Annotated in this window: 53 protein-coding genes and 2 tRNA genes; 25 read left to right on the top strand and 30 right to left on the bottom strand. The window is 70.5% G+C overall.

What is annotated here, in order from left to right:
* Positions 1 to 31 precede the first annotated feature (31 nt).
* A tRNA-Ala gene (locus AB0H37_RS25630) sits at positions 32 to 107 on the bottom strand.
* A 240-nt stretch (positions 108 to 347) separates the two neighbouring features.
* Between AB0H37_RS25630 and AB0H37_RS25625 the strand changes: the two genes are divergently transcribed.
* Positions 348 to 1283 (top strand): LLM class flavin-dependent oxidoreductase, encoded by a 936-nt coding sequence (locus tag AB0H37_RS25625; RefSeq protein WP_360615709.1) that lies wholly within the window; start codon positions 348 to 350, stop codon positions 1281 to 1283.
* 112 nt (positions 1284 to 1395) lie between these two features.
* Here the strand turns inward: AB0H37_RS25625 and AB0H37_RS25620 are convergent, their stop codons facing one another.
* Both AB0H37_RS25620 and AB0H37_RS25615 read right to left on the bottom strand, forming a co-directional pair.
* On the bottom strand, positions 1396 to 2091 hold the full coding sequence (locus tag AB0H37_RS25620) for an HAD-IA family hydrolase (protein ID WP_360615707.1): 696 nt from the start codon (positions 2089 to 2091) through the stop codon (positions 1396 to 1398).
* 22 nt (positions 2092 to 2113) lie between these two features.
* Positions 2114 to 2233, bottom strand: coding sequence for a DLW-39 family protein (locus AB0H37_RS25615; RefSeq protein ID WP_021592723.1), 120 nt, complete (start codon positions 2231 to 2233; stop codon positions 2114 to 2116).
* A 220-nt stretch (positions 2234 to 2453) separates the two neighbouring features.
* On the opposite strand from AB0H37_RS25615, the gene AB0H37_RS25610 reads away from it, so the two are divergent.
* The 3 genes from AB0H37_RS25610 (at position 2454) to AB0H37_RS25600 (ending at position 5385) form a co-directional block, all read left to right on the top strand.
* On the top strand, positions 2454 to 2663 hold the full coding sequence (locus AB0H37_RS25610) for a hypothetical protein (RefSeq protein ID WP_329097280.1): 210 nt from the start codon (positions 2454 to 2456) through the stop codon (positions 2661 to 2663).
* 17 nt (positions 2664 to 2680) lie between these two features.
* Positions 2681 to 3472, top strand: coding sequence for an SDR family NAD(P)-dependent oxidoreductase (locus AB0H37_RS25605; protein WP_179831460.1), 792 nt, complete (start codon positions 2681 to 2683; stop codon positions 3470 to 3472).
* A 119-nt stretch (positions 3473 to 3591) separates the two neighbouring features.
* Positions 3592 to 5385 (top strand): M64 family metallopeptidase, encoded by a 1794-nt coding sequence (locus AB0H37_RS25600; protein WP_360615705.1) that lies wholly within the window; start codon positions 3592 to 3594, stop codon positions 5383 to 5385.
* A gap of 91 nt (positions 5386 to 5476) precedes the next feature.
* Here the strand turns inward: AB0H37_RS25600 and AB0H37_RS25595 are convergent, their stop codons facing one another.
* The 3 genes from AB0H37_RS25595 to AB0H37_RS25585 form a co-directional block, all read right to left on the bottom strand.
* Complete coding sequence (locus AB0H37_RS25595) at positions 5477 to 6427, bottom strand: DMT family transporter (protein ID WP_360615704.1); 951 nt, start codon at positions 6425 to 6427, stop codon at positions 5477 to 5479.
* A 112-nt stretch (positions 6428 to 6539) separates the two neighbouring features.
* Complete coding sequence (locus AB0H37_RS25590; protein ID WP_360615703.1) at positions 6540 to 7373, bottom strand: AraC family transcriptional regulator; 834 nt, start codon at positions 7371 to 7373, stop codon at positions 6540 to 6542.
* Complete coding sequence (locus tag AB0H37_RS25585; protein WP_360615701.1) at positions 7337 to 7672, bottom strand: hypothetical protein; 336 nt, start codon at positions 7670 to 7672, stop codon at positions 7337 to 7339. Before AB0H37_RS25585 ends, AB0H37_RS25590 begins: the two co-directional genes overlap by 37 nt.
* 557 nt (positions 7673 to 8229) lie before the next feature.
* On the opposite strand from AB0H37_RS25585, the gene AB0H37_RS25580 reads away from it, so the two are divergent.
* Positions 8230 to 8736, top strand: coding sequence for a DUF3307 domain-containing protein (locus AB0H37_RS25580; protein ID WP_179831456.1), 507 nt, complete (start codon positions 8230 to 8232; stop codon positions 8734 to 8736).
* A gap of 758 nt (positions 8737 to 9494) precedes the next feature.
* Here AB0H37_RS25580 and AB0H37_RS25575 read toward each other — a convergent pair.
* Complete coding sequence (locus AB0H37_RS25575; protein ID WP_329097296.1) at positions 9495 to 10232, bottom strand: VOC family protein; 738 nt, start codon at positions 10230 to 10232, stop codon at positions 9495 to 9497.
* A gap of 300 nt (positions 10233 to 10532) precedes the next feature.
* Here AB0H37_RS25575 and AB0H37_RS25570 point away from each other — a divergent pair, with 300 nt between their 5' ends.
* From AB0H37_RS25570 to AB0H37_RS25535, 8 genes are all read left to right on the top strand, one after another.
* Positions 10533 to 11393, top strand: coding sequence for a dioxygenase (locus AB0H37_RS25570; RefSeq protein ID WP_360615698.1), 861 nt, complete (start codon positions 10533 to 10535; stop codon positions 11391 to 11393).
* A gap of 552 nt (positions 11394 to 11945) precedes the next feature.
* On the top strand, positions 11946 to 12449 hold the full coding sequence (locus tag AB0H37_RS25565; RefSeq protein ID WP_329097298.1) for a DUF1269 domain-containing protein: 504 nt from the start codon (positions 11946 to 11948) through the stop codon (positions 12447 to 12449).
* 231 nt (positions 12450 to 12680) lie between these two features.
* Complete coding sequence (locus AB0H37_RS25560) at positions 12681 to 12908, top strand: hypothetical protein (protein ID WP_360615696.1); 228 nt, start codon at positions 12681 to 12683, stop codon at positions 12906 to 12908.
* A complete protein-coding gene (locus tag AB0H37_RS25555; protein ID WP_360615695.1) occupies positions 12881 to 13273 on the top strand; it encodes a hypothetical protein in 393 nt (130 codons plus the stop codon). Before AB0H37_RS25560 ends, AB0H37_RS25555 begins: the two co-directional genes overlap by 28 nt.
* Positions 13274 to 13415: 142 nt before the next feature.
* The gene (locus AB0H37_RS25550; RefSeq protein ID WP_329098455.1) at positions 13416 to 13823 is read left to right on the top strand and encodes a YciI family protein; all 408 of its coding nucleotides are present in this window, start codon (positions 13416 to 13418) and stop codon (positions 13821 to 13823) included.
* Positions 13820 to 14965, top strand: coding sequence for a DUF6596 domain-containing protein (locus tag AB0H37_RS25545; RefSeq protein WP_360615693.1), 1146 nt, complete (start codon positions 13820 to 13822; stop codon positions 14963 to 14965). The genes AB0H37_RS25550 and AB0H37_RS25545 overlap by 4 nt, the downstream gene beginning before the upstream one ends.
* Positions 14966 to 15121: 156 nt before the next feature.
* Complete coding sequence (locus AB0H37_RS25540) at positions 15122 to 15472, top strand: hypothetical protein (RefSeq protein WP_360615691.1); 351 nt, start codon at positions 15122 to 15124, stop codon at positions 15470 to 15472.
* A 91-nt stretch (positions 15473 to 15563) separates the two neighbouring features.
* Positions 15564 to 15887, top strand: a complete 324-nt coding sequence (locus AB0H37_RS25535; RefSeq protein WP_360615689.1) for a VOC family protein — start codon at positions 15564 to 15566, stop codon at positions 15885 to 15887.
* 184 nt (positions 15888 to 16071) lie between these two features.
* On the opposite strand, the gene AB0H37_RS25530 is transcribed toward AB0H37_RS25535, so the two are convergent.
* From AB0H37_RS25530 to dnaA, 9 genes are all read right to left on the bottom strand, one after another.
* Positions 16072 to 16148, bottom strand: a tRNA-Ile gene (locus AB0H37_RS25530).
* An 89-nt stretch (positions 16149 to 16237) separates the two neighbouring features.
* Positions 16238 to 17233 carry a DUF3566 domain-containing protein gene (locus AB0H37_RS25525; RefSeq protein ID WP_360615687.1) on the bottom strand — a complete coding sequence of 332 codons (996 nt, stop codon included), beginning with the start codon at positions 17231 to 17233 and terminating at the stop codon, positions 16238 to 16240.
* A 42-nt stretch (positions 17234 to 17275) separates the two neighbouring features.
* Entirely contained in the window at positions 17276 to 19780 is a 2505-nt protein-coding gene (gene gyrA, locus AB0H37_RS25520; protein WP_329097311.1) for a DNA gyrase subunit A, read from the bottom strand.
* A gap of 82 nt (positions 19781 to 19862) precedes the next feature.
* The gene (gene gyrB, locus AB0H37_RS25515; RefSeq protein ID WP_329097313.1) at positions 19863 to 21800 is read right to left on the bottom strand and encodes a DNA topoisomerase (ATP-hydrolyzing) subunit B; all 1938 of its coding nucleotides are present in this window, start codon (positions 21798 to 21800) and stop codon (positions 19863 to 19865) included.
* 358 nt (positions 21801 to 22158) lie between these two features.
* Positions 22159 to 22677, bottom strand: a complete 519-nt coding sequence (locus AB0H37_RS25510; protein ID WP_329097315.1) for a DciA family protein — start codon at positions 22675 to 22677, stop codon at positions 22159 to 22161.
* On the bottom strand, positions 22674 to 23816 hold the full coding sequence (gene recF / locus AB0H37_RS25505) for a DNA replication/repair protein RecF (protein WP_329097316.1): 1143 nt from the start codon (positions 23814 to 23816) through the stop codon (positions 22674 to 22676). Before recF ends, AB0H37_RS25510 begins: the two co-directional genes overlap by 4 nt.
* A 161-nt stretch (positions 23817 to 23977) precedes the next feature.
* Positions 23978 to 24898 (bottom strand): phosphogluconate dehydrogenase (NAD(+)-dependent, decarboxylating), encoded by a 921-nt coding sequence (gene gnd / locus AB0H37_RS25500; protein WP_329097318.1) that lies wholly within the window; start codon positions 24896 to 24898, stop codon positions 23978 to 23980.
* A 112-nt stretch (positions 24899 to 25010) separates the two neighbouring features.
* Positions 25011 to 26153, bottom strand: a complete 1143-nt coding sequence (gene dnaN, locus AB0H37_RS25495; protein ID WP_179831442.1) for a DNA polymerase III subunit beta — start codon at positions 26151 to 26153, stop codon at positions 25011 to 25013.
* A 653-nt stretch (positions 26154 to 26806) separates the two neighbouring features.
* Positions 26807 to 28864, bottom strand: coding sequence for a chromosomal replication initiator protein DnaA (dnaA, locus tag AB0H37_RS25490; protein WP_360615683.1), 2058 nt, complete (start codon positions 28862 to 28864; stop codon positions 26807 to 26809).
* Between the two features lie 600 nt (positions 28865 to 29464).
* On the opposite strand from dnaA, the gene rpmH reads away from it, so the two are divergent.
* From rpmH to AB0H37_RS25465, 5 genes are read left to right on the top strand one after another with little or no spacing between them, the layout of a single operon-like run.
* On the top strand, positions 29465 to 29602 hold the full coding sequence (gene rpmH / locus AB0H37_RS25485) for a 50S ribosomal protein L34 (RefSeq protein ID WP_151542862.1): 138 nt from the start codon (positions 29465 to 29467) through the stop codon (positions 29600 to 29602).
* 13 nt (positions 29603 to 29615) lie between these two features.
* Positions 29616 to 29984, top strand: coding sequence for a ribonuclease P protein component (gene rnpA, locus AB0H37_RS25480; protein WP_329097324.1), 369 nt, complete (start codon positions 29616 to 29618; stop codon positions 29982 to 29984).
* Complete coding sequence (yidD, locus tag AB0H37_RS25475) at positions 29981 to 30349, top strand: membrane protein insertion efficiency factor YidD (RefSeq protein WP_179831439.1); 369 nt, start codon at positions 29981 to 29983, stop codon at positions 30347 to 30349. The genes rnpA and yidD overlap by 4 nt, the downstream gene beginning before the upstream one ends.
* Positions 30342 to 31352, top strand: coding sequence for a membrane protein insertase YidC (gene yidC, locus AB0H37_RS25470; RefSeq protein WP_329097326.1), 1011 nt, complete (start codon positions 30342 to 30344; stop codon positions 31350 to 31352). Before yidD ends, yidC begins: the two co-directional genes overlap by 8 nt.
* Positions 31353 to 31390: 38 nt before the next feature.
* Positions 31391 to 31876, top strand: a complete 486-nt coding sequence (locus AB0H37_RS25465; protein WP_179831437.1) for a R3H domain-containing nucleic acid-binding protein — start codon at positions 31391 to 31393, stop codon at positions 31874 to 31876.
* A 171-nt stretch (positions 31877 to 32047) separates the two neighbouring features.
* Here AB0H37_RS25465 and AB0H37_RS25460 read toward each other — a convergent pair whose 3' ends face one another.
* Positions 32048 to 32500 (bottom strand): DUF6458 family protein, encoded by a 453-nt coding sequence (locus AB0H37_RS25460; RefSeq protein ID WP_179831436.1) that lies wholly within the window; start codon positions 32498 to 32500, stop codon positions 32048 to 32050.
* Between the two features lie 186 nt (positions 32501 to 32686).
* Between AB0H37_RS25460 and rsmG the strand changes: the two genes are divergently transcribed.
* From rsmG to AB0H37_RS25445, 3 genes are all read left to right on the top strand, one after another.
* Entirely contained in the window at positions 32687 to 33364 is a 678-nt protein-coding gene (gene rsmG / locus AB0H37_RS25455) for a 16S rRNA (guanine(527)-N(7))-methyltransferase RsmG (RefSeq protein ID WP_360615679.1), read from the top strand.
* Between the two features lie 344 nt (positions 33365 to 33708).
* Positions 33709 to 34524 (top strand): ParA family protein, encoded by an 816-nt coding sequence (locus AB0H37_RS25450; protein WP_179838254.1) that lies wholly within the window; start codon positions 33709 to 33711, stop codon positions 34522 to 34524.
* Complete coding sequence (locus tag AB0H37_RS25445) at positions 34521 to 35507, top strand: ParB/RepB/Spo0J family partition protein (RefSeq protein WP_360615677.1); 987 nt, start codon at positions 34521 to 34523, stop codon at positions 35505 to 35507. Before AB0H37_RS25450 ends, AB0H37_RS25445 begins: the two co-directional genes overlap by 4 nt.
* A gap of 2264 nt (positions 35508 to 37771) precedes the next feature.
* On the opposite strand, the gene AB0H37_RS25440 is transcribed toward AB0H37_RS25445, so the two are convergent.
* The 3 genes from AB0H37_RS25440 to AB0H37_RS25430 all read right to left on the bottom strand — a co-directional run bounded on the left by AB0H37_RS25440 (position 37772) and on the right by AB0H37_RS25430 (position 41121).
* On the bottom strand, positions 37772 to 38107 hold the full coding sequence (locus AB0H37_RS25440; RefSeq protein ID WP_360615676.1) for a hypothetical protein: 336 nt from the start codon (positions 38105 to 38107) through the stop codon (positions 37772 to 37774).
* A 752-nt stretch (positions 38108 to 38859) separates the two neighbouring features.
* The gene (locus AB0H37_RS25435) at positions 38860 to 39804 is read right to left on the bottom strand and encodes a D-alanine--D-alanine ligase (RefSeq protein WP_179838253.1); all 945 of its coding nucleotides are present in this window, start codon (positions 39802 to 39804) and stop codon (positions 38860 to 38862) included.
* Positions 39805 to 39828: 24 nt separating this feature from the next.
* Entirely contained in the window at positions 39829 to 41121 is a 1293-nt protein-coding gene (locus AB0H37_RS25430) for a PLP-dependent aminotransferase family protein (RefSeq protein ID WP_360615674.1), read from the bottom strand.
* 201 nt (positions 41122 to 41322) lie between these two features.
* Between AB0H37_RS25430 and AB0H37_RS25425 the strand changes: the two genes are divergently transcribed.
* Positions 41323 to 41940 (top strand): GNAT family N-acetyltransferase, encoded by a 618-nt coding sequence (locus AB0H37_RS25425; protein WP_360615672.1) that lies wholly within the window; start codon positions 41323 to 41325, stop codon positions 41938 to 41940.
* 98 nt (positions 41941 to 42038) lie between these two features.
* On the opposite strand, the gene trxA is transcribed toward AB0H37_RS25425, so the two are convergent.
* Positions 42039 to 42353, bottom strand: coding sequence for a thioredoxin (gene trxA, locus AB0H37_RS25420; protein ID WP_179831431.1), 315 nt, complete (start codon positions 42351 to 42353; stop codon positions 42039 to 42041).
* A 113-nt stretch (positions 42354 to 42466) separates the two neighbouring features.
* On the bottom strand, positions 42467 to 43420 hold the full coding sequence (gene trxB, locus AB0H37_RS25415; RefSeq protein WP_179831430.1) for a thioredoxin-disulfide reductase: 954 nt from the start codon (positions 43418 to 43420) through the stop codon (positions 42467 to 42469).
* A 153-nt stretch (positions 43421 to 43573) separates the two neighbouring features.
* Between trxB and AB0H37_RS25410 the strand changes: the two genes are divergently transcribed.
* Positions 43574 to 44146: a dienelactone hydrolase family protein gene (locus AB0H37_RS25410; protein ID WP_179831429.1), complete on the top strand. Its 573-nt coding sequence runs from the start codon at positions 43574 to 43576 to the stop codon at positions 44144 to 44146.
* Between the two features lie 193 nt (positions 44147 to 44339).
* Here AB0H37_RS25410 and AB0H37_RS25405 read toward each other — a convergent pair whose 3' ends face one another.
* From AB0H37_RS25405 to AB0H37_RS25380, 6 genes are all read right to left on the bottom strand, one after another.
* The gene (locus tag AB0H37_RS25405) at positions 44340 to 45116 is read right to left on the bottom strand and encodes a zf-HC2 domain-containing protein (protein WP_360615669.1); all 777 of its coding nucleotides are present in this window, start codon (positions 45114 to 45116) and stop codon (positions 44340 to 44342) included.
* Positions 45113 to 45721 (bottom strand): RNA polymerase sigma factor SigM, encoded by a 609-nt coding sequence (gene sigM, locus AB0H37_RS25400; RefSeq protein WP_229810071.1) that lies wholly within the window; start codon positions 45719 to 45721, stop codon positions 45113 to 45115. The genes AB0H37_RS25405 and sigM overlap by 4 nt, the downstream gene beginning before the upstream one ends.
* Before the next feature lie 187 nt (positions 45722 to 45908).
* Positions 45909 to 47513 (bottom strand): protein kinase family protein, encoded by a 1605-nt coding sequence (locus AB0H37_RS25395; RefSeq protein ID WP_179831426.1) that lies wholly within the window; start codon positions 47511 to 47513, stop codon positions 45909 to 45911.
* A gap of 165 nt (positions 47514 to 47678) precedes the next feature.
* Positions 47679 to 49397 (bottom strand): murein biosynthesis integral membrane protein MurJ, encoded by a 1719-nt coding sequence (gene murJ, locus AB0H37_RS25390; protein ID WP_360615667.1) that lies wholly within the window; start codon positions 49395 to 49397, stop codon positions 47679 to 47681.
* Positions 49390 to 51858 carry a DUF6049 family protein gene (locus AB0H37_RS25385; protein ID WP_360615665.1) on the bottom strand — a complete coding sequence of 823 codons (2469 nt, stop codon included), beginning with the start codon at positions 51856 to 51858 and terminating at the stop codon, positions 49390 to 49392. Before AB0H37_RS25385 ends, murJ begins: the two co-directional genes overlap by 8 nt.
* Before the next feature lie 166 nt (positions 51859 to 52024).
* On the bottom strand, positions 52025 to 52564 hold the full coding sequence (locus tag AB0H37_RS25380; protein WP_179831424.1) for a YbaK/EbsC family protein: 540 nt from the start codon (positions 52562 to 52564) through the stop codon (positions 52025 to 52027).
* A gap of 381 nt (positions 52565 to 52945) precedes the next feature.
* On the opposite strand from AB0H37_RS25380, the gene AB0H37_RS25375 reads away from it, so the two are divergent.
* Both AB0H37_RS25375 and AB0H37_RS25370 read left to right on the top strand, forming a co-directional pair.
* Positions 52946 to 54421 carry a CCA tRNA nucleotidyltransferase gene (locus AB0H37_RS25375; protein ID WP_360615662.1) on the top strand — a complete coding sequence of 492 codons (1476 nt, stop codon included), beginning with the start codon at positions 52946 to 52948 and terminating at the stop codon, positions 54419 to 54421.
* Positions 54418 to 55731 (top strand): adenosylmethionine--8-amino-7-oxononanoate transaminase, encoded by a 1314-nt coding sequence (locus AB0H37_RS25370; RefSeq protein WP_360615660.1) that lies wholly within the window; start codon positions 54418 to 54420, stop codon positions 55729 to 55731. The genes AB0H37_RS25375 and AB0H37_RS25370 overlap by 4 nt, the downstream gene beginning before the upstream one ends.
* Here the strand turns inward: AB0H37_RS25370 and AB0H37_RS25365 are convergent.
* Complete coding sequence (locus AB0H37_RS25365) at positions 55728 to 57047, bottom strand: MFS transporter (protein WP_360615658.1); 1320 nt, start codon at positions 57045 to 57047, stop codon at positions 55728 to 55730. The two genes, AB0H37_RS25370 and AB0H37_RS25365, sit on opposite strands and share 4 nt — an antisense overlap.
* Positions 57048 to 57465: 418 nt before the next feature.
* Positions 57466 to 57671 (bottom strand): hypothetical protein (locus AB0H37_RS25360; protein ID WP_360615656.1); only part of this gene is annotated, 206 nt, incomplete at its 5' end.

The following is a 57671-nucleotide window of genomic DNA, read 5'->3' as shown; positions in this document are numbered from 1 at the left end:
CCCGCCCGGGTCTGGGCGGGGGCGTTTTGGCTGGTGGAGCCTAGGGGATTCGAACCCCTGACACCCGGCTTGCAAAGCCGGTGCTCTACCAACTGAGCTAAGGCCCCTGGTCCATTGCCTGACCTGTGGTGACGGCCGGTCGGCGTGACCGGTGACGATCGTACACCGTGGGTGGAGCGCAAGCTTTCCAGGCATGGCGCCCGGTGAGGCCTTGGCGGGTGTAGTGCCTGGCCGGGGGCTGGGGGCTGGGGGCTGGGGGCTGGGAGAACCTCACTCGTCCACCGTGCCGAGTGCTTCATACCTTCGAGGGAATTGTTGTCATTCCTGTTCGGGGCCACGATCCTCGCATGGACACGAGATTTGGGATCTTGCTCCCCACCAACCGGGGGCAGTGGGACGACGCCCGCCGGTTGGTCGACTTCGCCGTCCGGGCCGAGCATCTCGGCTACGACTCGGTATGGGCCAACGACACCCTGCTCGGCCCGCGGATCGAACCGCTGGCCATGCTCGCCGCCCTCTCGTCGGCGACCGAACGGGTCACGCTGGGGACGGCCGCCCTCCTGCCCGCCTTCCGCCGTCCGGTGACGGCGGCCCAGGCGCTCGCCTCCATCGACCACCTGTCGGCGGGACGCCTGATCGTCACCGTGGGTGCGGGCTTTCCCGGCAGGTCGGAGACCGAGTACGCGGTGTCCGGGGTGCCGTGGGAGCGCCGTTTCGGACGGCTGCACGACACGGTGGCCCTGTGGCGGGCGCTGTGGGCGGGCGAGCGTGCCTTCCATGGCAAGGTGCTGCGCTTCGACGAACTGCCTGAGTCCACGCCCTCCTACCGGCCCGGCGGGCCCCCGATCTGGCTGGGCGGGGCGAGCCCGTCGGCGTTGGAGCGCGCCGGGCGGCTCTACGACGGGTGGTTGCCCTACCCGCCCGACCCGGCCGACTACCGAGCGGGCCTCGCGACGGCGCGGTCGGCGGCGACGTCTGCGGGACGTCCCGAGGACGCGGTCACCCCGGCGCTGTTCGTCACGGTGTTGATCAGCGACGACGCCGAAGGCGTGGAACGGCAGCTCGACTCGTACTGCCGATCGACCTACGGCCTGCCATACGAGACGGTGCGGAGCATCCAGGCGATCGTCGCAGGCCCGGCCGAGCAAGTGGCCGCCGTGCTGGCCCGCTACACGGACGCCGGCGCGGGACACCTCGTCTGCCGCATCGCCGCGCCGTCCCTCGACGCCCAGCTGGACCAGCTGGAACTCATCGCCGAGACCGTACGCCCGGCGCTGAGCTGAATCTCTGCCTCCGAGTCGTTGAGATCACCGGCGCCTCGTGACCGGTCCGGGCATCAGTCAGCGCAGGCAGGCCGCGCTCGGCGCAGGGAACTCGTCCTCGATGAGGCCGGGTCTACGCGTTCGCGGGGGTGCGGAGGATGAGGTCGGGGAGGGCGGCGACGGTGGGGAGGACGTGGGTGGCGCCGGCGGCGAGGAGGCGGTCGTGGTCGTCGGCGCCGGTGAGGACGCCGGCGACGATGGACGCGCCGGAGCGGCGGCCGCAGAGCATGTCGCCTGCCGTGTCACCGCAGACGGCGATGTGGCGGACGTCGTCCACGCCGAGGCGCAGGGCCGCGGTCAGGACGAGGTCGGGCCACGGTCGGCCGCGCGGGACGTCCTCGGGGCAGAGGGTCAGGTCGGCGCGGTCCCACCAGCCGAGGGTGTCGAGGACGCGGGCCTGTGTGCTGCGGCCGAAACCGGTGAGCAGGCACACGCGGACACCGGCGCCGCGCAGCCGCGTGAGGGCGTCGTCGGCGCCGGGTACGGGTGTGAGGCCGCGCCGGTCGATGAGGTCGTGGTAGGACCGCTCGAACGCCAGGTGCGCGGCCTGGGCGCGAGGCTCGTCGAAGAGCGAGCGGAAGATGCCGATCTTCGATCCGCCGCGCGCGTCACGGAAGCGGGCGAGGGCACGGCCGTAGGACGCCGTGCCGGAGACGATCCCCAGAGTGGCGATCGCCTCGGCGAAGGCGGACTCGACGGTGTCGCCGTCCGCGACGGTGGTCCCGGCGAGATCGAGGCAGGCGACGGTGATCGGATCTGCTTCGTTCACGCCGGGGCCTGTCGCCGGCGTGTCAGTTGTCGGACGACGTGGCCTCGGTCCACAGGTCCAGCTCGGCGCGGTCCTGCTGGAGCTTGCGCCAGACGGCGAAGCCACCGAGTGCGACGACGGCGAGGACGAGCAGCTTCTTCACGGTGGGACCCCTTCACCTTCGACTATCAAGTCAGAACCCGGGAACGGCTCATCAGTGTCTGCTTCCCCCAGGCTCTCCGCAGCCTAGCAACCACGGCCGGGCGATCAGCACCGAAGGGCCCCTCACCGGACGACACATTCAAAGAAGCCTCGCATTTCACCCTCTCGTCGGAACACCGGAACGGTCGCATAATCCGGGTGGACGACCTTCGGGAGTGCCGATGGCAGAAGACGACTTCCGGCGCTGGGAGCGCGAGCTGGAGCCGGACGTACCGGATGAGCGTCCGTCCGGGGGCCGCGGACTGGTGCTGGTCGCGGGGCTGACCGCCACGGCGTGCGCGGCGGTGATCGCGTTGGGCGACGTGCCGCTCGGCACCGCCGGGCTGGTGCTCTCGTCGATCATCCTGCTGCTGTGGCGCATCGGAATGTGATCCGCCATCATCGCGGCATGGATCTGCGCGGAGCGAACGTCCTGCTGACCGGAGCGACCGGCGGGATCGGCCAGGCGCTGGCGAGGGCCCTCGCCGCTCGCGGCGCCCGGCTGGTGCTGACGGGGCGCCGGGCCGACGTCCTGGAACCGCTGGCCGAGCGGCTCGGCGGCCGCGCCATCGTCGCCGACCTGGCGGATCGCGCGACGGCCGAGAACCTCCTGGACGAGGCGGGCCGGGTGGACGTGCTGGTAGCGAACGCGGCGCTGCCTGCGTCCGGACTGCTCTCCGAGTACTCGATCGAGGAGATCGACCGGGCGATGGACGTGAACCTGCGGGCGCCGATCGTGATGGCGAAGCTCGCCGCCGCGCAGATGGCCGATCGTGGCCGCGGCCACCTGGTCTTCGTGTCGTCGCTGTCCGGGAAGACGGCGTCCGGGCACGCGTCCCTCTACAACGCGACGAAGTTCGGTATGCGGGGATTCGCCCTGGCGCTGCGCGAGGACCTGCGTCCGCACGGCGTCGGCGTCTCGACCGTCTTCCCCGGCTTCATCCGGGACGCGGGCATGTTCGCCGAGGCCGGCGTGACCCTGCCCAAGGGGGTCGGGACGCGGTCGCCCCGGGATGTGGCGCGCGCGACCGTCCGGGCCGTCGAGCGCGACATCGCGGAGATCGACGTGGCGCCGCTCGGGCTGCGGATCGGCGCGCGGATCGGCGGGGTCGCGCCCGTCCTGTCGGCGGCCGTGCAGCGGCGCGCGGGCGGGCACCGGATCTCGCAGGGCCTCGCGGACGGACAGCGCGGCAAGCGGTAGCGACAAATCGGGATCTACCGGCGATAATCCGGGCGAGCCCGCTTGATCAGCGGGAGGAGCCGGCGCAGCGCCCGGGCCGCATCCCGCCTGCCGCGCCCCCGCGCGAGGAGGGTCTGCGCATGTGGACGGGCAGGAAAATCGTGATCGGGACGGCGGCCGCGGCCGTCCTGGCGCTGGTGTCGGTGCCCGCGCGGGCGGCCGGGCCCGCGGACGCGACCGTGGTGCCGGTGCAGATCACCGGCGACCCCGCGAAGCGCTTCAACCTGGTCGTGCTGGGCGACGGCTACACGGCGGCGGACATGCCGAAGTTCCGCGCACACCTCGCCAAACACCTCAACGACCTGTGGACGATCGAGCCGTTCAAGTCGTACCGCAGCTACATCAACGTGTACGCGGTGGAGACTCCGTCCGGCGAGTCCGGCGTGAGCTGTGACCCGGCGCTGTCCTCGCCTCGTCGCGAGACGCCGTTGGGCATGGCCTTCTGGAGCGGCTGTAGAGAGGACGGCATTCAGCGTCTTCTCGTCATGGACTCTGCGGCCGCCAAGACCTACGCGGACCTCGTCCAAGGCACGACTGTAGGAAATCGTCAGATCCTCGCGCTCGCCAACAGCGACACCTACGGCGGTGCAGGCGGCGCCTATGCGACGGCGTCCGGTGGGAACGCCTTGTCGGCTCTCATCGCGCCGCACGAGCTCGGCCACTCGCTGGGTGGGCTGGACGACGAGTACGACTACTACCAGCGGGGCGTCCCTGGTGGGACGTACACCGGTCCGGAGCCCGGCTCCATCCACCACACGCTTCTGACCGAGAAGGAGATGCAGGCGCAGAAGCAGAAGTGGTGGCGGTGGCTCGGTGAACGGAGCGAGGCCGGGGGCACCATCGGACGCTACGAGGGTGGCCTCTACTCCAGTAAGGGCGTGTGGAGGCCGAGCCAGCACTCCATGATGAAAACGCTCGGCTACTACTACGACCAGGTCGCGCGTGAACGGATGACCCAGCGGATCTCGGGCAAAGTCAACCTCGTCCAGGCGAACACGCCCACGAACGCCCCGGTGGGCGACGACCGTGTGCTGTGGGTCGAAACGATGCATCCGACCGGTCACCCGTTGTCCGTTGATTGGACGGTCGATGGGAAGACCGTCGGGCGGGGCGCGAACCTCGACCTGTCCAGCCTGCACCTGAGGAAGGGCACGCACACGGTCGAGGCCACGGTCACCGACCCCACCGGGTTCGTCCGGGACCCGAGCATCCGGTCATCCGCCGCACTCACGCAGGTGCGTACATGGACGGTCGACACGGGCGTGACCACTCCAGCTGAAAAGGTGCCAGTCGACTTCAACTCGTCCACGCCCACTGACAAGCCCGTGGGAGGCGATTCCGTCGTCTACGTGGAGACGACCCACCCGGTGCAGAGCGTGCCCAAGGTGAACTGGGTATTGGACGGGCGCCGGGTACGCGGCGGCGACCGAGACATCGATCTCGGACGATTCCGCTTGGCGAAGGGCACGCACACGCTCATCGCCCACGTCGGCTCCCACACCCGCACATGGACGATCGACGCTCAGGCGCCGACAGTGGCGTACGAACTGTCCAAGGCGGCACAGAGCCAGGTTCGTTCTGGGCGGACGCCCGAGTACGTCTTCGACGGCCCCTTCACCATGCGGCTCACCGGCGCGGACGACCGTCCTGGCGTGGTCGTCTCCGAGTTCCGCGTGGACGGCGACGGCTGGTTCAACTACTTCGGCTGGCCGACCGACTCGTCCGCTCCCTGGCTGTTCACCGAGAACGGCACGGTCATCGACAGCCTCACCTACGGCAAGCTCGGGAAGGGCCGCCACACCATCGAGTACCGTGCGATCGACCCGGCGGGGAACCTCAGCAAGCCCGGCAAGTTCATCGCCACCCTCCGCTGACTCCAACGCCAATCCCTCACCGCACTCCAGCGCCGCCCTACTGTCCAGTCGTAGACGCTGCCCAGGCGGGCGGGCCGGTGTTCGGGTGGGGTCAGTGTTCGGGGGCGGGCTCCGGGGCGGGCTTCGCGGTGGGTTCGGGAGCGTGGGCGGTGGCGCCGTCGTCGGGCAGGGGTGCGGAGGCGGGCGCCGGGGAGCGGCGCGCGGTGGCGAGGACGGAGCCGCCGAGGATCAGCACGAAGGACGCGATGATCGTCTCGGTGAGGGGCTCACTGAGGAACACGACGCCGGCCACGACCGCCACGGCCGGGTTCACGTAGGTGAACACCATGCCCCGGGAGGTGCCGACCTCCCGGATGAGCTCGAAGAACACGATGAACGCCAGCGCCGTGCAGACCAGGCCGAGGGCGATGAGCGCCGCGAGGACGCGTCCGCCCGGCATGGCGCTCGGCCAGGTGGCGATGGCCGGGCCGGTGTAGGCGAGCGCGGCGATCGTCAGCGAGACCGCGGCCAGGTGCAGGCTCGGGAGGTCCTGGAGGCGCCGGGTGGCGATCATCGGGGCGATCGCGTACCCGACCGCGACCAGCATGACCTCGCCGATCGCCCACGCGCTGCCGCCGCCGAGGTGCGGCCCGGCGAGCACGCCGACACCGGCCAGGCCGACCAGCAGTCCCGCCCACCGGAGGGGCCCGAGCCGCTCGGCGTCGCCGGTGAGCCGGGCGAGCACCACGCCGATGATGGGGACGGCGGCGATGAGCAGCCCCGTCATGGAGCTGGTCAGCCGGTTCTCGGCGTCCGACAGCAGCGCCCACGGACCGAGGATCTCCACCGCGGTGAACGCCAGGAGCGGGCGCCAGTGGCGGCGGACCGCGTCCAGCCGCCCGGTCCTGAGCGCCAGCGGCAGCAGGATGAGCGCGCCCAGCGCGGTGCGGGTGAACACCACCATGGGGACCGAGACGCTCTCGACCGCCACCTTGATCAACAGATAGGGGATGCCCCACAGCACGCTCATCAGCGCGAACAGCATCCAGCCGCGGCGACTCAACCCGACCTCCGTTCTCGACCGTCCCACCCGGGCCGCCTCCCGCCCGAGGGCTTCGCGAGGCGGGCGCGTTCGCGATCGGCCCCCGGCACCCCGGGGTCCGCCCGGACGACGTTCAGAATGAGGGTCGGCGAGATGTGCTGTCTTGAACGCTGTTGCGGTAAACGCCCGGGGTGACGCCCAGCACGCGGCGGAACCAGCGGGTGAGATGCGCCTGGTCGGCGAACCCGACGAGCGTCGCCGCCTCGGCCGGACGGTGTCCCGCGTCCAGCAGCGCCCGGGCGCGGGCCACCCGGTGCTGGGCGAGCCACGCGTACGGCGGCATGCCCATCGCTTCCCGGAAGGCGCGCAGCAGCTGGTAGCGCGACAGCCCGAGGTCGGTGGCGACTTCGGCGAGCGTCGGCGGGGCGATCAGTTCGTCGGACAGGCGGGTCGCGACCGTCCTCGCGATACGTCCGGCTTCGGCCCTGCGGGGGGCCGGGACAGCTTTCGGGCCGGACGCCGCATGACGCCGGACGAGCCCGCCCAGCACGCCGAGCAGCCGCGACTCGCCCTCAAGCGGGTCGGCGCCGAGCCTCAGGGCATGGTGGGCAAGGCGCAGCGCCTCACCGAGGCCCCGGTCGTCGATGATCGGGTTCGCGAAGTGCGGTGCGGCCGCGACCGGACCGGGCTCCGCGGTCGTCGCCGCGCCCAGCAGTTCGGCGGCGGGGTACAGGCACAGGTACGCGAAGCCCTCCGGACGCGCCGGGCCGCCGGTGTGCGCCTCGCCCGGCTCGACCACGACGACGCTGCCGGCCGCCGAGTAGATCCTCTCGCCCCGGTAGAGCATCGTCTCCGTGCCGTCGACGGTGACGCCGATGGCGTACTCGTCGTGGGTGTGCGGCGCGTAGTGCCTGCGGCCGATGCGGGCCGTCAGCAGATCGAGTGGCGCACCCTGGATGCCGCCCACCCGCGTCCACAGTGTCCGGTCGACTCCCCGGGCGTCGAGGGGGACCCCGCCGTCCGGACGCCGATCAGGCCGAGAAGACGTGCCCGGAGCCGCCAGCGGTCCTCGTCACGGCCGAGCTCCACGACGGCCACGCCCTCCGCGCCGGTGACCCGGAACCGGTAGACCCTGCCCTCCTGGGCCGATCCGTAGGTCTTCAGCACCGCGTCCACCGCGTAGCGCGTCCCCCGCCACTCGTATGCGGTGAGCCGTCCCGCCGGGTCGTGCTCGGCTCGGATCGGCTCGTTCAGCAACTGCGCCATGCGGGGAGGGTAGCACGCGTTCGAACAAATGTTCGCAGGTCGGAGAGGCCTTCCCGCGCGGCCCGGCCTTGCCTCCGGGCCGATCGGGGCGCGGAATCCGCCGTGCCGCCGGGCGTGGCGCGCCGCTCGCCTCCGTGGCGCCGGGCCGAGTCACGCGAGTCATGAACAGAGCAACAGAAATCACCCCCGACCTCATCCCGATCACACTCGGCGGCCCCACGAGCACCGTCGGCGCCCCCACGAGCAGCGTCGGCCCATCTGGTGATCTTGAGTTCATCGGCTCCTGCGACGCAGGCATCGACCAGGCGCCGACTTCCTCGGAGCTCCTTCGGGCGACGACGCGCCGACCCCGCACCTTCAGCCGTCCGGGCTCCCGTCCGAAGTGCCCGCCCCGTCCCGGCCCACGTTCGCAGCCCAGCTCCGACGACCCCGTCGCGCGATGATCACGAATGGCCGCAAGCCCGGCACCGCCCGTGAAACGGTATTGATCATCCGGCGCTCGGAGCCGGCTGCCCGGGTCCTTCCCTGGCCGGTAATCGAAACACCGTGAGGTGAACATGTCTCCGGACAAGATCGTCGCCGCCGTGACCTTCGTGGTCGTGCTGGCTTCGATGCTCATCGCGCACAACGTCGGGGACCACTGGGTCCAGACCCAGGCCCAGGATCGGGACAAGGGTCTGCACGGCGCCCACCTGTGGAAGGGGCGCCTGGCATGCCTGCGGCACGTTGTGTCCTACACCGTTTGCACGTCGCTGACCGTCGGCATGATGTGGGCGCTCTTCGACCTGCGGATCTCGCTGCTCAGCTTCACTCTCGGACAGCTGATCTCGGCGGGCACCCATTACTGGGCCGACCGTCGGATCACCCTGCAGCGCCTGGCCGAACTCGTCGACAGGCTCCAGGGGCTCAAGGGAGAGGCCGTGGGGTCCTTCTACAGGCTCGGCGCCCCGCGCGACGGCAAGGACGACAACCGCGTGCTGGGAACGGGGCGGTACGCCCTCGACCAGGCGTGGCACTGGTGGTGGATCTTCATCGCTTCCGTCGTGACCGCAGTCGCGGCGTAGGCCCCCCACCCGGCGGAGCCATCCACCGGCACCGCCTCCTACAACCGGCCCTCGTACTCCCGTGCGAGGGCCGTTCTTTTCTTGAAGACGCCGCCGACGTGCTCGCCGACCTGTCGGAACCGGTGGTGTTCGCCGGCGCAGGAGCCGCCACGCATGCCGTGCCCTATCAGGCGAGGTGCCGCATTAGTCGAGAAGCTCCAGGGATCGTTATCCACAGGTTGTGGGTCATCGTTGCGCACACCTCCACCCTCGTCGCAGCAGGGCGTTCCGGCGACGCGTCCACAGACGGATCCCCAGAACAGCCGGGCTTTCCACGGTCTGGACGGCACGTCGGCCGCCGCCCTCCCCATCATGACCGAGGTGACCCGTCCGTCCACAGAATCCACAACGTGTGGATAACTCTCGTGCACAACCTGGGTACGACCGCGCGGCTCCGCGTCCACATTCTTCCCCAGCCCGCCCCCAACCCGCGCGCTCACTTGTCCACGTCGTGGAAAAGCCGCTGACCAGCAGGAGAACCCAGTCTGCGCTGAGGTTCTCCACACCCCGTTCACACCCTGTGGGCGAATTCCCTCCACAACCTCACCGCACCGGTGGACAACGTCGCCCACAGGAATCCCCAACCGTGTCCCCAGAAGCGCACTCCATCAGCCCTGATCGTCGTCCCGGCCCCACACCGGCGGCCGGCCCCGCGATCGAGGCGGGACGATCAGCGTCGATGGTCCGGCACCTGGGGCTTTCACCGGGCACGGGCCCGGTTAGAGCGTGCCTCCGGTCGGTGAAGCCGGACCCTCGACGGGGACCGCGGCCTCGAGGTCGGCCAGGCGGCCGAGGTCGTCGCCCAGTTCGGACGAGTCGGGCAGCTCGATCTCGCGGGCCTCGGCCGCGAGGGCGCGGACGCGAGGCCATTCCTCCAGGTGGGCGGCCGCGTCGGCGCGCAGGACCAGCGCCTTCAGGCGCTCGGACGGGGACAGCGCCTCACCGGAACGCAGCAGCCGATCGAGGATCCGGGCAGCGGCGCGATGGTCCCCCTTCGACTCGCCCAGGAGCGCGGCCATGTGGAAGGCCCGGGCCACCTTCTCCTCCGGGATGGGCGCGTGCCGCGTGTCGTCCGAGATGGCCTGGCCGATGCGGAGCTGGAGCCCGTCCGGGTCGCTGAGCAGGAACTGCCGGACGCCGTACGACATGTCCCGCACCGCGCTCAGCCGAGGAAGCCCCCGGGTCGGGACCCGGCCGAGGGCCTCGCGGAGCCCGCCGCGAAACGCCTCGTACAGGGCGTCCACCTGCGTCGTGGTGATGTAGCACATGTTCATGGACGCGGCCGGATCATGTTTCTTCCACCCGAAGAACTGCAACTCGGCGTCGCCGCGCCGGACCGCGAGGTAGGGGTTGGGACGCGTCTGCCAGGCGGTCTGCTCGAACCCGAGCGCCCGGTAGAAGTCCCAGGTCAGCTCAATCGATCGGCACGGAAAGATCGGAATCGCCTTCTCACCCATGGTCGGAGCGTAGGAAGGGCGATCGGATTAGTCAAGTTTGATTAGTTGCCCCGACCCGTTGCCCGGCCGGCGGGGCCCACCGTTCGAGCGCGCGAACCGGGGAGGTGAGGGAGGATGTGCGTCATCGCGATCATCAGCGCGGCGATCGCCACCGCACTGAGGACGATCTTCGTGGCGCGCGACAGGGCGCGGAGTGGCCGGGAAGATCGGTTTCACCGTCCGGCGGGCACCACCACTCCTGAGACTGGGGACGTCCCCCATCGCCAGAGTTTTCCACAGGCTGTGGAAAGGGAGGCATTCGTGGACTTCAACGAGCACACTGCGACGCGGGCCGTCCAGGACAGTTTCCGCGACACTCCCGACCCGCGACTCCGCGAACTGCTGGATGCGCTCACCCGCCACCTGCACGCGTTCGTCGGTGAGGTGCGGCCGTCGATCCGCGAATGGGAGCAGGCGATCAGTTTCCTCACCGCGGTCGGCCAGACCTGCACCGACACGCGACAGGAGTTCGTCCTGCTGTCGGACGTCCTGGGCGTCTCCATGCTGGTGGAGACCCTGAACGAGCACCAGGACGGCACGGAGAGCACTGTCCTGGGCCCGTTCCACATGGTCGAGTCACCCCCGCGCGAGCTCGGCGACAGCATCGACCTGATCGGAGAGGCACAACCGTGCCTGGTCGCCGGTCGTGTCCTGAGTGGCGACGGCACGCCCCTTCCTGACGCGGAGGTGGACGTCTGGCAGTGCAACGAGAAGGGCTTCTACGACGTCCAGCAGCCCGGGGTCCAACCTTCCGGCAACGGGCGCGGCCTTTTCCACACCGACCCCGAAGGACGGTTCCGATTCCGGACCGTCCTGCCCAGCCATTACCCGATCCCGACGGACGGACCGATCGGACGGTTCCTGGAGGCCACCGGACGTCATCCCTACCGGCCGGCGCACATCCATTTCATCGTCCGGGCGGACGACCACGCCCCACTGACCACCCACGTCTTCGTGGCAGGCAGTCCCTACCTGGACTCGGACGCGGTCTTCGCGGTCAAGCAAAGTCTCATCGTCGATTTCACCGAGTCGAACGACGCGGAGAGGGCCGCCCGGAACGGCGTCCAAGCTCCGTTCCGCCATGCCGAGTTCGACCTGATCCTCAGCAGAGAGCTCAGGTGACCTGCCCCTACACGCTTGTGCGCCGCCGCACGCCACGACTCGGCCCCCCCATGATCGCTGCTCCCGGGCGGCAATGTGGCAGGGTTCGAAGTGGACACCGCCCTCATCGGCATCACCAACCTCTCGGTTATCCACAACCTGTGGAGAACCGCCCTCCTTTTCTGGATAACCGTCTCCGGAGCTGCATAGGCCAAGGCCCGATCTCAACGCCGCCAAAGCAGAGAGAAGCCAAGAACCCCAAGCCGCCGCCTCAGTGCGCTTGCCCCCGTCGAGCGGAAACCGCTGCGCGCGGCCCGCACGTCATTCCGTCCCTGCGCCCCCGGCTCTCCGCCGCGTTCGGCCCTCATGCGCCGCCGGCTTTCGCCAATCGGAACCCACGTTTTGCCCTGTCCCGGTCCAAGAGACCATCGCCCGTGGTTTGCGGCAGACCACGCATTGGGGACCTTCAGGGCATCCCGACAGATCGCGCGGGTGATCGGCACGCCGGGAACGCCGCACACAGCGACCACGCACCCTCCTGTGCCCGGTAGCAGGAGAGAAAACGGGGGAACCATGAGCGACCTGATCGCCGTCGCCTACGACGACCTGCCGCACGCCGAGCAGGCGCGCGAGAAGCTCGTCCAGCTGCACAAGGAGCACATCATCGAGCTGGCGGACGTCGTCATCGTCGAGCGCAGGCAGGACGGCAAGATCAAGCTCCATCAGGCACGCAACCTCGTCGCGGGCGGCGCGCTCGGCGGCGCCGCGTGGGGCGGGCTGATCGGGCTCATCTTCTTCATGCCGCTGCTCGGCATGGCCATCGGCGGAGCCACCGGCGCCGCCATGGGCTCCGCGGCCGACTCCGGCATCGACGACGCCTTCATGCGCAACCTCGCCGAGCAGCTGCCGCCCGGGGCCGCGGCCGTGTTCGTCCTGATCGACAAGCGCAATCCCGAGAAGGCCGTCCCGGAGATGGCGCCGCTGGGCGGCAGGCTCATCCAGACCTCGCTGTCCCCCGAGCAGGAGGAGCACCTGCGCGAGGCCGTCAAGGCCGCGCGCGCACCGCAGCCCGCCTGAGAACCCGGATCCGGCAGCGGCAAGCCCGCTCACCGGCACGGGACCGTGGCGCGCCGACGCCCCAGAGGCCGGTTTCGAGACCCTCGAAACCGGCCTCTGACCTCCAGGCTCACCACAACGCCGCCCCCAGCGGCCGTGGTGGAGCACCCAGTGGTCACGGCGGGCGATGAGTTCTCCCGAGGTCGCAAGCCCAAGCCTGTGCCACCGACCACGGAGAGCTTGGAGCGAACCATGGCGAAGGTCATCACGTCGGCGTCGATGTCCCTGGACGGCTACATCTCCGGGCCGGGTGAGAGCGGGTTCGAGCACCTCTTCGGCTGGCACCGGACAGGGGGCGTCGAGGTCGCCACCGCCCGCCCCGACATGGCATTCGAGGTCACCCCGCAGACCGGCGAGCACCTGCGAAGGCTGGTGGACGCACCGGAGCGCTGGTGGTCGGCCGCAAGCTGTTCGACCTGACGCAAGGCTGGGGCGGCACCCACCCGTTCGGCGTGCCGGTGTTCGTGGTCACTCACACGGCACCCGACGCCTGGCCGCACCAGGGCTTCACCTTCGTCACCGACGGGGTCGAGAGCGCCGTCCGGCAGGCGGCGGAGGTGGCAGGGGACAAGGCAGTCGGTGTAGCCGCCGGCGACATGGCGCGCCAGGCCCTGGCAGCAGGCCTGATCGACGAGTTCTGGGTCGATCTGGTGCCCGTGCTGCTCGGCGGCGGCACGCCGTTCTTCAACGCCGTGACCGACGTCCCCCTCGTCCTGGACGACCCAGACGTCGTCCAGGGCCGCGGCGTAACCCACCTGGTCTACCGGCTCCACAGCCGCGCCTGAGCCGCACCGATCCGAGCGAACATCGCGGCCCCCACAAGATCCACCAGGAAGGGCGCGGTGGGGAGTCGAGAATCGGCGTGCGGTTCCATCCCAGGCGGTGAACGCGGCCACAATGGCTCCGGACGACAACGAGGAGAACATGATGGCCAAGTACCTGCTGCTCAAGCACTACCGCGGCGCGCCGGCACCGGTCAACGACGTGCCGATGGAGCAGTGGGCGCCGGAAGAGGTTTCGGCCCACGTGCAGTACATGCAGGACTTCATCGCCCGGCTCGAAGGAACCGGCGAGTTCGTCGACTCTCAGGGGCTCTCCCCGGAGGGCACGTTCGTCCGCTCCGACGGCGAGGGCCGGCCGCCGGTCACCGACGGCCCGTTCGCGGAGACCAAGGACCTGATCGCCGGCTGGATAGTGATCGACACCGACACCTACGAGCGGGCGCTCGAGCTGGCCGGCGAGCTGTCCGCGGCTCCGGGTGCGGGTGGGAAGCCGATCCACGAGTGGCTCGAGGTGCGCCCCTTCCTGGGCGGGCAGCCCACGGAGACCGAGTGAACGAGTCACTGCTGCGGGAGCTGGTACCCGCGGTGATCGGTGTCCTCGTCCGTCGCGGAGCCGACTTCGCGGCGGCCGAGGACGCCGTGCAGGACGCTCTGGTCGAGGCCGTGCGCGTGTGGCCGGACGACCCGCCACAGGACCCCAAGGGCTGGCTGGTCACCGTGGCCTGGCGCAAGTTCCTCGACGCCGCCCGAGCCGACACCTCCAGGCGGCACCGCGAGGAGCGCGTCGACACCGAGTCCGCGCCCGTCCCAGGCAAGGCGGCCGACGAGACGCTCCAGCTGTACTTCCTGTGCGCGCACCCATCCCTGACGCCGGCCTCGGCCGTCGCACTCACGCTGCGCGCGGTCGGCGGCCTGACCACACGCCAGATCGCCCAGGCCTACCTGGTGCCGGAGGCGACCATGGCCCAGCGGATCAGCAGGGCGAAGCGGACCGTCTCGGGCGTCCGGCTCAACCGGCACGGTGACGTCGCCACTGTGCTGCGCGTGCTCTACCTGGTCTTCAACGAGGGCTACTCCGGCGACGTCGACCTCGCCGCCGAGGCGATCCGGCTCACCCGCCAACTGGCCTCCATGACCGACCACGAGGAGGTCGCGGGCCTGCTCGCGCTCATGCTGCTGCACCACGCACGGCGTCCGGCACGGACCGGCCCCGACGGCAGGCTCGTGCCCCTCGCCGAGCAGGACCGCAGCCTGTGGAACACCCACATGATCGCCGAGGGCGTCGTCGTGCTTCAGGCAGCCCTCGTCCGCGACCGCCTGGGCGAGTTCCAGGCCCAAGCGGCCATCGCGGCGCTCCACGCCGACGCCCGAACGGCCGCCGAGACCGACTGGGTGCAGATCGTCGAGTGGTACGACGAACTGGTGCGCCTCACCGGCAACCCGGTCGCCCGTCTCAACAGGGCCGTCGCGGTCGGCGAGGCCGATGGCCCGCGGGCCGGCCTGGCCGCCTTGGCCGAGCTCGACCCCGCCCTGCCGCGCCACACCGCCGCCGAGGCGTACCTGCGCGAGCGTGACGGCGACCCGGTCGCCGCGGCACGGCTCTACGCCCAGGCCGCCCGATCAGCGCCCAACCTCCCCGAACGCGACCACCTCACGCGACAGGCCGCACGACTCAACGCCCGACTGCGCGATTGAGCGGCGGGCATTCACCGCCCCGATGGCGACGGGGTCAGCCCGACCGTGTCACTTGCCGTTCAAGGCCGACCTCCCCTACGCCTGGGCGCGGGCGCTGTGTACTACGGCGACCCGACAAGGGCTGAAGGGCGACTTGATCCGCACTAACCTCGTCGCGTGAGTGATGACGTCCAGCAGGTTCAGCCGCTCGACTCCGGAATAGCCGAAGAGTGGATACGCAAGACCGATGAGCCGGACCTGCGCGCCGTCTCGGCCTCCAGGCTTCGAGCCGGGCCTTTGTGGAGCGTCAGCGCCTGGGTCATGGAGTTCATCCGCACGGACCCTCTCGAATCCGAATTGCGCCGCCGGATCGCAGAAGAGCTGAGCGGCGTCAGCGGCGTCACCGGTGTCGAGGAGGAAGACCGGGAAGTGTGGACTGTGACCGGCACTCCCACAGGTAGGGCACTGGTCGAAGCGGTGGCCCGGGTGGTCGACGACCTGGCCCCCCAGACCCGCGAAGCTCTCTAAGGATGCATTCGCGCGAACGGCGCGCTCGTTCAGCCGATCCGGCTGCGCGCTACTCTGCGGCTCTCCTGCGCGGATCACGACGGAGGGTGAGATGGGCATCCGGATCAATGGCATCGTCATCGACGCCAATGACCTCGATCTTCTGGCGGAGTTCTGGAGTCGGCTGCTCGGTCTGGCGATCACCCGGCATGAGGAAGACTGGATCAGCCTTGGTCCGCACTTCGCCATGCAGAGGGTTCCGGAAGCCAAGGGTGTGAAGAACCGCGTCCACTTCGACTTGGTGGCTGACGACTTCCCCCAGGCTGTCGCACTTGCCGTCGAGCTTGGAGCGAGCCCTGTGGGCGAGATGCAGGAGGACCTCTGGCAGGTCTGGCGCGATCCGGAAGGCAACGAGTTCTGTATCTGCGTTTCCTGACGGCCGATGCGGCTACGGCCGGGACGCCACTGCTACGGCCGCTCGGACCCATGCCTGCCGTCGGCCGGGCGCCCGGCGGACGCGCCGCGATGCGCGGCCCGGCGCTGCCGTCCGGTGACCGGCGCCGCACGCTTCGCGCCATTGCAGTCGAAAGCCCCCACCGGTCGCGGTGGGGGCTCTGAGCTGGTGGGCCTAGGTGGACTTGAACCACCGGCCTCATCCTTATCAGGGATGCGCTCTAACCGACTGAGCTATAGGCCCGGAGTGTGCCGCCGCCCTGGCGGCGCAACGAGAGGTTACCCCATCTGGGCGGGCAACCGGAAATCGATTGCCGGGCGGCGGCGGCAGGCTTACTCGGCTTCCTTGAGGGTGACCTCGACACCGCCCACGAGGTCGGCGGCGAGGTTGTAGATGACGGAGCCGACCGTGGAGAGGGCGGTGATGAGCAGGACGTTCAGGGCGCCGACGAGGACGGTGTAGCCGAAGACGCGGACGAAGGAGAACCAGCTTCCGGCGTCGACGCTTCCGGTGGTCTCGCCCTGTTCCTTGGTGAGGCTGTTGACGGTGTCGCTGATCGCGTCGAAGACGCCGAGCCCGGACAGGATCACGTACAGGACGACGACGGCGACCAGCAGGACGACGAAGCAGACCAGCGACATGACGAAGCTGAACTTCATCACCGACCAGGGTTCGAGCCTGGCGAGCTGGAGCTGGGCCTTGCGGGCGGGCTTGCCGGGCGCGGGCTTGGACGCGGCGCCGGCCGGGGCCATCGCGGTGGACGGACGGTCCTTCAGGACGGTGCCGGCGAAGCCGCGGCCGCCCGAGCCGGAGGAGTTGCCGGACGGCCCGCCCGCGGAATTGAACGCCTTGCCGGGCGTGTCCGTACGTCCTGTCGAGACCGAACCGGACGGCTCGGCGGGTTTGGCCCAGCCCGCCGAGCCGGAACCGCCCGCGGGGCCGGATGCGGAACCGGCCGGAGCACCCGCCGCGCCGCCGACGGGAGGCGCGGGCCTGGCGGCGGGCTTGGGCTGCTCGGCGGTGTCCTTGACCGGGGCGATCTCAGGCGTGTCGGCCGGCTTGGCCGACGCGTCGTCGATCTGGGTGATATCGGTCCTCGTCTCGTCGCTGCCCTTGCCGACGGGGTCCGTCGCACCGGTGTCGATGTCGACGGTCGTCTCGTCGCGCCCGGACTTGGCGGACGCGGCGGCCACCGTCTTGCCCGGCTTCCCCCTGGACTTGCCGGTGGACTTGGCGGGGCCGGACTTGGCGCCGGGTTTCCGGTCGCCGTTCTCGCCTGCGCCGGCGGCGCCTGCCCCGTCGTTGTCCTGGCCGGGCTCGGTGCTCACGTGTCCTCCTGGCCTAGCGGCTCGGTGACGATGCAGGATACGTCACTCACCGTCGCCCCCTTCGGCTTCGTCAGAGTCCTCCATGGACTCTACGTTCCTCGCGATGGCCACCACGCTGTTCCCGTCGGCGAGATTCATCAGACGGACGCCCATGGTCTGCCTGCCGGACTGCTTGATCTCGGCGGCGGTGGTACGGATCACGCCGGCGTTCGACGTCATCGCGAACACCTCGTCGTCCGGGCCGACCATCAGGGCTCCGACCAACTTCCCGCGAGATTCCACGATCTTAGCGGTGAGAACGCCCTTGCCCCCACGTCCCTGGAGCGGGTACTGGTCCACCGGGGTGCGCTTGGCGTAGCCGCCCCCGGTGGCCACCAGGACGTCCTGGGAGGTGTCCTGCACGACCAGCATGTTGAGGACCTCCTGGTCCTCCTCGAAACGCATGCCGATGACGCCGGACGTGGCGCGTCCCATCGGGCGCAGCGACTCGTCGTCGGCGCGGAACCGGATCGCCTGGGCGCCGGTGGAGACCATCAGCAGGTTGTCGTCGGAGGACACGAGCCGCGCCGCGATCACCTCGTCGTCGTCGACGAGGTTGATGGCGATGATGCCGCCGGTGCGGGGCGAGTCGAAGTCGCGCAGCGCGGTCTTCTTGACCCGGCCCTTCTTCGTGCCGAGCACGAGGTAGGGGGCGACCTCGTAGTCGCGCAGGTCCATGACCTGGGCGATGTGCTCGTCGGGCTGGAAGGCGAGCAGGTTCGCGACGTGCTGGCCGCGCGAGTCGCGGCCGGAGTCGGGCAGCTCGTAGGCCTTGGCGCGGTACACGCGGCCCTTGTTGGTGAAGAACAGGATCCAGTGGTGCGTCGTGGTGACGAAGAACTGGTCGACGATGTCGTCCTGCTTCAGCTGCGCGCCGCGGACGCCCTTGCCGCCGCGCCGCTGCGCGCGGTACTGGTCGGTGCGGGTGCGCTTGGCGTAGCCGCCGCGGGTGATGGTGACGACGACGTCCTCTTCGGCGATGAGGTCCTCGTACGACACGTCCCCGTCGAACGGGATGATCTGGGTGCGCCGCTCGTCGCCGAACTTCTCGACGATCGGGGCGAGCTCGTCGCCGACGATCCGGCGCTGCCGCTCGGGCGAGGCGAGGATCTCGTTGTAGTCGGTGATCTCCGCCATGAGCTTGTCGTACTCGTCGATGATCTGCTGGCGCTCCAGGGCGGCCAGCTTGCGCAGCTGCATGTCGAGGATGGCCTGCGCCTGGATCTCGTCGATCTCCAGCAGGTTCATCAGGCCCTGCTGCGCCTGCGAGGCGGACGGCGAGCGCCGGATCAGGGCGATGACCTCGTCGATGCGGTCGAGGGCCTTGAGCAGGGCGCGCAGGATGTGGGCGCGCTCCTCGGCCTTGCGGAGCAGGAACCGGGTGCGGCGGACGACGACGTCGATCTGGTGCGCGACCCAGTGCCGGACGAACTGGTCGATGCGCAGGGTGCGCGGCACGCCGTCGACGAGCGCGAGCATGTTCGCGCCGAACGTCTCCTGCAGCTGCGTGTGCTTGTACAGGTTGTTCAGGACGACCTTGGCGACGGCGTCCCGCTTGAGGACGATGACCAGGCGCTGTCCCGTACGGCCGGACGTCTCGTCGCGGACGTCGGCGATGCCGTCGAGCTTGCCCTCCTTCACGCCGTCGGCGATCTTGAGGGCGAGGTTGTCCGGGTTGACCTGGTAGGGGAGCTCGGTGACGACGAGGCAGGTGCGGCCCTGGATCTCCTCGACCTCGACGACGGCCCGCATGGTGATGGAGCCGCGGCCGGTCCGGTAGGCCTCCTCGATCCCCTTGCGGCCGACGATGAGGCCGGCGGTCGGGAAGTCGGGGCCCTTGACCCGCTCGATCAGTGCCTCGAGCAGATCCTCGTCGGACGCGCCGTAGTTGTCCAGGTACCACCGGACGCCGTCGGCGACCTCGCGCAGGTTGTGCGGCGGGATGTTCGTCGCCATCCCGACCGCGATGCCGGCGGACCCGTTGACCAGCAGGTTCGGGTACCGGGACGGCAGGACGTCGGGCTCCTGCGAGCGGCCGTCGTAGTTCGGGGAGAAGTCGACGGTCTCCTTGTCGATGTCGCGCAGGAGCTCCATCGCCAGGGGCGCCATGCGGCACTCGGTGTACCGCATGGCCGCGGCGGGGTCGTTGCCGCGCGAGCCGAAGTTGCCGTTGCCGTCGACCAGCGGGTACCGCATCGACCACGGCTGGGCGAGCCGGACGAGCGCGTCGTAGATGGCCGAGTCGCCGTGGGGGTGGTAGTTCCCCATGACGTCGCCGACGACGCGGGCGCACTTGAAGTAGCCGCGGTCGGGCCGGTAGCCGCCGTCGTACATCGCGTACAGGACGCGGCGGTGGACGGGTTTGAGACCGTCGCGCACCTCGGGCAGCGCGCGCGCGACGATGACCGACATCGCGTAGTCGAGATAGCTCTTCTGCATCTCGACCTGGATGTCGACCGGTTCGATCCGTTCGCCCGGGTGTCCGCCCTCTGTGGTCACGTCCGTCACTCTCAAGACCTCTTCTGCTCGATGGGAAGGAAGTACGTCCGCCTGCGGGAGTCAGGCCGGGGAGCCGGCCCTGGCACGTACCTCAGATGTCGAGGAAGCGCACGTCCTTGGCGTTGCGCTGGATGAACTCCCGGCGGGGCTCGACCTCCTCGCCCATGAGCACGCTGAACAGCTCGTCCGCCTGGGCGGCGTCGTCCAGCTGGACCTGCAGCAGGACCCGGTTGTCGGGGTCCATGGTGGTGTCCCACAGCTCGTTGGCGTTCATCTCGCCGAGGCCCTTGAACCGCTGCACGAGGTCGCGGGGACGGGGGTCGCGCTTGCCCGCGGCGATCCCGGCCTCGATGATCGCGTCCCGCTCCGAGTCGGAGAAGGCGTAGTCGGCCTCGGTGCCCCGCGCGTCCCACTTGATCTTGTAGAGCGGGGGCTGCGACAGGTACACGTGGCCGGCCTCGATCAGCGGCTTCATGAACCGGAACAGCAGCGTCATCAGCAGGGTGTTGATGTGGTGGCCGTCCACGTCGGCGTCCGACATCAGGATGATCTTGTGATAGCGCAGCTTGGAGATGTCGAACTCGTCGTGCACCCCGGTGCCGAGGGCGGTGATGATCGCCTGCACCTCGTTGTTCTTCAGGATCTTGTCGATCCTGGCCTTCTCCACGTTCAGGATCTTGCCGCGGATCGGGAGGATCGCCTGGAAGTGCGGGTCGCGGCCGCCCTTGGCCGAGCCGCCGGCCGAGTCGCCCTCGACGATGTAGAGCTCGGACCTGGCCGGGTCGGTGGACTGGCAGTCCGACAGCTTGCCGGGCAGGGACGTCGACTCCAGCAGGCTCTTGCGCCGGGTCAGGTCACGCGCCTGCCGCGCCGCGACCCGCGCGCGCGCCGCCTGCGACGCCTTGTTGATGATCTCCTTGGCCTCGCCCGGGTTCTCCTCGAACCAGTCGCGCAGGTAGACGTTGCAGGCCCGCTGCACGAACGACTTGGCCTCGGTGTTGCCGAGCTTGGTCTTGGTCTGCCCCTCGAACTGCGGGTCCGCCAGCTTGATCGAGATGATCGCGGTGAGGCCCTCGCGGACGTCCTCGCCGGTCAGGTTGTCGTCCTTGTCCCGCAGCAGGCCCTTGTCGCGCGCGTACCGGTTGACGATCGTGGTGAGCGCCGCCCGGAAGCCCTCCTCGTGGGTGCCGCCCTCCGCCGTGTTGATGGTGTTGGCGAAGGTGTGCACCGACTCGGAGTAGGACGAGTTCCACTGCATGGCGATCTCGACCGACATGCCGGTGGCGTCGTCGTTGAAGTAGATGACGGACTCGTGCGCGGCGTCCTTGCGCGCGTTCAGGTAGCGGACGAAGTCCTCGATGCCGCCTTCGTAGTGGTACCGGACGACGTGCGGCTCGCCGTTGACGTGGTCGGGGCGCTCGTCCTGCAGCGTGATGGACAGGCCGCGGTTGAGGAACGCCATCTCCTGCATCCGGCGGGAGAGCGTCTCGAAGTTCCACTCGAGGGTCTCGAAGATGTCGGGGTCGGGCCAGAACGTGATGAGGGTCCCGGTCTCGTCGGTCTCCTCACCCTTCTGGAGCTCGATCTCGGGCCCCTGCCAGGTGTAGGACTGGCGCCACACGTGGCCGTCGGTGCGGACCTCCGCCTCCATCCGGGTGGACAGCGCGTTCACCACGGCCGAGCCCACACCGTGCAGGCCGCCCGAGACGGCGTAGGACTTGCCGTCGAACTTGCCGCCCGCGTGCAGCGTGGTCAGCACCAGCTCGATGGCCGGGCGCTTTTCCACAGGGTGCTCACCGACGGGGATGCCACGGCCGTTGTCGAGGACGCTGACGCCGCCGTCGGCCATGAGCGTGACCACGATGTCGTCGGCGTAGCCGGCCAAGGCCTCGTCGACCGCGTTGTCCACGATCTCGTAGACGAGGTGGTGCAACCCGCGCTCGCCCGTCGAGCCGATGTACATGCCCGGGCGCTTGCGAACTGCCTCAAGCCCTTCAAGGACAGTGATCGAACTAGCGTCGTACGCCAAAGGAGATCCTCCTGCCGGGGATGTCTGCCGCTCCGCGCCCGAGGGAGGCGCGGTGTGCCCCGTAACACACATGCGGGCACCCGGTCGGTGCTCTGGTCATGCTGGTCAGAGCCTCGGGCGCCCAATGACGGCGCAGCATCCTGAACCCGCATTCATTCTACCGGGTGACGAGGCGAAAAGTGGCACTCGCGAGCGCTGTGTGCGCGTGTGGCGGCCGAAGGGCCCCGGAGACACATCCCCCCATTGGGTCAGGGGGGTTATTTGGCCTACGTGGCGCTCGCCGCTGAACTGGACGACCCATCACCGAACAGATGTTCCCACCCGCCACTGACACATCGGCGCGGTCCGGGGCGTCGGCTCACCGGACGCGCCACGCACCCGTCCGGCGCGGCCCTGACGAGGGCCCCACCACCTTCACGCGGCGGACGGTGCCGTGGCCGAGTTCCTCGTTCAGCCGCCGCACGAGCGTGGACGACAGCAGGCGCAGCTGCGTGGCCCACGTCGTCGAGTCGGCGGCGACGGTGAGCTCGCCGTCCTCGAAGTGCTCGGGCCGGGTGTGCTCGGCCAGGTCCGCGCCGACGATGCCGGCCCAGTTGCCGAACACCCCGCCGACGGCGGCGCGCTGCTCCCACCCGCGCGAGGCCATCAGGTCGCGGATCGCCGCCCCGAACAGCTGGGGATCGCCGCCACGCCCGGGATCCCGCACGCGCCCGCCCCGTCCGGCGCCCTTGCGCTTGCCGCCCTGGCCGGGCATCGTGCCGCGCTTGAGCGCGTCCGCCTTGGCCTGGGCTAGCGCCTCGCGGGCCAGCTCGATCCCTGACTTGGCGGGAGGAGCCCCGTCTTCGGCGGACTTGTGCACATCCTGTGGATCACTCACTCGCTCGTCCCCTCGGAGTCACGAACGACCTGGCCGTCCGAGACGGTATACGAGCCCCCTGTCAGTTCGGCGGGGACGTCGGCGGGGACGGCCGCCGTGATCAGGACCTGCTCGGCCGGCGCCACCATCTCGGCCAGCCGGCTGCGCCGCCCGGTGTCCAGCTCGGCGAACACGTCGTCCAGGATGAGGACGGGGTCGTCGCCGTCCGCGCGGAGCAGGTCGAACGCGGCGAGCCGCAGCCCGAGCGCGAACGACCACGACTCGCCGTGGCTGGCGTAGCCGCGCGCCGGAAGCTCCCCGAGGCGCAGCACCAGCTCGTCCCGGTGCGGGCCGACGAGGCTCACGCCGCGTTCCAGTTCCTGCTTGCGCGACTCGGCGACCGCCTTCAGGATCTGCTCGGCCAGTTGTCCACGGTCTGTGGACAACTCCGCGTCCCCGAGGGAGCTCTTGTAGATCAGATCGGCCGCGTCACTGTGCGGAGCGAGCGCCGCATAGGCCTGTGCCACGAGCGGGCGCAACGCCCCAACGAGATCGAGCCGTGCCGCCAGGAGCTCCGATCCCATGCGCGCCAGATGCGAATCCCACACGTCCAGGGTGGCGAGCACCTCCGCGCCAGGGGAGCGCCGGTGCGCGGCCGCCGATTTCAACAGGGCGTTGCGCTGCTTGAGGACGCGGTCGTAGTCGGACCGCACGCCGGCGAACCGTGGCGCCCGCGCGGTCAGCAACTCGTCCATGAACCGGCGCCGCTCCCCCGGGTCGCCCTTCACGAGCGCGAGGTCCTCCGGGGCGAACAACACCGTCCGCAGCATCCCCAGGATCTCGCGCGGCCTGGGGACGGGGGACCGGTTGAGCCGTGCCCGGTTCGCCTTGCCCGGGTTGATCTCGAGCTCGATCAGCGCCTTGCGGTCGTCCTTCACCACCCCGGCCCGCACGATCGCCCGCGGCGCCCCGTGCCGGACGAGCGGCGCATCCGTCGCGGCCCTGTGACTGCCGTGCGAGGCGACGTACCCGATGGCCTCGACCAGGTTCGTCTTGCCCTGCCCGTTCGGCCCCACGAACGCGGTGACCCCCGGCTCCAAAGCGACCTCGGCGGCCGGATACGAGCGGAAGTCCTGCAACGAAAGGTGGGCGACGTGCACAACACACGAGCGTAGAGCCTCACCCGCCCCCCACCACACACCTCACCCACACGGAGGGCCTGTGCACACCCCGCCCTCCCAGGGGGGGCCGACCCCACTCCCAGCCTGGAACACACCGCCGGGAGCCGGGGCCGGAACCCACAACTGTGGATAACCGAGGATCAGACCGAGGGAGGGTTCACGTCGGCGCCGGGGGAGTCGGCGCCCTTGGAGGACTCGACGGCGTGGCCGCCGAACTGGTTGCGGAGGGCGGCTACGACGCGCATCGTGGGGGAGTCGTCCTGGCGGGAGGCGAAGCGGGCGAAGAGGGACGCCGTGATGGCGGGCAGCGGGACGGCGTGGTCGACCGCGGCCTGGACGGTCCAGCGGCCCTCGCCGGAGTCGTTGGCGTAGCCGCGCAGGTCGTCCAGCTCGGGGTCGTCGGCGAGCGCGCGGTTCAGCAGGTCGAGCAGCCAGGAGCGGATGACCGTGCCCTCCTGCCAGCTCAGGAACGTCTCCGGCACGTTGGTGACGATGTCGCTGGCCTCGATCAGCTCGTAGCCCTCGCCGAACGCCTGCATCATCGCGTACTCGATGCCGTTGTGGACCATCTTCACGAAGTGGCCGGCGCCGACCTTGCCGGAGTGGACGAAGCCGTACTCGCCCTCCGGCTTGAGCGTCTCGAAGATCGGCATCAGCCGCTTCACGGCGTCCTCGTCGCCGCCGACCATGAGCGCGTAGCCGTTCTCCAGGCCCCACACGCCGCCGCTGACACCGCAGTCGACGAACCCGATGCCCTTGGCGGCCAGCTCCTCGCCGTGCTTCCTGTCGTCCACATAGTGTGAATTACCGCCGTCCACGACGAGGTCGCCCTGTTCCAGGACCTCCCCCAGCTTGTGGACGGTCTCCGCCGTCGGCTTGCCTGCGGGGACCATCACCCACACGGCCCGCGGCGGGGACAACCGCTCGACCAGTTCCTCGACCGAGCCGACGTCGCTGACCTCCGGGTCGCGGTCGTAGCCGACGACGGTATGGCCGCCGCGGCGCAGCCGCTCGGCCATGTTGCCGCCCATCTTGCCCAGGCCGATGATGCCAAGCTCCATGAAACGCTCACTCTCCCCTGCGTGCCTGCCTGTGCGTGCCTGTCTGCCTCGTCCGCGGGGGCGCGGCTCCCCCGCGGACATCGCCACGGTGCCATGCCCTGGAGGGTGGTACTTATCCGGACAGACGGACCGGCATGATCAGGTAACGGTAGTTCGGGTTCTCCCCGTCCTGCGGCGGCTTTCCGGTGAGGACGGCCGGCTTGGTCGGGGTGGTGAAGGACAGCCGCGCCACGTCCGAGCCGATCGCGGAGAGCCCGTCGAGGAGGAACCCGGGGTTGAACGCGATGTCGATGTCCTCGCCCTCCAGGGACGCCTCCAGGCCCTCCACGGCCTGAGCCTCGTCGCCCGTCCCGGCCTCCAGGACGACCTCGCCCTGGCTGAACGAGAGCCGGACGGGGGTGTTGCGCTCCGCCACGAGGGAGACGCGCTTGACGGCCTCGATGAAGGCCGCGGTCTGGACCTCGGCGAGGCCCGCGTACTCGCTCGGCAGCAGCGAGCGGTACTTGACGAAGTCGCCGTCCAGCAGCCGGGACGTGGTGCGGCGGCCGCCGCCCTCGAAACCGATCATGCCTTCGCCGGTGCCGCCCGTCCCGCCGAGCGCGATCGACAGCTCCGCGCCGGCCGTCAGCGACTTGGCGGTGTCGGCCAGCGTGCGGGCCGGGACGAGCGCGACGGCGGAGAAGTCCGGGCGCTCGGGCTTCCAGTGCAGCTCGCGGACGGCGAGGCGGTAGCGGTCCGTGGACGCCAGCGTGACGGTCTCACCCTCGATCTCCACACGGACGCCGGTCAGCATGGGGATCGTGTCGTCCTTGCCCGCGGCGATCGCGACCTGGGACACGGCGGCGGCGAACTCGTCGCTGCCCACCGACCCCGCCGCGGGCGGCATCTCCGGCAGCGTCGGGTAGTCCTCCACAGGCATGGTGAGAAGTGTGAACTTCGCGCTGCCGCAGCGGAGCATCACCTTCGCGCCGTCCGTCGTCACCTCCACAGGGTGGGGAGGAAGGCTGCGCGAGATCTCGGCGAGGAGCCGCCCGGACACCAGCGCCGTCCCGGCCTCCTCCACGTCGATGTCCGTGGACACCTGGGCCGAGACCTCGTAGTCGAACGCGGACAGCTTCAGCCGGTCGCCGTTGCCCTCGCCCCCGGCGACGATGTGCATGCCCGCGAGGACCGGCACCGGGGGACGGACGGGGAGCGTGCGCGCGGTCCAGGCGACGGCGTCGGCCAGGGCGTCTCTGTCGATGCGGAACTTCAAAGGGACCCGCCTCCTGCAGGTGTCGGACAAGGGTGAGCTGATCTCGTCCGGGCCGGGGCGCTCGGTGCGCGTTGTCCCCAGGCCCTGACTTGAGATGGATCTTTTCTTGGATAGATAAGGAGAGCAGTACTAGTAATAGGGGCCGTGGATAGTGTGGACAGAGGCCGTTGTCCCAGGTGAGACCGCGTTTCTTTGTCCACCGGTGCTGTGCATGGGCCGTGGACGGCGCGACGGCGCCTGGGGACGGCGAAATCATCCCCACACGTCATCCTCATGTCATCCCCCGGTTATCCACGAGTTCTCCACGGGTATACAGCCCGTTCGCCTGCGCTGGGGACGCCGGGGCCGGTGATCTCCGGGGCCGTCCCCAGGCCGTCCCCAGCCCTTCCACCGGTTTTCCCCAGAAGGCCGGGCGGCGGTGCACACCCGGTCCACACCCGTCCACCGTTCATCCTCAGCTTCTCCCAAGGTTGCCCACAGGGTTATCCGCGAAAATCCCCAGAGTTTTCCACAAGTTGTGAGCAGCGCCGCCGATTCTCGGCTGACGCGCGCCTTTTGTCGGTTCTTTGCCTTGAGTTGGATGTGGACGGTGCGGGCGGGGCCCGTCCACAGGCGTGACGCAGGTCTGTCCACAGTGTGTACGAACAGGGGGATCAGCGCTTGCGGGCCTGGTGCTTGATGCGCCCCGTCAGCTCCGTGACCTGGTTGTATATGGCGCGGCGCTCGGCCATCAGCGACCGGATCTTGCGTTCGGCGTGCATGACCGTGGTGTGGTCGCGCCCCCCGAACTGCTGCCCGATCTTCGGAAGGGACAGTTCGGTCAGTTCGCGGCACAGGTACATCGCGATCTGCCGGGCGGTGACGAGCATCCGCGAGCGGGACGGCCCGCACAGGTCGTCGATCGTCGTCCCGAAGTACTCGACGGTCTGCGCCATGATCATGGCGGCGGTGATCTCGGGACCGGAGTCGTTGGGGATGAGGTCCTTCAGGACGATCTCGGCGAGCTTCATGTCGACCGACTGCCGGTTCAGGCTCGCGAACGCCGTGACCCGGATCAGCGCGCCCTCCAGCTCGCGGATGTTCGTCGCGATCTGCGAGGCGATGAACTCCAGTACGTCGGGCGGCGCGGCGAGGCCCTCCTGCCGGGCCTTCTTCTGCAGGATCGCGATCCGCGTCTCCAGTTCGGGCGGCTGGACGTCGGTCGTCAGGCCCCACTCGAACCGGTTGCGGAGCCGGTCCTCCAGCGTCACCAGCTCCTTGGGCGGGCGGTCGCTGGAGATCACGATCTGCTTGCTGGCGTTGTGGAGCGTGTTGAACGTGTGGAAGAACTCCTCCTGCGTCTGCTCCTTGCCCTCAAGGAACTGGATGTCGTCGACGAGGAGGATGTCCACATCCCGGTAGCGGCGGCGGAACCCGTCGGCCTTGCCGTCGCGGATCGAGTTGATGAAGTCGTTCGTGAACTCCTCGGAGCTCACGTAGCGGACGCGGGCCCCGTTGAAGAGGCTCTGCGCGTAGTGGCCGATCGCGTGCAGCAGGTGGGTCTTCCCCAGGCCCGAGTCGCCGTAGATGAACAACGGGTTGTACGCCTTGGCCGGCTGCTCGGCCACCGCGACGGCGGCGGCGTGCGCGAACCTGTTCGAGGAGCCGATGACGAACGTCTCGAACGTGTACTTCGGGTTCAGCCGTGCGTGCTCGGACGCACCGGACTGCTGTGCCGGCGCCGGCGCGGGCGCACGGGGGTCGGACGTGGGGCCTCGGGGGTCGGTGCCCTCCTCGTCCCGGAAGACGCCTTCGCCCCTGTAGGACTGCTCACCGCTCGAATAAGACTGTTCGGCCCCTGGATAGGGCTGTTCCCCGTTGGGGAACTTGTCGTCCGAGTGCCCGAGGGGGGCTTCATTCCCGGCGCGCTGCGGTTCGCGGCCCTGGGCCTCTGGGCGGCCAGGGCGCAACGGGCCGAGCGTCCGGTCGTTGAGGTGGGAGTGCGGCGGCCGTCCCTGGGGCTCGCCGCCGTAGCCTTCCTGCCCCCCGTAGCTCGGGTAGCCGCGGCCTTCGTAGGGCGCCGGCCCGCGTCCGCCGGGGCCCGCACCGTAGGCGGGCGGGCGGGGAGCAGGCGGGTACGATCCGCGGTCGTCGTCCTGAGCCTGTGGATAACCTCCGGGCATACCGGGGTTGTGGGTAACTCCCGACTGCGGCCGGTATCCCTGGTCTGTGTACGCCTGCTCTGGATACGGGCGGTCGGGACGCTCCGCGTAGGACGACTGATCTCCGTACGGTTGCTCCCCGTAGGGCTGCTCCGTATAAGAACGGTCCCGATCCCGGTCGCGCTCGTCGTGCGTCCGCTCGCCGTAGGGCTCGCCATAAGAAGGAGTGGGCTCGTGCAGACCGGGCCCTGCGCCCGGCCCCGGAATCGGCGCGGACAAGGGCTCGCCCGCGCCCGGACGGGCACCCCCAGGGGGCTCCGGCTGGACGGTCACCGCGACCCGGATCTCCCGGCCCAGTTCGCGGGAAAGGGCCTGCGTGATGAGGTTGCGCAGGCGCGTCTCAAGCGCGTCCTTGGCGAACTCGTTGGGCGCGGCGAGGAGCGCCGTTCCCTCGACGAGTGCCAGCGGGCGGACCATGGGCAGCCATGCGCGGTAGCTCGGCGACAGATCGCTCTCGGAGAGCGCGGTGAGGGTGCGGGCCCAGACCGATCCGAGATCCTGACCGTCCATGCGCAAGGTCCCCTCCCCACAACTCCGCCGAACGGAGCACCTGTACTGCCCGGCTTTCCCGCGGGGCCACACGCCTCACAGGACACTGCCGCGACGCGGAAGACTTACTCTCTCACGAGTTGTCCACAGAGTTGTCCACATGCTGTGCATAGGCATGGGGGACCCTGTGCAAAACCCGTGAGGCGGGTTCAGGGGTGCGCGGTCGGCAAGGGGCCGGCCTTCGTGAGGGCCGGTACGGGATGGTTCTCGAACGGGGGGCTTGAGGAACGCCGACATCGGATTCTTCGAAGGAAGTGTCGGCTCGCCTCGTCGACCTTAACCGGTGCCGGACACGGCCGCAACACGGTCACCATCGATCCCGCCCGTCCGACGGAGCCTCGTGACGGGAGCCCTGCGGCGGCCGCCTCCGTTTGACCGGCCCCCTGGATACCCCGTAACGTTCTGAGGTCGAGTCGCATCGACGGAGATGTCGCGTGCCCGCCGGCTGCCCCTCAGGAAAGCTCGGGTGGGCCCCCGCTGCGGGGGACCGTACGCGGCCCTCGGTGCGAGCCTTCGAGCGCCAAGTCCTCAGACGAACCGACCGCAGCACTGGAGCCTCAAGTGAGCAAGCGTACCTTCCAGCCGAACAACCGTCGTCGCCACAAGAAGCACGGCTTCCGGCTGCGCATGCGCACGCGCGCGGGCCGCGCGATCCTGTCGAGTCGGCGTGGCAAGGGCCGCGCCCGCGTCGCGGTCTGACCCACCCCTCATAGTGCTGCCGTCCGGAAACCGGATGCGGCGGCGGGACGACTTCTCGTTGGCCGTCCGGCGCGGTCGCCGCGCCGGACGGCCAACTGTCGTCGTTCATCTGCTACGCCCGGAAGAGTTCCGACCGGCGGCGGCGCGGCCGCTGGTCGGGTTCATCGTGGCGCGCACCGTCGGCAACGCCGTGGTCCGCAACACGACCCGGCGCCGGCTCCGCCACCTGATGCGCCCGCACCTCGACCGCCTGCCAGCGGGTAGCCTGCTCGTAGTGCGCGCCAACCCCCGTGCGGGAGTGGCGCGACCAGACGAACTGGCCGCGGATCTGGAGTCGGCGCTCGACCGGCTGCTGCGGCCCGCGTCCAAGGGGCGAAGATGAGGAGTCCGCAGGGGACCGAGTTCCCCGCGCAGCACCGGACGGGCCACCCGGGTCCCGTCGCGGCCTTGCTGATCCTTCTCGTCCGCGCCTACCGCCGCTTCTTGAGTCCCCTGCTCGGGCAGCAGTGCCGCTTCCAGCCCAGCTGCAGCGCGTACGGCCTGGAGGCCCTCCAGGTGCACGGGGCACTGCGCGGCACGTGGCTGACGGCCCGCCGGATCGCGCGGTGCCAACCTTTCCACCCAGGCGGCCACGACCCGGTACCGCCGAAGAAGACGCCGGAACAGCGCGCGGCGGCTTCCTCGAACTCAGGCCGCGAGGAGAGCGGTCCCGCCCTAGCAGAGCCCAAGGAGCTGCCCGGTGCTTGATTGGTTGTACGAGATCGTCTCTCAGCTCATCGTGTGGATCCACACGGGGCTCAGTACGGTCGTCCCCAAGGACAGCGGATGGGCGTGGGGCGGTTCGATCATCCTCCTCACCGTCCTCCTGCGGCTGCTCCTCGTCCCCCTCTTCGTGAAGCAGATCCACGCTTCGCGCAAGATGCAGGAGCTGAACCCGAAGGTTCAGGCGCTGCGCAAGAAGTACAAGAACGACAAGCAGCGCCTCAACCAGGAGGTCATGAAGCTCTACCAGGAGAACGGCGCCAACCCGCTCTCGGGCTGCCTGCCGCTCCTGGTGCAGATGCCCATCTTCATCGGGCTGTTCCAGACGCTGAAGCGGATCTCGGACGCCAAGCCGGGGCAGAGCGTCTTCGCCGTCTCGTCCGACCTGGTGGCGAGCGCGCAGAACGCGAACATCTTCGGCGCCCACATCCCGGACACGTTCCTGAACGCCTGGGGCACCGACCCCAAGAGCTGGACGGCGATCATCATCACCGGCATCGCCGTGGTGATCAGCTCCGTCACGACCTTCTTCACCGTCCGGGCCAGCATGAAGCGGCAGCCCGTCGCGGACGAGGCCAACCCGATGATGCAGGCGCAGAAGATGATGGTCTTCCTGGCGCCGCTGTTCGGCCTCTTCGGCCTCGGCTTCCCCCTGGGCGTCCTCATGTACTGGGTGACGTCCAACAGCTGGACCCTGGCGCAGCAGCACTACATCTACAAGCGGTACCCACCGCCCGGCACGAACGGTGAGGCCGCTGCGGCCACGGCCAAGACGGGGACCAAGACCGGCCCCAAGACCGCCGGGTCCAAGGCGGGGGCGTCCAAGGCGGGCGGGTCCAAGAACGGTGAGGCGGCGCCGTCGGGCATCAAGGCGAAACTGAAGAAGGAGCCGGAACCGGCCCCCGAGCCCGAGGACAAGCCGAAGGTCGTGCGCAACCAGCCGACCCGCAAGTCGCGCAGCAAGCGCAGCGGTACCCAGAAGCGCTAGTTTGGACCCCCGAGCATGTGCCGGAGAAGGAGACCCCGTTGAGCCAGACCGACACCACCGAGGTCGACGTCCAGGCGCTCGAACAGGAAGGCGAGATCGCCGCCGACTACATCGAGGGCCTGCTGGACATCGGTGACTACGACGGCGACATCGACATGGACGTCGAGGGCGAGCGCGCCATGGTCGCCGTCGTCGGAGGTGCCCTGGACGAGCTGGTCGGCAAGCGCGGCGAGGTTCTGGAGGCCCTCCAGGAGCTCACCCGGCTCGCCGTCCACCGCCAGACCGGCAACCGCACCCGCCTCATGCTGGACATCGGCGGCTACCGCGAGCGGCGCCGCGCCGAGCTGACCAAGCTCGGGACGGACGTCGCGAACGAGGTCAAGCAGTCCGGCGAGCCCAAGCCCCTCGCCCCGATGACCCCGTTCGAGCGCAAGATCGTCCACGACGCCATCGCCGCCGCGGGCCTCCGCAGCGAGTCCGAGGGCGAGGAGCCCGACCGCTACGTGGTCGTCTCCCCCGCCTGACCCTCACGGCTGCACACGGCCCCGACCGGATACCCGGTCGGGGCCGTCGCCTTTCCGAACAGGGCCGGCATTCTTCCTCGGGCATGAGAGGGCCCCGCGCCCTGGCCGGCGCGGGGCCCTGGGGAGCTCGGTGTGCACCGCCGCCCTGGCACACCGAGCAGGCTCTCGGTGCTACCGCCGTGCGGTCCGGCGCCAGCGGCGGCGCGGGACGGCGTCGCCGGTGTCGACCGTGTTCTGCACTGCCGGGTCCTGCGCGTTGGCGGGATCCTGCGCGTATCCCGGGTCCTGTGGATGGTTGTGCGTGACCCCCCTGTCCGCCGGGTGCTCGACCACACGTTCGACGCGCTCGGCGGGACGGCCGCCGGGCGGCGGCGGGTCCTCGATGATGTGCTCCTCGCGGATCACCGTCCCCGGCTCGTCGCCGTAGGCGGGATCGGCTCCGGCCACACGTCCGGCCGCGCGGCGCGGCCGGGTGTACTTGAGCGTGAATCCCATGCTGATCAGGCCGACCAGGATCAGGATCCATCCGACCATGTGGATGTCGAGGCCGCTGAGGTCAACGCGGATGGCGAAAGCCAGGATCGCCCCTAGGGCGATGAATGCGAGACTGACTCCGATTCCCATGTGTCGGAGCTCCTTCCGGGGGGACGGACGGGCGTCACGGCAGCCTGTACCCGGCCCTCGGCGATTATGCGGCGGGGTCATGTGGTTCTCGCCATAACGCAAGGGTCGTCCCACCCCGGTGTCCTGTTGTCCACGGGAACGTTGCGCGTGCACGGCAGCACCAGGTTTTGTGGAACGATTCGTCTGGTGGGGACTGCACGGGAGATATTCGGTGACGCGCTGCCGATCGCGGAGCGCTATGCGGCGTTCCTCGCCAAGGCCGGGGTCGAACGCGGGCTCATCGGACCGCGCGAGGCCGACCGGCTCTGGGAACGCCATCTGATCAACTGCGCGGTGGTCTCGTCGGCGATACCGCAGGACGCCCAGGTCGTCGACATCGGCTCGGGCGCGGGGCTCCCCGGCATCGTCCTGGCCATCGTCCGGCCCGACCTGCGGGTCACCCTGCTGGAGCCGCTGCTGCGGCGCACGACGTTCCTGAACGAGTGCGTCGAGATGCTGGACCTGCGGAACGTCGACGTCCGGCGGGCCCGGGCCGAGGACGTGACCGAGGAGTTCGCGGCGGACGTCGCCACGGCACGCGCCGTCGCACCCCTCGAACGCCTGGCCAGATGGGCGCTGCCGCTGCTGCGCCCGGGGGGCGAGCTCCTCGCGCTCAAGGGCGAGCGGGCCGCGACCGAACTGGAGGAGGCGGAGCCGGTCCTGAAGCGCTTCGAGGTGCGCTCGACGGAACTGCTGCAAGTCGGGCGCGGTATGGTCGATCCGCCGACAACACTCGTCCGTGTGGTCGCCGGCCGAGGAGAGGTTGTCGGGCGACGGCAGCGCGCCCCCCGGCGCGCCAAAGGGTCGAGGAAGAGGTCTTCATGAGCACGGGACCAGGACTGGGCAGGCCTGACCGCGCCGACGAATCCCCCGACGAACAGCCGTCCGGCCCGGGCGGGCTCGGCGCGGACGAGGGCGCCCCGGCGCCCGCCTCCGGGGGGACGCGGCCGGACCCGGGATCATCGCCGGGCACCGCTCCCTCCGGGCACGCGATGTGGGGTAACACGACGTCCGGTACGGCGGAGAACGTCGGCTATGTGCCGACGAACGCCGGCGCGCAGCCGCCGGGCTCGCGCACCGGACCAACTCAGGGGGAGTCAGAACTCGTGCGAGAGGCGCTGCGGGACGCCAAGGTTTCACATGAAACAGCCGTCACCGCGCTCAAGGCGATGGCGGGCCGCAGGGAACGGGAGTGGCCGCGACCCGACCGATGCCGGGTCATCACCATCGCCAACCAGAAGGGAGGCGTCGGCAAGACCACCAGCTCGGTGAACATCGCCGCCTCCCTCGCCATGCATGGCGCGCAGGTGCTGGTGGTCGACCTCGACCCGCAGGGCAACGCGTCCACCGCCCTCGGCGTCGAGCACCACGCCGAGGTCCCGTCGATCTACGACGTGCTGATCGAGGACATGGCGCTCGCCGACATCATCGTCCCGGCGCCCGAGATCCCCAATCTCTTCTGCGCGCCGGCCACGCTCAACCTCGCGGGCGCGGAGATCGAGCTCGTCTCCAAGGTGGCCCGTGAGTCGCGCCTCCAGCGTGCGCTGGACGCCTACGACATCGAGAAGTTCGACTACGTGCTGATCGACTGCCCGCCGTCGCTCGGCCTGCTCACCGTGAACGCCCTGGTCGGCGGCGACGAGCTGCTCATCCCGATCCAGTGCGAGTACTACGCCCTGGAGGGCCTCGGCCAGCTGATCAGGACCGTCGACCTCGTGAAGGCGCACCTCAACCAGAAGCTGAGGGTGTCGACCATCCTGCTGACGATGTACGACGCCCGGACCCGCCTCGCCGCGCAGGTCGCCGAGGACGTCCGGACCCACTTCGGCGACGTCGTCCTCAACACGGTGATCCCCCGCAGCGTCCGGGTGTCCGAAGCGCCCAGCTACGGACAGTCCGTCATGACCTACGACCCCGGTTCGAGCGGCGCCCTCGCCTACAGCGAGGCCGCCTCGGAGATGGCCCACGGAGGAGCTGTCCAGTGAGCCAGCAGCGACGCGGACTGGGCAGGGGCCTCGGTGCCCTCATTCCCACCGCCCCGCCCACGTCCGCCGAGCCGAACGGCGCGGGAGAGCCGGGATACCCCGGCGGTCCCGTCTCGGACGGCACGGCCGCTCCCGCATCCCCGCTCGAACCGGTCGCCGGAGCCCATTTCGCGGAACTGCCCGTCCGCTCCATCACGGTCAACCCGCGCCAGCCCCGCGAGCACTTCGACGATCAGGCCCTGGAGGAGCTCGCCGAGTCGATCGGCATCGTCGGGCTGCTGCAGCCGATCGTCGTCCGCAAATCCTCCGCGGAGGAGCACGACTACGAGCTCATCATGGGCGAGCGTCGCTGGCGCGCGTCGAAGATGGCCGGGCTGGACGTCATCCCGGCGATCGTCCGCGACACCGGCGACAACGACCTGCTCCGCGACGCGCTCATGGAGAACCTCCACCGGCAGCAGCTCAACCCGCTGGAGGAGGCGGCCGCGTACCAGCAACTGCTGCAGGACTTCGGCGCCACCCACGAGCAGCTCGCCACCCGGATCGGCCGGTCGCGACCGCACATCACCAACACGCTCCGCCTGCTGAACCTGCCGCCCGCCGTCCAGCGCCGGGTGGCGGCGGGAGTGCTGTCCGCCGGCCACGCCCGCGCGCTGCTCTCCCTCGACAGCGTCGAGGCCCAGGAGCACATGGCGCAGCGGATCGTCCAGGAGGGCCTCTCCGTCCGCGCACTCGAAGAGATGATCGCGCTCCGCGAGGTCGAGGACGAGCCGAAGGCGCCGCGCCAGGGCCGCCGGAAGCAGCCGGTCGCCCCCGGCCTCAGGGAACTGGCCGACCGGCTCTCCGACCGCTACGAGACCAAGGTCCGCGTCGACATGGGCCGCAACAAGGGCAAGATCGTCGTCGAGTTCGCCACCCTGGAGGACCTGGACCGCATCATCAAGTCCATGGCCCCCGACGACAACGGAGCAGACGACTCCTAGAGCCCACTCACCCCGAGCGCCCCGGACCCCTCAAGGCTCCGGGGCGCTTCTCGTTCCCGCCTCCACGTTTCCCGTGAAACATCCTCCACCTGGCGAGGGAGCTCTCCCGCAGGGAAGAGGATCCGTCCTGAGCAAGTCCGGCCTCCCCATGACCGAACGCCTTCTGCGAGGCCGCACGCTTCCGGCCTAGTCAGTGCCGCCGACAGAACCGGCCGCACCGGCGGCTGTCTTGCCGTGCCCAGCCTCACCAGACGCGGTGGCCACCGTCTGCCCGACCTCCCACCAAACGTGCAGGTATGGCGAGGCCGGACCCAGTGGAGTTCCCGGTGCGCCACCCCGTTCCGCGCGGGCGGCGCGGGGGCCCGGTCAGGTCGTCAGCGGGACTCGCTCGCGAAAACCCTGGCGCGGCTGGCGGGTTGACCGACGGCTGGCGTCCGGGGGTCCGGGGTCGGATTCAGGGCGAGTGGGGCGAAGGGCACACGGCGGCGTCGATAAGCGCGACGACCTCGGCGGTGGGCGCTTGAACGAGTCCCACCCGAGGTGGGCCCAGTAGGGGCCAACCCAGCACGGGCGCGCCATCTCTCGCAGTTGCCCCGCGTGCGCCCTTCCACGTACCAAGCCGGTCGGCTCAGCGACGTCCGGGCCCAACGCCGAACCGATCTGCCCATTGCCCGGGCACGCCACCTTGGCAGTAGCGCCGCGTGCGCCCCGATCGACGTGTCCAGCTGCTCGTGCTCGGTGGACGTCTCGGCACGACCTACCCACGGCCCGCGACACCGAAGTCCGGCAGCTAGGTGTGCGCGACCAGTGAACCGTCGATCAAGCCACGACGAACTTCTCCAGGAATGGCGGCGGAACCGTCCCACCCCACCGACGCCGCACAGTGCCGCAGCAACGCCGAGTTGGCGGCTGTGAAGGCGCACGGGCGGGCCGTCGATCTGACCGGCGCGCGGTGGGCGACCCTGCGGCCACTGCTGCGGTCCCCCAGCGGCAGGGGCCGGCCGTTGAGCCGACCAACGCCAGATCAAGAAACTGGTCAACCATCACCAAGATCATGACCATGTCTCCAGAGGACGGCAGGTCCACAGCGCAGCTCTGGTAGGCGCTCCAGCCCCCGGCCATACGAGGAGGGTGTTTCACGTGAAACTGAGGGTCTCCCGTTTTGAACGCCGGCTGAAGGACGATCCCCCGCAAACCGGCGGCATGGACCCCCGGCCCCCGAGTTGTGGGGCCAGGTGGCGCGGGCGACGTGGCTGGCGGTCCCCCTGAGCACGTGGCAAAGCTCGGCTCCCACCCTTGCGCGTGAGCAGCGTGATGGCAGATGCGGCCATCCGCCAGCGTCATCAAGCCTCTGCTGGCCGCCGACGTCGTCGACCGGCTTTACCTGTCCAAGTTCGCCGGTCTCCTGGCGGCGGTGCCTGACCGGACAGGACAACGGGCAGAACAGGCGGGCTGCGCGGGCACGCCGTTGCTCTGGACGGCCAGGAGTCGGCCCGCTCCCGCGGCTGAGGAGAGGCAGCCATCCGCAGCCGCCCATGCGGTTGGCAAGGGCAGCCGCTCGGAGCCTCGCGGCGCGGTAGGGGTGGGCGTGCGGGGCTGGCGCAGTCGCTTCTTGTCCCCGTCCTGGTAAGCCGGGCGGCCCCGCGCGGCACGGGCGCAATGTTGGTGCCGCAGAATCTGGTGGGCAAGTTTCACGTGAAACCTGCCTACCTGTGGGCCCAAGGGTCCGGGCGCAGGCGGCGCATGACGCCCCAGCCGTCACCATGGGGTGGCCTTGACCATGTGCCCGTGGGCGCACCGCCCAGAGCCTTCGCTATGTGGACCTACCCTTCACGCATTGCGGCCGTGAAGCGGGAGCTGGGGGGCGGGACGGGCCCTGCATGTTGCGGGTGGCCGCCCGTAGACGCGGGCCGCCGGCGCCTGGCGGGCGCAGAACACGCGCCGATGTGTTCGGAGAAGCCCGCTTTGCGCTCCTCAACTTCGGTCTAACGGGCGAGGGCGGTCGCCGAGGAGTAGAGAGTCCTGTCCTCTGCGCACACCTGGCGTCTCGCTCACCGGCGTATCGCGAGGCGGATGCCGGTCGCGTATGGGGACGGTCAGTCGTTGGTGTGATGCCGCATGGTCAGGCGCTCGCCAGGAGCCGTCGAACACAGCCTCGGTGCTGTCCCATGAATTGGGCAAACTGTATGGAGTGGATCCCTGTTCCCGCCGACCTCCAGCCCCGGAACCTCTGCCGGACCGTGCAACTCAGCGGGCTCCCCTGCCTAGGCCGGGACTCGGACGGTTCCCAACGATTTGGCCGACCCGCTTGTGAGCGGCGCCGCTGGGCGCGTCCTGCTTGGTCGCGCTGGCGTGGTCGATAACTCCCCTTGGCCCGGATGTTTCGGCGCCATCGCGGCCGCCCGGAACAGAGCCACCACCATCGAAGAGAAGCTGTCCGCCGCGATCACACCCACGTCGGGGTCGCTGGCCATCTGATCGAACTCGACATATTGGTCGGCGGGCAAGCTGCTGAAGCCGAGCGCCACGTGCGCCCCGGTGCGCACCGCAGCCCAGACGTTCTCCTCGACCGCTGCGGTGCTGGTGTACTCGACGAGCACGTCGACCCGGGGGCACCGCGTCCAGCGCGTCAGCGAACGGGGCCGTAGACCGCGCCCGTACTCCAAGGGAGCTGACGACCTTCTCCAGACTCTTCCTCGCCGCAGCCCCCGACGCCCCGGCGTTGAGCGTCGACTGGTCGGCCCCCTCGATCGTCGCAAGAATCGGCAGCACCGTCCCAGCCGGTAATCCCGGCAAGCCACACATGGATCGGCCCGGACGCCGATTGGTGCGGGACATCCGGGTACGCGCGACGCCGTCGCTTCTGCACGACAGGGACGGCGCTCACCGATTTGGCCGTGGTCGGACTTGGCCCTCTGGAAGTGGGCGCCCTGTCGCGTCGAGAACGGAGTCCCGATCCTGCAGCGGCGTCCATCGCCGGGTGTGCTGGTTGACCGCGAATGGTGGGCTCACCGTGAGCCGGGGAACTAGCGCTCGGAGGCGTCTGCCGGGTTGGCCCCATGCGAGGACTGCGCTGTTTCACGTGAAACGAGGGCGGGACTCCTGCGAGCCGTTACGTATGTGGCGGTTTGCTGGCCTTCGCGCGGCGAACTTCGGCGCCCCTGTGAGGAGGGGGCTTCTGGTGTCGTGGGGCGGTGCCCTGCCGCCCTGCCGTCCTGCGGTTTCGAGTTCGGTCAGGTTCGCTGGGCCGTGGCTTGTGCCCTGTAGGAATAAAGGTCGGATCGAGGGACCGTCGTGGCCGGCCGCCATCGACCACGCAGGCTCAGGTTGAGGCCGGTGTGCGGGGACGGGGTCAGCGGAGATGGGAGCGGAGGAGGGATTCGCAGACTTCGCCCAGGTCCAGGTCGGCGACGCTGATGGCTCGGGGGAGGAGGCTGGTTTCCGTCATGCCGGGGGCGACGTTGACCTCCAGGAAGTGGACTTCGCCGTCGGGGGAGACGATGAGGTCGGTGCGGGAGAGGTCGCGTAGGCCGAGGGCGCGGTGGGCGGTGATGGCGGCGGCGGCGGCACGGGCGGTCGCTTCGGGGGTGAGGCGGGCCGGGGTGATGAACTCGGTGTCGCCGGCGTCGTAGCGGGCCGTGTAGTCGTAGCGGCCGCCGGGGGCGATGATCTCGACGGCGGGCAGGGCGGTCGGGGCGCCGTCGAGATCGATGACGCTGACCGCGACCTCGGTGCCGCCGATGTAGCGCTCGACGAGGGCGGCGTCGCCGTAGGCGAAGCAGCCGACCATGGCGGCGGACAGGTCGGACGCCTCGTGGACGACGGAGGCGCCGAGGGCCGAGCCGCCGCGGGTCGGCTTCACGAACAGGGGGAGCCCGAGGCCGCGGACGATCTGGTCGAGGACGGACGCCGCGCCGAGGTCGTGGAAGACCTCCTTCGGCAGGGCGACGGAGTCGGGCGTCCGCAGGCCCGCGCGTCGCACGACGGACTTGGCGGTCGGCTTGTCCCAGACGACACGACATGCGTCCGGACGGGCGCCGACATAGGGGACGTCCAGGAGTTCGAGGACGTCGCGGATCGAGCCGTCCTCCCCCGCCGCGCCGTGCAGCACGGGGAAGACGACGTCCGGCGGGTCGTCGGTCAGGGAGTCCAGGAGTGTCGCGTCGGCGTCGCGGAGTTCGACCGGGATGTCGCGGGCACGCAGCGCGTCGGCGACGCGTCGTCCGGAGCGGAGCGAGACCTCCCGCTCGTAGGAGAGTCCTCCGGCGAGAACGACGACATGCCCGAGTTCCAAGATGACTCCCGTTTCACGTGAAACAAGTCAGACGATGCCCGGGCCCGGCGTCTGGACACCGGTGGACGAGCCGCCGCCGGTGGGCCCGAAAGTGTCCCGGAGACGGATCTCCTGCTCCACCACTCCGGCCAGCCGGCGGACGCCCTCACGGATCCGGTGCGGCTCGGGGAAGCAGTAGGACAGGCGCATGTGCCGGTGGCCGGTGCCGTCCGCGTAGAAGCCGGTACCGGGGACGTAGGCGACGCGCTCGGCGATCGCGCGGGGGGCCATCGCCTTGGCGTCCAGCCCCTCGGGGAGGGTGAGCCAGACGAAGAAGCCGCCGGCGGGGCGCGTCCAGGTGCAACCGTCGGGCATGAGTTGGTCAAGGGACTCCAGCAGCGCGTCACGGCGCGTCCGGTACAGCTCGCGGAAGTCCTTGATCTGCTCCCGCCACGGCTGGGTGGTGAGGTACTCGCGGACCGCGAGCTGCGAGAAGTTCGACGGGCACAGGATCGCGGACTCGGCGGCCAGCACGAGCTTCGCCCGCACCGCGTGCGGCGCCAGCACCCAGCCGACGCGGAGCCCGGAGGCGATCGTCTTGGAGAACGAGCCGAGGTAGATGACGCGGTCGGCGTCGTCCGCGCGCAGGGCCCGCATGGGCTCGCCGTCGAAGCCGAGGAGCCCGTACGGGTTGTCCTCGATGATCAGCACGTCGTACTCGGCGCAGATCTCCAGGATCTGGGCGCGGCGGGCCGTGGTGAGGGTGACGCCCGCGGGGTTCTGGAAGGTCGGGACGGTGTAGAGGAACTTGACGCGTCGTCCCTGGGCGCGGAGGCGGGCGAGGGTCTCGCGCAGCGCGGACGGCACGAGGCCGCCCTCGTCCAGCGGCACGTGCACCACGTCGGCCTGGTAGGCGGCGAAGGTGCCGAGCGCGCCCACGTAGGACGGGGCCTCCGCGACGACGACGTCGCCGGGGTCCACGAAGATCTTCGTAATGAGGTCGAGCGCCTGCTGCGCGCCGACGGTGACGACGACGTCCTCCGCGGACGCCTGGACGCCCTCCAGGGACATGACCTCGCAGATGTGCTCGCGGAGCTGCTCGTCGCCCTGGGCGGAGCCGTACTGGAGTGCTTCGGCGCCCTTGCCGGCGACGAGTTCGCCGATCATCCGGCCGACGACGTCGAGGGGGAGCGCCGAGACGTAGGGCGCGCCGCCCGCGAGCGAGACCACCTCGGGGCGGGCGACCATCGCGAACAGGGCCCGGATCTCCGACGGCACCATGCCGGCGGCACGGGCGGCGTAGCGATCGGCATAGGCATCCGTACGCGAGTGCTGTTCCACGAGGCCACCTCCGAGGCGATTCGGCTTCCCTGCAAACTACGTCATGACCACCGCGGCGAGACGCGTGGGTGTGGCGTGCCGCGGCATTGGGGAAACTCCTGTCCGATACGATGCCCGCGGGTCCCGGATGGTTGCCGGGAACTTCCGCCGCCACGGGTCCCGGGCCGGCGGGCGAGGATCGCAGCAGGGGGTGCCGACCCGGTGTCGCGTCGTCTCGTCAACATCACGCTCGACAATCTCGATGATCTGCCGCACCGCTGTCGCGGCTGCGTGTTCTGGGAGCTGGACCCGGTGAGCCGGGACCGGGCTCAGGAGAGCGGCGACGCGGGCCTGGAGAAGGAGGCGTGGGTCTCCTCCACCCTCCTGGAGTGGGGCAGCTGCGGCAAGATCGTCTACGTGGACGACGTCCCGGCGGGGTTCGTCATGTACGCCCCGCCGCTGTACGTGCCGCGTTCGGTGGCGTTCCCGACGAGCCCGGTGAGCGCGGACGCGGTGCTGCTGATGACGGCGCACGTCCTGCCGGAGTTCTCGGGCGGCGGCATCGGCCGGATGCTCGTCCAGGGAGTCGCGAAGGACCTGACGCGGCGCGCCGTGAAGGCGATCGAGGCGTTCGGCGACCTGAAGGGCGAGGAGGGCGGGTGCATGGTGCCCGCCGACTACCTGCTGTCGGTCGGGTTCAAGACCGTCCGGCCGCACCACCGGTACCCGCGGCTGCGGCTGGAGCTGAAGTCGGCGCTGTCGTGGCGTGAGGACGTCGAGGTGGCGCTGGAGCGGCTCCTGGGCTCCATGACACCAGAAGGGGTGCTACGGCCCGTCTGAGGCCCTCTGAACGGCGCGTGGCCCGCACTCCGGGTTCGGAGGTACGGGCCACGCGTTTCGCGCTCGCCGCGGGAGACGGGAGGCGGTTCGGAGAAGGCTCAGATGAACTCGGCGAGATCCCTCAGCAGGGCGGCCTTCGGCTTGGCGCCCATGATCTGCTTGACGACCTCTCCGCCCTTGTAGACGTTCATCGTCGGGATCTGCATGACGCCGTACTGCTGCGGAACCTGCGGGTTCTCGTCGATGTTCAGCTTGACGATCTGGAGCTTGTCGCCGTGCTCCTTGGAGATCTCCTCCAGGATCGGCGCCACCATCCGGCAGGGGCCGCACCATTCCGCCCAGAAGTCGACGAGAACGGGCTTGTCGCTCTCCAGGACCTCGGACGCGAAGTCGGCGTCGGTCACGGCTTTCATCGGTCTCCTTCGGTTCTCGCGTGTGGGCGGGGACGCTCCCCCGCCCGTGCAGCCCACCGCGACGGCTTCGGCCCGGCGTCCGCCGGGCCGGCGTCGCGAGGCCGGTGGGGCGGTCAGGCTTGCGGGACGGTCTCGGCGGCGTCCTGGTCCTGCAGCCAGCGCTCGGCGTCGATGGCGGCCGAGCAGCCGCTGCCCGCGGCGGTGATGGCCTGCCGGTAGATGTGGTCGACCACGTCGCCGCAGGCGAACACGCCGGGGATCTTCGTCCGCGTCGTGGGTGCGTCGACCAGCAGGTAGCCGTCGGTGTCGGTCTCCAGCTGCCCGGCGAACAGGTCGCTGCGCGGGTCGTGGCCGATCGCGATGAACAGCCCGGTGATCTCCAGGGCGGACTCCGCGCCGGTCCTGGTGTTGCGGACCGTCACGCCGGTCACCCGGTCGTCGCCGTGGATCGCGGCGATCTCGCTGTCCCACAGGAACTTGATCTTCTCGTTGGCGAACGCCCGGTCCTGCATGATCTTGGACGCGCGCAGCTCGTCCCGCCGGTGCACCACGGTCACCGAGCGGGCGAACTTGGTCAGGAAGATCGCCTCCTCCATCGCGGTGTCGCCGCCGCCGACGACGGCGATGTCCTGCTCGCGGAAGAAGAACCCGTCACAGGTGGCGCACCAGGAGACGCCGCGGCCGGACAGCCGCTTCTCGTCCGGCAGCCCCAGCTCGCGGTATCCGGAGCCGGTCGCGACGATCACGGTCTTGGCGAGGTAGGTCTCGTCGCCGACCTTCACGACCTTCGGGTCGGCGGTCAGGTCGACCTCGGTGACGTCGTCGGTGATGAGCTCGGCGCCGAAGCGCTCGGCCTGCTTGCGCAGGTTGTCCATCAGGTCGGGGCCCATGATGCCGTCGGGGAAGCCGGGGAAGTTCTCCACGTCGGTGGTGTTCATCAGCGCACCGCCGGCCGTCACCGAACCCTCGAACACCAGCGGCTTCAGGTCACCGCGGGCCGCGTAGACGGCGGCCGTGTAGCCCGCAGGACCGGAGCCGATGATGATGACGTTACGGACGTCGCTCACAGTTCTTGCCTCTCCTCGTTGGCCGTCGGTGCCGCTCCGAGCCGGCCTCACAGTCGCGTCAACCGATCCTAGGGCCCGCTGATTCCCCGGTACGCGGCGCCGGGCCGCCCACCAGCGGCACGAGGGTCCGGGCGGCGCTCTAGGCTGTGGCCCATGGCACGCATTCTCCTCCTCCACTCGATGTACGGGCTCCGGCCCGCGGTGCACCAGGCGGCCGACCGGCTCCGTGCCGCCGGGCACGAGGTGCACACCCCCGACCTCTACGACGGGCGCGTCGTCGACGACGCCGAGGCCGGGATCGAGATCAAGGACGAGATCGGGCGGGACGAGCTGCTGCGCCGCGCCGTCGTGGCGGCCGCGCCGCTCACCGGGGAGGGCGGGCTCGTCTACGCGGGGTTCTCGCTCGGCGGATCCATCGCCCAGAACCTCGCGTTCGCCGACGACAAGGCGGCGGGGCTGCTGCTGATGCACGGCACGTCCGACATCGCGGAGGACGCGTCCACCGACATCCCGGTGCAGCTGCACGTCGCCGATCCCGACACCTGGGAGCCCGTCGACTGGCTCAACGCGTGGTACCTGCAGATGCGCAAGGCGGGCGCTGACGTGGAGGTGTTCCGCTACCGCGGTGCGGGCCACCTGTTCACCGACCCGGACCTGCCCGACCACGACGCCGAAGCGGCCGAGCGGGCCTGGACGACGGCCCTCGACTTCCTCGCCTCCCTCTGACGACGCGCCCCGGTCGCCGCAACCGCCGAGAAGCCCGGCACTACCGCCGCTGCTCGACGAACTTCGCAGGAAGTCCGGGCGTCCCATAGAGAGCAGGACGTCTCGGGCAGCCCATGTGCCATGTGAGAGGCCATGGACGGGGTCGGCCGTCCATGGCCTTCAGATATACGGGCGCCCGGTCAGGGCTTGGCGGTCAGGCGTTCTTCAGCTGCTTCAGCAGGTGATGGGCCTGCGGGGAGCAGTCCGGTCCGACGACCCAGATGTTCCGCTTGCCCGGCCGGTCGCCGTTCACCGCGATGATGATCGCGGGCTGTCCCTCGTATTTCGCCTGGTCGACGAGCAGAAGCGACTGCTCGCCGGCGACGCCGGTGACGCAGCCGCGGAGCCGCGGGTCGGGCGCGGCGGCCTCCGAGCGCATCTTCTGCTCGCCCGTCACGATGCCGCCGACCTGATCGCCCAGCGTGCCCGACCGGTAGTCGGTGCCGCTCTGAGCGACCTTGAACGTGGGCGCGGGTTCTCCGGGAGCCACCTTCGGCACCCCCGACCCCGAGCCGGAATCGGTCAGGGAGCGGTGCGGGGCCGGGTGCCGTGCCGCGCTGTCGCTGCTGCTCGCGCCGTCCATCGCGATCTTGCCGACCGTCGCTCCGCCGCCGAGCACGACCACCGTCGCCGCGGCCGCCGACAGTATCCGCCAATGCCGCCTTCCGCGCCGTTGCTCCAGGCTCGCCACGGTGGCGGTGTGCATCGACTCCGCCGCGATGGCGGTGTCGATGCGTTCGGCCAGTTCGGCGGGCATGGACGGCACCGGGGCCTCCGCCAGGATCCGGGAGACGTCCGCAAGGTCGGCGGACAGGTCACGGCAATCGGCGCAGGTTTCGAGGTGTGCGTTGACGGAGGCGGCTTCGTCGTCTTCGAGAAGTCCCTCGGCCAGGTCGGCCAAGACGTCGTAGTCAAGGTGCGCGGGGTTCACTTGGGCATGCCACCTCCTTCCACACCTCCGACGTTCCTGGGCTCGCGTCGGTTCCGGTGGTGGACGAGAAGGGGCGCGAGCCGGGCGCGGCCCCGCGCGCACCGGCTCTTGATCGTTCCGGGCGGGACCTCCATGACCTGCGCGGCGTCGTCTACGGAGTAGCCCATCATGTCGACGAGGACGAGGGCGGCCCGCTGCTCGTAGGGCAGCTGCTCCAGGGCGGTGCGGACGTCGAGGGAGACGCCGTGCGCGTCGGTCGGGTCGGGCATCTTGGGCGCGACGGCGTCGAACGTCGCGTCGTCGCCCATCGGCGTCGCGGGACGGACGGACTTGCGCCGGACGCGGTCGAGGCAGGCGTTCACCACGATGCGGTGCAGCCAGGTGGTGACGGCGGCGTCCCCGCGGAACCGTCCGGCGGCGCGGAAGGCCGAGAGGCACGCGTCCTGCAGCGCGTCCGCCGCCTCCTCCGGGTCGCCCAGCGTGCGCAGCGCGACCGCCCACATGCGGTCGCGGTGGCGGTGCACGAGTTCGGCGAAGGCGTGCGGATCCCCCTGTGCGTGCCGGGCGAGGAGCTCCTTGTCGGGTACTTCGCCTACGCGAGGCATGCTCACCGACGTCATGAGCGACCGCTTTCTCGTTCGGGACGCCCGGTCGGCGCCGGGCATCGGCGACCGGCTGCTGAGGTAGGCACCACGTGATCCTGGGGGGCGAGGGGACAAACTGCTCACAGGCACGATACAGACATGCGCCGCTCCACGTCACAGCTCACATCGGCCCCCTGCCGGAACGTGATCAGCCGGCCGCCCCGTAGACGGCGATCTCGCCGAGCCGCCCCTTGAACGGCCCGCCGGGCAGCTTGGTGAACCAGACGAGCACGTACCGGCCTGTGGCCTGCGGGTTCGCGGCGAAGGCCACTTCGCCGCCGTTGGGGGCCTGCTCCCCGACGCGCTTCAGGTCGGTCGGGGACTGCGAGTCGCCGACGCGGACCTGCAGCACCCCGCCGCTCACCGGGGAGTAGACCTTCACGTTGGCGACCTTGACGGGCTTGCCCATGTCGAGCAGGACGCCGAGGCCCTTGGAGTAGCGGCCGAAGTCGGAGTCGGCGTAGCTCTGGGTCTCCCAGGAGCCGCTGGGCTTGCCGTCGATGACGGACGCGAGGTTCTTGCCGATCGCGCCGTCGACGTGGCCGCCCACGGGGCGTTCGGCGGGCGAGACGCCCTGCGGGGCGAGCTTCGCGACGGACGGCTTGGGCGGCGCGCTCGTCTGGGAGTTGTCGGTGGCGCCGCCGCCCTTGGGGTCGTCGTCGCCGCCGGTGCCGGACAGCGCCCAGGCGCCGAGCCCGACGATGACGGTCAGCGCGGCCGCCGCGATGCCGATCAGGGCGGGGTTGGCCGGACGCTTGGGGCCGCCGTGGCTGTGCGCGGGCGTCGTGCGGGTGGAGGTGGACGGCGGTGGAGGCGGGGAGGCGTGCCGCTGGGCGCGCGCACGCGGCGGCGGGACGTGCGAGGCCGCGGGCGGCTCGGGCGCGGGCTGCCGGTGCGGCTGCGTCGGCGGCGCCTGCTGGGGCGCGGGGCGCCTCGGCGGCGTCTGCCGCGGGGACGCCGGCGGAGCGTTGCCGAGCCCGGCGAACAGCGGCAGCGGGGTGCGCGGGACGCCGCGCAGCGCCTTGGCGAGGTCGGCGGGGGTCGCGAGCGGCTCGCCCGTGCCGATGCCGAGGCAGCGGCAGACGATCGAGTCGACCCCGTGCGAGATGCCGGCCTGGACCTGGCGGGGCGCGTGCGGGACGCCGTCGGACGCGGGCGCGGCGGGCAGCGCGGAGCCGTCCTCGTCGCCGGGCCAGTGGGCGGTGAGCGCCGCGTACAGCATCCGGCCGAGGCCGCGGACGTCCTCCGCGGCGGAGTCGTCGGAGCTGCGGTCGCACAGGACCGCGTCCGTGGCGACGCCGAGGATCTTGACGGTGCCGCCCGTCGTCCAGACCAGGTCGCGGGGGGTGAGGCAGAGGTGCGAGAGCCCGGCGGCGTGCGCGGCGGAGATCGCCTCGGACGCCTCGTACAGCAGCGTCGCGGCGCGGCCCGGCTCCAGCGGGGCCTTGGAGAGCATGCCCTCCAGGGGCTCGCCGGCGACCCATTCACTGACGATGTAGGCGCTCTCCCCCGAGTCGTCGGCGTCGAACACCTGGGTCAGGCGGGGGTCGGTCAGCCTGCTGGCCGACCGTGCCGACGTGACCGCCTCGGCGATCCGGGGGAACTCGGGGTCGAAGGTGCGGACGGCGACCGCCCGCGCGAGGATCTCGTCGATGGCCTTCCAGAGCGACGAGCCGCCCGAGTCGCTGATGCGCTCCTCGAGCCGGTAGCGGCCGGCGAGTCGGGTGCCGGGCTCGATGACTGACGTGCTCACGGCAACGTCCTGCACAGGTGGTCAGATCCCATGTTCGTGGCGTGGCAGCTTACGCCTCCGACCCTCCTCTTTTGCGTTCCCCAGGGTGTCGCCCCGCAGGCCGTAGTCCCCCACATGGTAGTGGTTACTCGCGCGAGTGGCCGCCTTATCGCCGCGCGTCCTTTTTTACTTTGCGCGTCCCGGCAGCCGGCGTGCGAACGTGGCGATGGTCGTCTGGATCTCCTCCACGCGCATCAGCTTGGCGAACAGCACGTACAGCAGCCCGCCGCCGACGGACCCGGCGACCAGGGTGGCCAGTGCGGGCAGCATCGTGTCGGTGCCGCCCAGGGCGTCCGCGATCGTGTGCGCGGCGTAGGCGAACCCGATCAGCGGCCAGATCGCGACGAGCAGCTTGAGATGGCCGCCGACGATGCGGCGGCCGTCGATGCCGCCGAGCTTGCGGCGCAGCACCAGCCAGCAGGTGATCGTCCCGACCAGGTTGGTGACGGCGAACCCGCCCGCGATGCCGACCACGATCCACTTGACGTCGAGGACGTTGTAGGCGGTGAACGCCATGATGATGTTGGCGGTGGTGACGACGAGGCCGACCAGGGCGGGCGTCCGGGTGTCGCCGTGGGCGTAGAAGACCCGCAGCATCAGCTGGTAGACGGAGAACGGGACGAGCGCGAGCGCGAACATCTGCATGACCCGCGCGATCACCAGGGCGTCGGCGGCGGTGGTGTTGCCGTGCGCGAACAGCACGGTGGTGATCTCCGGTCCGAGCACCAGCATCAGCGCCGCCGCCGGCATGATGATCACCGAGGAGAGCCGCAGCCCGCTGGAGAACGCGGCGCGCACGTCGGCGGTCTTGCCCTCGGCGGCGAACCGGCTCATCCGCGGCAGCAGCGCGGTGATCACCGACACCCCGACGATCGCGTAGGGGAGCTGGAAGAGCTGGTAGGCGTTGAAGTACGGGGTGTACCCGTAGCCCTCGCCGAGCCCCTGGTCGAAGGCGAGCTTGCCGGCCCGGTTCGTCAGCGCGGTGACGACGGCGAGCGCGACCTGGGTGGCGACGACGTACAGCAGCGTCCAGCCGGCCATCCGCCCGACCTCGCCGAGCTCGCCGCGGCGGAAGTCCAGCCGGGGCCGCCACCGGAACCCGACGCGGCGCAGCGACGGCCACAGCGCGACCGTCTGCAGGACGATCCCGCCGGTCGTGCCGACGGACAGCAGCATGAGCTGCTGGTCGGAGATGGTGGACGGGTCGACGCGGCCGGTGGTGACCGCGAGGAACGCGCCGCCGACCGCGATCACGACGATGTTGTTCAGAACGGGCGCCCACATCGGGGCGCCGAAGCTGCCGCGCGTGTTGAGCACGGCCCCGGCGAACGCGCCGACGCCGTAGAAGAACAGCTGGGGCAGGAAGAACCGTGCGAACAGGACGGCGACGGCGCGCTGGTCGCCGGTGTAGCTGCCCGCGAGGACGTCGATGAACAGCGGCGCGAGCAGCACCGCCACGACGGTGAGGACGGCGAGCCCGATCACCGCGAGGGTGAACACGCGCTGCTCGTACTGCTCCCCGGCGGCCCGGTCGCGCTGCTTGGCCCGCACCAGCAGCGGGACGATGACGCTGGTGAGGATGCCGCCGAGCAGCAGGTCGTAGATCTGGTTGGGGATGGTGTTGGCGGTGTTGTAGGCGTTGGCGACCAGCCCGGTGCCGAGCGCGGCGACGATGACGGCGGTGCGCAGGAAGCCGGTGATGCGGGACGCGAGGGTCCCCACCGCCATGATCGCGCCGGACTTCAGGATGCCGGACGAGCCCTTGCCGTCCTGCGGCGGAGGCGTGTCCACGACCGTGGTGTCGGCGTCCGGGGCGCTCCCGCCGGGGAGGGGGATGTCAACCACCGTCTCCGCGGCGATGTTCCCCGCGCCCGGCGGCCGGCCCGTCGGCGGCGGGCCCGGGTACTGCGGCGGGGTCCTCGGGCCAGGAGTCTGCGGGCCCGGCCGCCGGCCCTGCGGGATCGGCCCCTGCGGGCGCGGTCCCTGGGGCGGGGGTCCCTGGGGCGGCGGGCCCGGCGGGTACCCCTGGGGGTCGCCCTGCGGCGGGTAGCCCTGTCCCGGGCGCCCCGGAGTATTCGGCGGAGGGTATCCCGGGCCCTGGGAACCAGGGCCCGGGGAGCCCGCCCCCTGGTTCCCCTGTCCCTGTCGATCCCATTCCGGTCGACCCGTCACCGGCTGCCTCCGCTTTCCGGCGGCGCCTCGCTCTGATGGCCCGCACTCCGACGCCCACGAAGAGTACGGCAAGTCCGCCGCCCGTGATGAGCAGGGCGAGCCGCCCGTATCCGGTCGTGGTGACCGTGATGGTCTCGCCGTCACCGTACGTCCGGCCGCCCGCGCCGGGAATCTGCAGATCGAGACGGACGCCGAAGTTGCCGTTCCCGGCCGCCTGCGCCGGGATCCACCGCTGGGCCCGCTCCCCGGGCCCGAGCTCGATCACCGCGTCGTCGGGCTCCAGCTCGCCGAGCTTGAGCTTGGCGGAGTTCTCCGAGGTCACGACGAGCCGGACCTTCACCGACTGGTCGCCCAGCGTGTTCTCGACCAGGACGGGCAGCTTGCCCGAGCTGCCCCCCATCAGCACGCGCCTGTTCTTCGGGGGGACGACTCTGACCCGGTGCATGTCGTTCCTGAGCTCGTCCTCCAGCTCCTTGCGGGCCCGCTTGGCGCGGCTCGGCGACGTGCGCCAGCCGACCGACTCCAGCCGCAGCACGGCGCGCTCGTAGGAGATCTTCACCGGGCCGGTCATCACGGCCTGGAACGTCGCCGCGCGCTTCGCGATCGCCCGGGTCTGGTCCAGGTGGACGTCGCCCAGCTCGAACTTCTCGTAGTCGTCGGAGTAGCCGTGGAAGGCGCGGTCCTGCGGCTGGGCCGACTCGACCGACCGCAGCGGCACCTCGCGGATCCAGGACGCGGCCTTGGTGTAGGTGAGCAGGTTCTTGGCGAGCCCGTCGGAGGGGTCCCACAGCCGGTCGGGGGCGACGACGACGGTGCGCTGGACGCTCGGCGCCTCCGCCGCGATCATCGCGGTCTCGGCGAGGAAGCGCTGCTCGCTCATCAGCGCCCGGGAGGCGGACCGCGACCCCTCGTCGAGGATCTGGGTGACCGTCTGGTCGTACAGGAGGGCCTTCTTGGCGCCCAGGTGCGTCTGGAGCGCGGTGGTCGCGTTCGGCTGCGCGCCCGTCGCGGGGTTCTCGAACTGGGAGCTGCTCATCAGGAACGACCCGCCGTCCTTCAGGGCGTACCTGGCGAGCTGTTCGAGCGTGCCGGGCCCGCCGACGCCGGACGCCGGCCAGGCGACGTGCGCGTCGGGCTGGCGGCCGAGGAGCTGCGCCACGAAGCCGGTGTTGCGCGCGTCGAAGGCGACGCCGATGTCGCGGGTCGCCTTGCGCCGGACCAGGGCCGTGACGTCGGGGTCGCCGTAGGGGAGGACGAAGTAGGGGTCGCCCTTGGAAGCGGTCTTGAGCGACGTCAGCCACGTCGCCGCGACCTTGCTCTTCTCCTTCCGGACGCCCTTGGCGGCCCCGGGCGCCTTGACGTAGTAGTCGCCCGACGCCATCTGCCGCACGTCGTCCAGCAGCGCCGGGTCGATCGCCCACGTGACCGGCGTGCCGGTGGTGGCGGCGGCCTCCACGAGCCGGTGGAGCCGGCCGCCGGGCGACAGCTCCTTGGTGAGCTCGTCGTCGATGAAGGTGCGGTCGTTGGCACGGTGCATCCGGTCGATCAGCGGCAGGACCCAGCCGACCGCCACCGGCTTGAAGCTCCGCTGCTTCGGCATCAGCGTCAGGAAGGTCGTCAGGCCGCCGACGACCTGCTGCGCGGAGTTCAGCACCTCGACGCGCATCGGGTACACGCCGGGGGTGGCGGCGGGGGCGCGCAGGCCCAGCTGCTGCGCGGTGGTCCGGAAGCTCCAGCCCTGGGTCACGCCGGGCCGGGTCGCCTGCGCGAGAGACTGCTGCTGCGGGGCGACGTTGGGCAACGCGGTCTGCTGCCCGGACGCGAGCTGGTCGAGCTGGCTCCGGCTGGTCATGGGCTGGGCGCTGTAGCGCAGCCGCAGGGTGAGGCCGGCCAGCGCGTGGCCGGTGCGGTTGCGCGCCGCCCCGGAAATCTCGATCTTGGATTTCGCGGTGAGGGTCTTCGGCGTGACCTTGGTGAGCGCGAGCGCCACCTGCGCGCGTGCCTGGGCCGCGGCGGGGGCCTTCGCGGGGGTCCGAGCCCGGACCCCGGCGGGGGACGCCATGGCCGGGGAGGCCGCCATCGTGAGGCAGGGCAGCAGCGCGGCCAGCGCCAACGCGCGTCCGACCGCTTTCACGCCGTGTCCGCCCTCACGCCGTGCCCGTCCAGAACCCGTCCGGCGGCGCGAGGACAGGCCGAGGACGGCGGGCGTCGTTTTCCCGCACCACGGCCCCGATGGTAGTCCGTCGGTGTTCATGGCGTTGCCCGGTGCACCCGCCCGCCGGCCGCGCCGGGCGCGCGGGTCAGGTCGTCACGTGGTCCCGCCCCGGGGCGGACGCGGCGCTGAGCGGGGCCAGCAGGTCGACGGGTTTCGGGTGACAGAGGGAGTACAGCGCGCTGGCCTTGATGCCGAGCGCCGTGGACGCCTCGCCGGTCGCGGTGTAGACGACGCCGTGGGCGTGGAGCCCGTCCACGAGGCCACGGTCGATCAGCAGCGGCATCGACTCCGGCAGGAGCAGCGGGCAGACCAGGCCCGCGGCGTACTCGGTGACGGCGTTGACCACGTCCGCGTGCGCGGGACGGACACCGCGGGCCCCCACGCCCAGCCGCACCGCCTCGGTGGACGGCCGCCGGCCCGCCGGGACGATCGCCCCGGCCAGGAAGGGGCGGCCGTGGTGGGCGCCGTCGCAGGAGTAGACGCGGGTCACCAGGCACCGCTCCGGCGGCAGGCCGAGCGCCCTGGGCAGTTCGTCGGCCCGGGACATCGCCAGGCGCAGCCGCACGATCTCGTGCGCCGTCTCCCAACCGAGAAGCGCGCGGTGGATGGTGAGAGCGTCCTTCATGTTCGGCTCCATCCCGCGGGGGGCGACCCCGCTCACCCCCGGATCTGGTTTCCCTACGGCCCCGTGCGTCGCACACTGCGGGGGGAGACCCCCACATACCCGGAACGGCAGGTGTCATCCCTGCCGCGCGGCACGCGAACCCATGCGACGCACCTCAACCGCACGTGCGGCGGACCGTGGCCCTTTTGGATCCCGCTACCGTTGTCGGTACGGGAGGCTCACCGGGTCGCGCAGGGCGTCGTCGGGGTGCCCGAAACGTAACCCGGGGAACGGGGCGTGTGAAGGGCCCCGTCCTCCTTCGGCCCCGAAAGGACTCCCGTGCGGGCCCCGGCGCTCGCCAGAAAGTCCTTTGTCAGCCCGTCAACCAAGGAAATACGCTCGATGGCCGTGCCAAACCAAAACGTGACCCCAGAGTCCTCGCGGCGTACCGCGATCACCGAGCTGCTGCGCGGGATCGCGCCCGTCGCCGACGACCTCGGCGCCCGGTTCGCGGCGGCCGGTCACGAGCTGGCGCTGGTCGGCGGGCCCGTCCGGGACGCGCTGCTGCGCCGTCCGACCAAGGACGTCGACCTGACCACCGACGCCCCGCCCGAGCGCACCCTGGAGATCATCCGCGGCTGGGCGGACGCGCACTGGACGATCGGCATCGACTTCGGCACGGTCGGCCTGCGCAAGGACGGCGTCGAGCTGGAGATCACCACCTATCGCAGCGAGTCCTACGACCCGAAGTCCCGCAAGCCGGAGGTGTCCTACGGGACGTCCCTCGTGGAGGACCTGCGCCGCCGCGACTTCGCCGTCAACGCGATGGCGGCGCGGCTGCCCGGGCACGACTTCGTCGACCCGTTCGGCGGCCTCACCGACCTGCAGCGCAAGGTGCTGCGGACGCCCGGCCGGCCGGAGGACTCCTTCAGCGACGACCCGCTGCGGATGATGCGCGCCGCCCGGTTCGCCTCCCAGCTCGGCTTCACCGTCGCGCCCGACGTCGTGCGCGCGATGAAGGACATGGCGGGCCGCATCGAGATCGTGTCGGCCGAGCGGGTCAGGGACGAGCTGTCCAAGCTGCTCTGCGGCCGGTACCCGCGGGAGGGCCTGGCGCTGCTGGTCGAGACCGGCCTCGCCGCGCACGTCCTGCCCGAGCTGCCCAGGCTGCGGCTGGAGATCGACGAGCACCACCGGCACAAGGACGTCTACGAGCACTCGCTGATCGTCCTGGAGCAGGCGATCGCGCAGGAGGAGGACGGCCCCGACCTCGTCCTGCGGCTCGCGGCGCTGCTGCACGACATCGGCAAGCCCAAGACCCGCCGGTTCGAGACGGGCGGCCGGGTCTCCTTCCACCACCACGAGGTCGTGGGCGCGAAGATGGCCCGCAAGCGGCTGACCGCGCTGCGCTACCCGAAGGACGTCATCTCCGACGTGTCCCGCCTCGTGGAGCTGCACCTGCGCTTCCACGGCTACGGGACCGGCGAGTGGACCGACTCGGCCGTCCGCCGGTACGTGCGCGACGCCGGGCCGCTCCTCAACCGCCTGCACAAGCTGACCCGCGCCGACTGCACCACCCGCAACAAGCGCAAGGCCGACCGGCTGCGCCGCACCTACGACGACCTGGAGGTGCGGATCGGACGGCTGGCGGAGGAGGAGGAGCTGGCCGCGATCCGCCCGGAGATCGACGGCAACGAGATCCAGGAGATCCTCGGCATCACCCCCGGGCCCCTCGTCGGCCGCGCCTACGGCTTCCTCCTCGAACTCCGCCTGGACCGCGGCATGATCGGCAAGGATGCCGCCGCCGACGAACTGCGCCGCTGGGCCGCCGCGGAGGGCATCGGCACCACGTCCGGCCGTGAGGAGGACGGCGAGTGATCCCGTTGCAGCTGGGGCGGATGAGCCCCCGGGAGACCGAGCGGATGCTGGAGTTCGACCGGGAGCACATCTGGCACCCGTACGCGCCGATGCCGGCGACGGCGCCCGCGCTGCCGGTCGTGTCGGCGGACGGGGTGCGGCTGACCCTCGCGGACGGCACCGAGCTGATCGACGGCATGTCCTCCTGGTGGGCGGCCGTGCACGGCTACAACCACCCGAAGCTGAACGCGGCCGTCACCGGGCAGCTCGGCAAGATGGCGCACGTCATGTTCGGCGGGCTCACGCACCCGCCCGCCGTCCGGCTCGCCGAGCGGCTCGTCGAGATCTCTCCCGAGCCGCTGACCAAGGTGTTCTTCGCCGACTCCGGGTCCGTCGGGGTCGAGGTCGCGATCAAGATGGCGCTGCAGTTCTGGCGGTCGCAGGGGCGTCCGGAACGGCGCCGGCTCCTCACCGTCCGGGGCGGCTACCACGGCGACACGTTCGGCGACATGGCCGTCTGCGACCCGGTGAACGGGATGCACCACATGTTCACCGACGCCCTCACCCAGCACGTCTTCGCGTCCCCGCCCCCGCTGGGCTACGCCACCGAACCCGACGAGGCGTACCTGGACGAGCTGGCGGATCTGGCCGCGAAGCACGCGGACGAGCTCGCCGGGATCATCGCGGAACCGATCGTCCAGGGCGCCGGCGGCATGCGCTTCTACGCCCCGGAGTACCTGCGCGCCCTCCGCGACATCGCCGACGAGCACGGACTGCTGCTGATCCTGGACGAGATCGCCACCGGGTTCGGCCGGACGGGCGAGCTGTGGGGCTGCGACCACGCCGAGGTCGTCCCCGACATCATGTGCCTCGGCAAGGCGCTGACCGGCGGCTACATGACGATGGCCGCGACGTTGTGCACCGACCGCGTCGCCCACGGCATCACCTCCGGCGAGGCGGGCGTCCTGATGCACGGGCCCACCTTCATGGCCAACCCGCTGGCCGCCGCGGTCGCGTCCGCGTCCATCGACCTGCTGCTCTCGCGCGACTGGCGGGACGAGGTCGACACCATCGAGGCGGTCCTGACCAGCGAGCTCGACGGCGTCGCGGAGCTCCCCGGGGTGGCGGACGTCCGCGTCCTCGGCGCGATCGGCGTGATGGAGGCGCGCGAGCCGGTGGACGTCCTGGACGTCCAGGAGATCGCCATGGCGCACGGTGTCTGGCTGCGGCCCTTCGGCAGACTCGTCTACACGATGCCGCCGTACGTGTGCACGGAAGACGAGGTCCACCACATCGCCGCCGCGATGCACGCCATAGCGGAGTCGCTCTAACGCAGGGCGTGCGCGGGCCGGCGCGTGCGGGAGGCGGCCGTCCGGTAGGCCACGGCGCCCGCTGCGTAGGCCACGACCACCGCGAGGAGGGTGAGGCCGGCGCGCCCGTCCGAGGGCAGCCAGGTCGCGGCAGCGGCGGCGGCAGCGGCGAACGTCGCGTTGAACAGCATGTCGTAGACGGCGAAGACCCGCCCCCGGTAGGCGTCGTCGATCGTCTCCTGCAGCGTCGTGTCGACGCACAACTTCACGCCCTGCGACACGACGCCGAGCAGGAAGGCGCCGACCGCCCAGGGACGCTCCGCGAACGGCATTCCGAGGACGAGCAGGCTCAGCGCGGCCCCGCCGAGCTGCCACGCCACCCACGCCTGCTTGCTGATCCGCCGCACCACCGGCGGCGTGATCAGCGCCGCCGCGAAGTACCCGGCGCCGGACACCCCCAGCATCAGCGCGAACGTCTCCAGCCCCCGGTCGGGATCGCCGGCGAAGTGGTTCCGGCACAGCAGCAGCGTCATGATCAGAACGACGCCGTACAGGAACCGGTGAAACGAGATCGCACCGAGCGCCAGCGCCGCCTGCGGCCGCCGTGCGATATGCCGCCCCCCGTCCACAAGCCCGCCCAGAACCCCCCGGATCGCCTCGACGGCCCGGGGCGCCTGCGACCCCTCCGCCCCAGTCGTGACGTCCTCCGCCGCCCGGTGGGGGCCGAGCAGGCCCTTCGGAAGGGTCGTCGCGATCAGTCCGGCCAGCAGGAACAGCGCCGCCGCGACCACCAGGATCAGTGCCGTCCCGTCGTGCCCCGCACCGAACACCTGCCGGAACCCGTAGCCGACGCCCGCGCCGGCGAACGCGATGATCGTCCCGGACGTGACGCTGAACGCGTTCGCCGTGACCAACTGGTCGCGTCGCACGACGTGCGGGAGCGCCGCCGACAGCGCCGCGAGGAAGAAGCGGTTCACGCCCAGCACGACGAGCACCCCGAGGAAGAAGCCGAGCCCGTCCTGCCCGCCCGCCACGAGCCCGGCGACGATCAGCACGAGCAGCGCGCGCAGCACCGGCGTCCACACGAGGATCTGCCGCCGCCGCCACCGGTCGATGAACACCCCGGCGAAGGGCCCGAGCGCCGAGTAGGGCAGCAGCGTCACCGCGAACGCGGCCGCCGCCTTGGGCGCCGTCGCCTGCCGCTCGGGCGAGAAGAACACGTATCCGGCGAGCGCCACCTGGAACACGCCGTCCGTCAACTGCGAGGCAAGCCGCGTCCCGTAAAGCCGCCGGAAATCCCGCCCTCGCAAGATCCCCCGCAACTCACCAGCCTGCATCTGATCAGGTTATGTCCTGTTTATCGCACTCCTCTCCTCCTTCGGGCCCTTGGTGCCCTCCATCGTCGAGGACCACGGCCGATCGCCGGCATCGCCCGTCGCCGAGCGGCTCGCTGCCCGATCAGTTCTCGCAAGATCCCCAGGTCGTCGCGTGGTTGCTGCGCTGGCTGAGGCCGGCGCTGTGTCCATCGCAGTGGGTACCGCGGCCGACCGAAGCGCCGCTTCGCAGTTGCCTGGCGGCCGGCTCGCGATCAGGGGGACCCCCGGCGAAGCCGAGCGAAGACGCGATCGTGCGGGACTGAGTCGCCCAGCGGGCCGTCCAGTGGGAACAAGGTGGAACCGTCAGGGACGCAACGACACCGGCCACCGACCGAAGGGGCGCTGGGACCGCAGCCGGCGCCGCAACCACGCGGCGACCTCAATGGTTGCGATCGCGTCCGAAGGCAGATTCGAGCGAAGCAAGAATCTGATCGCGCAGCGAGCCGCAAGGCGAGCCGAAGCGATGCCAGCGATCGCCCGCGTAGTTGTGGGGGCGGGCGCTGACTTTGGCGTTGCGGCACGGGTGATACGGATGGGGCTTACACAATTTGTCCCCATTCGTTACATTTCCGTACGCGACTCTCC

Origin of the sequence: Actinomadura sp. NPDC023710, assembly GCF_040639875.1 — a bacterium.
GTDB lineage: Bacteria > Actinomycetota > Actinomycetes > Streptosporangiales > Streptosporangiaceae > Spirillospora > Spirillospora citrea.
The sequence above is the reverse complement of the archived record's forward strand: the minus strand, read 5'-3'. Positions and strand labels throughout refer to the sequence as shown.

Excerpts from the sequence above, each read along its gene's own strand:
- AB0H37_RS25565 (WP_329097298.1), top strand. The coding sequence starts at position 11,946 with ATGAGCGACCTGATCGCCGTCGCCTACGACGACCTGCCGCACGCCGAG.
- trxA (WP_179831431.1), bottom strand. The coding sequence starts at position 42,353 with ATGAAAGCCGTGACCGACGCCGACTTCGCGTCCGAGGTCCTGGAGAGC.
- AB0H37_RS25600 (WP_360615705.1), top strand. The coding sequence starts at position 3,592 with ATGTGGACGGGCAGGAAAATCGTGATCGGGACGGCGGCCGCGGCCGTC.
- AB0H37_RS25560 (WP_360615696.1), top strand. The coding sequence starts at position 12,681 with ATGGCGAAGGTCATCACGTCGGCGTCGATGTCCCTGGACGGCTACATC.
- AB0H37_RS25460 (WP_179831436.1), bottom strand. The coding sequence starts at position 32,500 with ATGGGAATCGGAGTCAGTCTCGCATTCATCGCCCTAGGGGCGATCCTG.
- AB0H37_RS25380 (WP_179831424.1), bottom strand. The coding sequence starts at position 52,564 with ATGAAGGACGCTCTCACCATCCACCGCGCGCTTCTCGGTTGGGAGACG.
- dnaA (WP_360615683.1), bottom strand. The coding sequence starts at position 28,864 with ATGGACGGTCAGGATCTCGGATCGGTCTGGGCCCGCACCCTCACCGCG.
- AB0H37_RS25605 (WP_179831460.1), top strand. The coding sequence starts at position 2,681 with ATGGATCTGCGCGGAGCGAACGTCCTGCTGACCGGAGCGACCGGCGGG.
- AB0H37_RS25375 (WP_360615662.1), top strand. The coding sequence starts at position 52,946 with ATGGCCGTGCCAAACCAAAACGTGACCCCAGAGTCCTCGCGGCGTACC.
- AB0H37_RS25410 (WP_179831429.1), top strand. The coding sequence starts at position 43,574 with ATGGCACGCATTCTCCTCCTCCACTCGATGTACGGGCTCCGGCCCGCG.
- AB0H37_RS25580 (WP_179831456.1), top strand. The coding sequence starts at position 8,230 with ATGTCTCCGGACAAGATCGTCGCCGCCGTGACCTTCGTGGTCGTGCTG.
- AB0H37_RS25585 (WP_360615701.1), bottom strand. The coding sequence starts at position 7,672 with ATGGCGCAGTTGCTGAACGAGCCGATCCGAGCCGAGCACGACCCGGCG.
- AB0H37_RS25365 (WP_360615658.1), bottom strand. The coding sequence starts at position 57,047 with ATGCAGGCTGGTGAGTTGCGGGGGATCTTGCGAGGGCGGGATTTCCGG.
- AB0H37_RS25625 (WP_360615709.1), top strand. The coding sequence starts at position 348 with ATGGACACGAGATTTGGGATCTTGCTCCCCACCAACCGGGGGCAGTGG.
- gnd (WP_329097318.1), bottom strand. The coding sequence starts at position 24,898 with ATGGAGCTTGGCATCATCGGCCTGGGCAAGATGGGCGGCAACATGGCC.
- yidD (WP_179831439.1), top strand. The coding sequence starts at position 29,981 with ATGAGGAGTCCGCAGGGGACCGAGTTCCCCGCGCAGCACCGGACGGGC.
- AB0H37_RS25535 (WP_360615689.1), top strand. The coding sequence starts at position 15,564 with ATGGGCATCCGGATCAATGGCATCGTCATCGACGCCAATGACCTCGAT.
- AB0H37_RS25575 (WP_329097296.1), bottom strand. The coding sequence starts at position 10,232 with ATGGGTGAGAAGGCGATTCCGATCTTTCCGTGCCGATCGATTGAGCTG.
- AB0H37_RS25550 (WP_329098455.1), top strand. The coding sequence starts at position 13,416 with ATGGCCAAGTACCTGCTGCTCAAGCACTACCGCGGCGCGCCGGCACCG.
- AB0H37_RS25450 (WP_179838254.1), top strand. The coding sequence starts at position 33,709 with ATGGCGGGCCGCAGGGAACGGGAGTGGCCGCGACCCGACCGATGCCGG.
- sigM (WP_229810071.1), bottom strand. The coding sequence starts at position 45,721 with ATGCCTCGCGTAGGCGAAGTACCCGACAAGGAGCTCCTCGCCCGGCAC.
- AB0H37_RS25610 (WP_329097280.1), top strand. The coding sequence starts at position 2,454 with ATGGCAGAAGACGACTTCCGGCGCTGGGAGCGCGAGCTGGAGCCGGAC.